The following is a 55247-nucleotide window of genomic DNA, read 5'->3' as shown; positions in this document are numbered from 1 at the left end:
TAGCCCGCCTCATTCCCTCACAGAGCCGTCAGTTAATACAGCTGCTGATGGATGAAAACGGCACATCGCCGTGTCTGATAGGTCATGTACAGCAGCCAGCGGGGATCCTCCCGGACTGCTTTCAGCGGCTTGCTGAAGGGATTTACCACCACCGGATGATCAGCCTCCTGGTTAAGGGTATTCGTCACGACCACCTTGAGCCCTACCGGCTGATTTTCTCACAGGCAAACTGGTATCTGGTGGCCAGCCGGCAGGGAGCCATTCACGTCTTCTCGCTTGACGAGATTATCTCCGTCTCGCTTTCAGAGCAGCATTTCAGACATCGCAACGAGACTAACGCACTTATCGCCATGGAGGACTTCATCAACGCCCTTCCGCATTTTCACTTTATCAGCAACGTCATTCATACCTTCCGGGAACTACCTCCCGAACCTCACACCATTCCAAGAGGAGTTAAAACATGAAACACGGTACAGCCCTGCTGCTGAGCACCGGAATGATGCTGGCAACGCTGTCGGCAGCAAAGGCCGGTACGCCCGACGCACTTATACAGGCACACCACCAACGCTGCGGAAAGCCCGTCTTTTATGCGCAGACCGCTAACCACAAAAAAGAGGTCGAGATTTGCATCATCACCCCGTCGGTATCGTACTCATTCGGGAAGACCGGCGCAGAGCATAAGGAAATGGACATTACCGTACCGACACACGCCGCCACGTACGCATACCAGAGCAATCAGGTTATCAGTCTGCAGGAATTCACTGTCCGGAACGGCGACACCTCATACCAGGTATCTGCCGGGACAAACGATGAAGGCAAACCGTTTGCGTCCCTGGACGTTTACCAGGGAACACCTGAGGCGGGTAAGCATCTGGCGGAAATCCGGCTCGCCCCGGATACGGTGGTGAACAACATCAGCCATGCACTTGCGGAAGAAGGTGTGGTGGAGTCTGACAGACTCTGAACAGAGGCTGCCTTAACATACGGAACCTAACACGATGATAAAAAAGAAATTAAATCTAGCGATGGCTCCCCGGGGCGTATTTTTTGTCTTCACGCTATTGTCTACTCTGGCCGTGAGCGGTTGTGGTGACAAGAACGAACGAGAGTTTATCCGGGGCTGCAAGTCCGGTGGCGGAACCACTGCGGTCTGCGGCTGTATCTGGGATGAGCTGAAAACGAAATATACCCACGGGGAACTGGAGAAAATGAATCAGCAGGTCGGCTATGTACCCCCGCGTTTTATGGACAACATGCTGAGCGCCGCTCAGCAGTGCAGAAAATAAGGATTGAACAGAATGGCGCTAATTATTAAATATTTCGCAATTGCCTTCGGTATCGCGCTTGTGGTTGTCCTGTTTAACGTATTCGGGAATACGGGCGAAATTCGCAGTTTCGGGCAGGGAATGGGGTATCTGTTCTGGATGACGCTCGGCCCCGGAGCCGGTATGACCATCGGCGCCTTCCTGCGCCAGTGGCTGATGCCGGACAGCGTCTATACCACCGGTGGAATGGGCGGCCTTTTAAAAGCCCGACTGTTCTGGCTGGCGGGCCCTCAGTGTATCGGCTGGCTGGCCGGCCTGATGATGGTTGGCAAACAGCTGATGTAGTGCCTTCCGCGAAGAAACCCACCTTCATACCATACAAGAATGGCAAATACCTTAAATATCTTTCAGAAAGGAAAGCCCCCTCATGTTTAAACATGTACTGACCGCCGTACTGCTCATCGGCAGCTTTTCTGCGCTCGCCGGCACAACCCCGTTGTCTGTAAAGTCTCAGGCCACTTACCTCATCAATAACCCCAATTATCCCGTCTGGCAGCTGACGCTGACCAGTCTGGAGAACGACATTACCATTCAGTCAATTACGCTAAATCGCGGCAACTGCCTGATTTCCATGGCGGGTCGGGGGAAAAATGTAAACAAGCGTCTGGGATACGGCCAGACTCTCTCTTTTACCACCCCCAGTAACAATGGCTTCAATAAGTGTCGCCCGCTTGAGCTGACGGTACAAACCAGCAAAGGCGACTTTACCTTTAACTGGCAATAACCCGAAAAACCGTTGCTGTGTCGCGGTATTTACGGCTTGGTTTATCCCACCAGCAACATGGCACATCAGCAGGCTCTGCCCCTTCGGGTGCAGGGCCTGTTTGCTTTTATACCGTTGAATAATAAATAACGGCTTCATGTCATTCGCCCACCGTTCTATCAGGTGGGTCAACTTCACCAACGTAAGGATAATTCCTGTGAAAGAGAATATTGCCAACAACACACCATCAACACGTCCGATAAGCAACCACTCAACACTGACAGCGAGTCTCGTTAATGACGAAGATCGCCTGTCATTTTGGCTACAGCACTTTGGTGACATTCCGCAATGGCTTCACCTCGAGTCACCGATATTTTCCTGGCTCAACCTCCTGTGTAAGGACTACCACGGAGATTATTGGGAATTTTACACCCTCAGTAACGGGGGGGCTTTTATTATCCCGTCCACTGAAGGCGAGTACGTGCTCTTTAACGCCCTCAATGGCAATAGCGCAACGGTGGGACATGAGGCTGCCGGCATCATCGCTTGCCTCATCACTTACAGCCACCACGCCTGCCGCACCGAATGCGACGCCATGACCGAACACTACTATCGCCTGCGGGATTACGCCCTCAGCCATCCCGAAAGCAACCCCATTATGCGCATCATCGACTAACCCTTCAGACAACGGCACCCCATCATGATGAATATCACCTTATCCCCGGCAACCGCCGGTCTGCCCTTACCCTCTCAACGCACCATTCAACGAGCGCTGGCATTGCTGGAGCAGCATTTACGCAAACCGGGTGAAGCCTTCACCGCCCCGTTCATGGTGCGCGACTGGCTGCGCCTGCAAATGGCCCGGCTGGAGCGAGAAGTCTTTATGGTGCTCTATCTCGACAACCAGCATCGCTTGCTGGCGCATGAGTCCCTGTTTAGCGGCAGCATCGCCAGCACGCAGGTGCATCCGCGTGAAATCGTGAAGGGCGCACTGAAGCATAACGCTGCCGCGGTCATCGTGGCGCACTGCCATCCCTCCGGGCATGCCGCCCCCAGCGAGGCCGATCGACTCATTACCCAGCGGATACAGGACGCACTGGCGCTGATTGACGTCCGGGTGCTGGACCACTGCATTGTCGGCGGCATGACCGTGTACTCATTCGCCGAACACGGGCTCTTATGATTTATCCGACGCAATCAGGAGGCACTACATGCCATCACCCCATAATGTTCCCGCCTGGGGGCTGAAACGCAACGTCACGCCGCAGTTTGGCGCCCGTCTGGTACAGGAGAGGGAACGACTGCATTTTCTGGCCGACCGGGCAGACATCAGCGGAATTTTCAGCGACGCACAGCGCCATGATTTGGAGAATGCTTTTCCGCAGTTCATCAAGCATTTGGAATTGATGCTGCTTTCCGGTGAGCTCAATCCGCGTCATCAGCACTGTGTCACACTGTATTGCCATGGCCTGACCTGCGAAGCAGACAGCCTCGGCTCATACGGCTACGTCTACATTTCGATTTATCCGACATCTGAAACGCCCAGGTATAACGCCCCGCATTTTTAGTCTCACACCGTTCTTATTATCCAACAAAGAGATACGCCTTATGCGAACAGTACCCGCACCACCGTCAAGGGCGGCCCAAACATGCCCGTCTCCCATAACTGTCTGGCAATCCTTGCTCACCTACCTGCTGGCGCAGCACTACGGCCTGACGCTCAACGATACCGCGTTCAGCGACGATGCCGTGATACAGGCACACATCGATAACGGTATGTCCCTCGCGGATGTGCTGAATGCCATGGTGGAAAAGTTTGAGCTGGTGCGCATTGACCGCCGGGGCTTCACCGGACAGGCGCAATCGCCCCTTGTGACCGTCATCGACATCCTGCGCGCCCGCCGGGCCTGTGGCCTGATGACGCGAGCCGGCTACCGGGAGGTCACACGTGCCATTCAGGGAAGCAAGCAACCATGAGCAGTGACACACTCCCCACCGGCGCACTGCTCACGGGTATCCAGTGCAGTACCGCCCACATCACCGACGGAGATAACTCTCTGCTGTATCACGCTTCACATCAGCAGGAGGAGTATGGCCATGGTGAGTGGCTCCATTTTACCGGAACGGGGTATTTGATTAGGCTCCATGCCTGGCGACATCCGGTACTTCATCTTAAACGGTTAGGGGTGTCAAAAGCCTGCCGCCGGTTGGTTGTCACGCTGATGAACCATCACCCCATCGCTCTCCTTAACCTCGACGCTGCAGGCGATATTCTGCCGGGGATTGAGACCTTTGACTGGTGAACGTCCCCGGCATGCCCTCTGACCCGAGCACAATGACAGGTACCACAACATAACACCCGCCCTTAAACCGGCGGGTGTTTTCATTATGGGGTAGGAAATATGCAGACTGAACCAGAAGTATTAACCGACCACACAGAGGTGATTTGCTCGACCAGCATTGAACGTATCGTCACCGGGCGCAACGCCTCGCTGGCGCAGATTGAGAACTGCACCTCTGACATCCAATCACTTGAGACTTATAGGAAAGATGAGTGGCATCTTTGCCAAGTAAAATCCGGGGATGTTGGCTGCGTTGTAGTTCATCGTTACAATCAACGGGCTCGAAATCACTGATGTTTTCAGCGAAATGCGTTTGGGGGCCTAATCGGGGGCCCCGGTGTTTTTCGAATAGAGAAAAATGGTGTAATAACAATGGAAATGTGGTCTGTATTCGAATCCTGTAGGGACCATTTCGATTCAATCAGTTACGCAAAACCCCTTCACTAAATCATCGGCTTTGATAACCGACAGGATGAGATCCAGCTCAGAGAGAATATTGCGATAGAGATATTCATATTCTTTATCCCGTTGCTCACTCTCACCTACACCTGGCAGATCTACCAGTATCAGGCTATGGTCACCAGTGTTCAGTCGAAATCGCAGTACGTCACGGGGTCAGGTGTCGTCGAGAGCGACCCCTATCGCACGGCCAGACAGACTCGATATTGCTAGAGCGACGCAGCCGTTTGTTAGTGCAAATTAAACAGTGGATTTTAGTGGCTCAGGACACTCATCTATTCATGGTTGTGTGACCTTTGAGACAACGATTACCAAGTGATGCTCAGCTTCTTAATAGATAACGTTCATGGGCTGTATATGGATACAGTGTCAATGACAAGGAGCCTCACATGGCAAATCTGATTATTAGCGAAAACAACGACATTACTTTGACCCCAGAGCAAGCTAAGACTCTTACTAAGGTTGAAGTCGCAGGCCAGTTTGAAAATGCTGTATTGCTGAACAAATACCTTGGCCGCATGTCAGTGCCAATGGAACCAGGTACTGAATTCGATGAGGTTCTGAACACAGTTCCTGCATACTCGCTGGCTATCTCTGTCGATGGGCGTTGTTTTTCTGGCGTAGGTGCTCCGACAGTATCAGCCGCAGGAGACACCTGGGAATTCAAGTATCCATTTATCCTGCTCGAAAGCTACGCAGAGCAGGTAACTACCCAACACATTCCGGTTTCGCAACCGGCATAACCAAAGTAAATCAATCCCGGCTTATGTCGGGATTTTTTACGTTCATTATCCGCTACCGGGTAATGAACCCTGCAAGGGGGAGGCATGGTGATTACGTCAGCCTTGGTATTCGGTCGGTCCTTTTCTACTTCTACGACGGTAAGATCCGCACAGTCTTGATGGATGCATTTCTCACCGGCTTCATGAGGATATTAGCCGAGGCTGAGGAGCAGTATTTAGCCGGCTATCGAACCAAAAAGCGCCCCCACGCCCGATGACATCGCCATTGCCAGGGCACTCCAGAAAGTAATGCGAATAATGCCGGGGCGTATGGGTGCACCGCCTGCTTTAGCGGCAACGCCACCCAGAATGGCCAGAGATAGCAATGCTGAAAGGGCAATTGCTGGGATCGCCCACGGGCCCGTGACAATCACGGCGACCAATAAGGGTAAGATTGCCCCAGCCGAGAAACTCGCAGCAGAGGCCAAAGCCGCCTGCAAGGGGCGGGCAGTGGTGATTTCCGATATGCCTAACTCTTCACGCGCATGTGCGGCTAAAGCGTCATGGCTCATCAGTTTTTCAGCCACTTGTTTTGCCAGCGTAACGTCCAGGCCGCGATGGACATAAATTGAGGTTAACTCGCGAAATTCACCCTGAAAATCGGCATCCAACTCGGCCTGTTCTTCCGCCAGGGCGGCTTTCTCGGTGTCTGACTGAGAAGACACGGAAACATATTCACCGGTTGCCATCGACATCGCCCCGGCAACCAAACCGGCAATGCCGGTTAGCAGAATACTTTGGTGGGTGACGTTGGCCGATGCTACCCCGAGCAGCAAGCTCGCAGTAGATACGATCCCATCATTAGCGCCAAGGACTGCGGCTCTGAGCCAACCTATCTTCTCTATGCTGTGTCGTTCTCTGTGCATGATGGCGTTCCCTTTTTACGGCGCTGCCTGTCAGCGGGTTGTGTTCGGCCTCTTTAGTTTAGCGTGGCTTTTCGGGCGGCTGCCGGCAGGACAATGCGTGAGTATTCTCTGTCTGGGATCAGGTATCTGAAGGGGGAACCCGTGGTTCACGGGCGGAGTACCCAGAATGTAATTTTTCCGGAAAAGATTCACGGACTTTTTCGCGATGATTGAGTCGCCATTTACCTCTTCTCGGCAATGATGACACCGCGTCTCCACATTGTGTGGAACAACTCGGTGGAATGTGGCTATGTCACTGCAACAAATATCAAATACTCCCTTGATGAACAACAGGGTGAAGGGCATCGGCTATAGGCATTATGCGTATCTGATCGTGATATTCGCGGCGGTTATTCGGTTTATTTCTTTAACCGACAAATATTTTTGGTGTGACGAGGCATCCAGCGTTCTGACCAGTCGTTATGACGTGGGGGCATTGTTGTACCACGCTTCTTTTGACGTTCATCCCCCGCTTTATTATCTGTTACTGCATGGTTGGATGGCCCTGTTCGGTGACAGTATCCTGGCGGTCCGTTCGCTCAGTTTGGTATTTGGCGTCATTACGGTCGCATTGACGATCAAACTGACCCGCTGGATTGCCGGCAAACGGGCAGCGCTACTGGCGGGTTGGTTAGTCGCGATCATGCCGATGGCAGTGCGCTACAGCCAGGAAGCGCGAATGTATGCGCTGATGGGCATGTTGACGATTGCAGCCACCATGGCGTTGATGATGTGGCTGAAAAAACCGGACAACCGCCGCTATTTGTTCGCCTATGCGTTGCTGATGACGCTGAGTTTTTATACCCATTACTTCACCATTTTTGCTTTATTCAGTCATTGGATAGTATTGCTGGCTTTATCGTTCCAGCGTGATGAGCCAGTGAATTATCTCAAACAACCGGCGTGGTGGTTGGCCAACCTGGCGATAGGGTTGGCCTATATCCCATGGCTGTTAGTGCTGTTCGATTTGTTGACTCATATTGCAGAACTGAGAGTTGGCGGGGATGTGGGGTGGATACCTCAGGTTGAGTGGAGCGACTTACCCGCTATGTATTGGCGCTTTTTCGCCGGTAATGATGGCCGAGGCTATCCTGGGATAATTTTTTGGCTATTGCCGCTGTGCTTCGCCGGGTTGTCGTATTTGTGGCTGCGGGGGCGGGAAAGCGACAGGAAATATCCTTTGCTGTTGCTGTGCAGCGTATTTCTTCCGGTGACCCTGCTGTTTATCATTTCATTGCGTACACCCTTGTTCGTCGACCGTTATTTGTTTTTCGCCTCATTAGGTATTCCGATCATCCTGGCCATTTTAATTACGGAAAGCGAAAATAAAGCTTATAGGATCTCATTACTGTTGCTGGTTGGTTTGCTGTTCGGTAGTGGGCTACAGAATGATTATTCGTCAGACAAAGATCAGTTTAAGGGGATGGTGCACTATATCAACAACGGCTACCAGCCTGGGGATGCCGTTGTTGTCAGTAATATGTTTAATTACCTGAGCTACGTGTATTACAACAAAAAAGATTATCGTGCATTGTTGTATACGCCGGCCAAGCCCAATGGGCTTTCCGGTAAACCCAATGCCTACGGGTTCGGTACCTTTTTCCACGATCGGGCGGCGCAAACTTACGTCGATAATCTGAAGTCCTTGTCTGCGACCCATCGTCGGGTTTGGTTGGTCAGCGGCGGTGATTTCAATCAGGATTTTGGTCGCACGCAGCCGGGGTGGGTCAATACAAGCACCTTTAAAAGCGGTGGATTCGAGTCACGGCTGTTTGTGGTTCACTCCGCCAGATAATAAGTGGATGCCACCAGCGCACGTATCCGCTCCATCAGCCACAGTAACGCGGGGTCCTGACTGCGCTTGTGATGCCACAGCATGGCCACTTCGAAAGGTGGGAGATCTAGCGGTAGCTCGCTGTGCTTCAGGCCGTAATCCTGACTCCAGATTTTGCCCAGCCCTTCAGGTACGGTGGCCAGTGCCGGGCTGCGCTGCAGGATCAGCGGCAGTGTGGCGAAGTGCGGGCTGGTGTAACGCACCAAACGCTGCAGCCCATGAAGGGTCAGTTGTTCATCGATAGCGCTGGTGTTTGCGCCACGGTAGGAAACCAACAAGTGGTCGTTAGCAATGTAATTCGCCAGCGGCAGCGGGGTAGGCAGGTTTAGCTGTTCCGGATGCCACAGAGAGCAGAAGCGCATCTTGGTCAACACTTCTCGCTGCAGCCATTTAGGCCCGGATGGTGCGACGGAAATGGCCAGGTCAATACGATCCTGTTCCAGTGCATCACTGTCCTGGAATGGATCGGTGGCCACCACGTTTAGAGTGATACCGGGTGCCTGCTGTTTCAGGTCAGCCATTAGCGCGGGCATCAGCCACATTTCGACCCAATCGGCCATGCCTATCCGGAAGCTGTATTGCGCCGTGGCGGCAACGAAATTGGGTGGCTGGAATAGCACCTGCTGCATCTCTTCCAGCAGGGGTGTCAATGCCAGCACCAGCGTTTGCGCCCTTGGGGTGGGTTCCATACCCTGAGCGGTACGGATAAACAGTGGGTCATTGAACATGTCACGCAGACGTGCCAGTGCACCGCTGACGGCCGGTTGCCCCAGATACAGCTTTTCTGCTGCCCGCGACACGCTGCGTTCACGAAACAGTACCATCAGTACCGTCAGTAGGTTCAGGTCGATACGACTAAAATCATTTTCTCTGATGTTCATAATCATTCCAATCAATTTGAATGATGTTAACTGCCGCTACCATAATCTCCGTCAGCGTTAAAGGCGACGCATTTTTCTAACTGAAGGGGATGTTATGAAGCTGCTTTCTGCGCTGGCATTTGCCGGCTTACTGTTGACGGGGGCCGCCGTGGCGGAGCCGCAGGTCCAGGCACCGGGTTATTACCGCATGCCACTGGGTAAATTTGTCATTACCGCCGTGTCCGACGGCACGGTGACCATTCCGCTCGATAAATTGTTGACCCATATCTCGCCGCAGGCGCTGAAGCAAAGGATGGCCCAGGAGGCGATGACGCCGCAGGCGGAAACTTCAATCAACACCTTTGTTATTGATACCGGCAAGCAGCGAGTGTTGGTTGATACGGGGGCTGGACCGTTATTCGGCAAAGCCGGTGGGCACCTGTTGGAAAATCTGCGTGCGGCGGGGTACCCAGCGGAAACCCTGGACGCGGTGCTGTTGACCCACATACATGGCGATCACTCTGGAGGAGTGTCGTTAAACGGCAAACCGGCATTTCCTAATGCGCTGGTTTATGTCGATAAAAAAGACGTGGATTTTTGGCTGAACACGGCCAACCTCAGCAAGGTGGAGGCGAGTCAGAGGCATACCTTCAAGGAGTCGGCAGATTCGCTTAACCCGGTGATCGCCGCCGGTAAGCTGAAAACCTTCACTGCGCCGCTAAAAGTACTGGACGGTATCCAGGCGCTACCGGCACCGGGCCACACGCCGGGTAGCGTGGTCTATCGGGTCGAAAGCGAAGGGCAAACGCTGGTATTGTGGGGCGATATCATTCACGCCAAGGCGGTGCAAATGCCGGACCCTGAGGTGGCGATCCATTTTGATGTGAACCAGCAGCAGGCAGTGCAAACCCGAGAGCGTATTCTGGCACAGGTGGCGCGTGAGGGCGATTGGGTGGCCGCAGCCCATATCTCATTCCCCGGTCTGGGCCATGTGAAGGCCGAGGACAACGGCTACCGCTGGGTTGCCGCCAACTATACCACTCAGCTTTCGCACTAAAGGCGGTGAGGTGTTGAAGACACTATTTTTCGTCAGGAAGGAAATAGTGGCCGCATTTAGGGCAAATCATGGTGATGTTTTTACGCACTTTCCGGCGATTTTGTTCAGAAACGTGAGCGCACTTTGGACAGGTCATTTTTACTGATGTGTCGCTGAACATCTTAAGGGCTTCAAAGATAGACATATCTTTCACCGGGTCGATGTAGGGAAACTCACTCTACCATTCAGCGTCATCAATAGCCCTTTACTGATGATTTATTCATCATTTCTGTGAGCGCGATGGGGGAATTTTTGCTGCCATGAACACAGGGCGCTGCAGTAAAAATGTCACATTTCCATCCGGCGTTACATCTGCCGGATCAACCTTACGCAGGGATGACAGTTCTATACATTGAGGCTGGTAGTTTAACAGCTACCCGATGATGTTGTGTGTTATCCATTCCCTGTAGTGTAGTACCCATCCCTGTTAAGTTTATCCCGCCTTGAGCGGGATTTTTTTTATCTGCGTGAAATCACGAGTTCTCCAAACATAATGTCGCGTGAGGCCTGCAACGCCAAAAAATCATGAGGGAAACCTAGCTCAACGGCGCTGGCGATTTCCAGCCGTTGCCATTGATCTTCCGTTAGTCTGACATCCAACGCCCCCAGATTATCTTCCAGCTGCGCCTGTGTGCGTGCGCCAATAATGGGGGCGGTTACCGCCGGATTTCGTAACGTCCAGGCCAGGGCCACTTGCGAAGGACTGAAGCCGGACGCGTCGGCCAATGATTGCACTGTTTCGGCAATAGAAATATTGCGTTCGGTGAGCATACCTTTATTGCGTATCATAGCGCGTCGGGTACCGCTTTCTTCCTCCAATGGCTGCAGGTCTTGTCGGCTGTATTTACCGCTTAATATACCCCCAGACAGCGGCGACCAAGGGATAACACCCAAACCTAATTCACGTGCCATCGGGATCAGCTCACGCTCTACGGTGCGTTCCAGCAGGCTGTATTCGATCTGTAGGCCAATCAACGGTGACCAACCGCGTAAATCGGCCAGTGTTTGCATTCTGGCAGCTTGCCAGGCAGGAAGATCCGAAACCGCCAGGTACAGCACCTTACCGGCACGCACCAGATCATCCATGGCGCGCATAATCTCTTCCACCGGAGTGGTGAAGTCCCAGGCATGCAGATACAACAGATCGATATAATCGGTGTTCAGGCGCCGCAGACTTTCCTCCACCGAGTGGATCATACTTTTGCGGTGGTTACCGCCCGAATTAGGGTCGTCTATCTGCATGGGGAGCGTGTATTTGGTGGCGATCACCAAGCGATCGCGGCGTCCGGCTGCGAATTTTCCCAAAAAGCGCTCGGCGCTGCCTTCGGTGTAGCGGTTGGCGGTATCGATGAAATTGCCGCCGCGTTCGACATAAACGTCAAACAGACGGCGAGCCTCTGCCTGTTCCGCCCCCCAGCCCCAGTCGGTGCCGAAGGTCATGGTTCCAAGAGCCAATGGCGAGACTCGCAGGCCGGAACGGCCGAGTAGGCGGTAGTGGTTTAGGGCCAGTGATGTTTGCATCGGGTGTTTCCTCTGTGGTTTTTCTCAAGGATAGGCCCCGTCGAGCGTGTATTGAATACGCTATAATCTTCATGAATTATTAAGGATGGAGAGCATAATGAGAGGGAGTGACTTTGCAGAACTGCGCGCCTTTGCTGCCATTGTTGAATATGGCAGCTTTGCCCGTGCGGCAGCGCAATTGGGTATGTCCGCTTCAGCGCTTAGCCAAACGCAGCGTAATCTGGAAGCTCGGCTGGGTGTGCGCCTGTTGAATCGCACGACCCGCAGTGTGGCTCTGACTCAGGCAGGGGAGCAGCTGTTGGCCCGACTAAGGCCGGCGATGGCTGAGATTGAGTCTGCTGTTACACAGACTGCGGCATTACGGTTGCAGCCTGCAGGCACGCTGCGGCTCAATGCGTCCAGTCTGGCGGCTATCCATTATTTGGCCCCGTTGTTGGCCCCGTTTAATGCACACTATCCTGACATCATTGTGGATCTGAGCGTGGAGGATCGGCTGGTAGACATTGTGGCAGCCGGTTTTGACGCGGGTGTGCGCCTGCATGAGCGGCTGCCGAAAGATATGGTGGCCGTAGCACTGGGTGACAAACAGCGGATGTGCGTGGTGGCTTCTCCCACTTATTTGGCACGCTTCGGAACACCGCAAACACCCGATGCGTTGCGCCAGCACCGCTGCCTGAATACTCGCTGGCCGACCAACGGCAACCTTTACCGCTGGGAATTCGAGCGTGATGGGGAAGTATCGGAGATCGCAGTGGAAGGCCCGCTAATTGTGGACGATCCGCAGGTTCTGATTCGTGCGGCAACTGATGGGCTGGGCATTGCCTATTTATTTGAGAGCCAGGCTAGCGAAGCCTTGCGAGCGGGGCGGCTATTATCGTTGTTGACGGCCTGGACGCCGCCGTTTCCTGGTTTTTACCTTTATTATCCTGCCAATCAGCAAATGCCACGCCCACTTCGCGCGTTTATCGATTTCGCACGGCAGCAAAGTGTGAAGGTTGTGGGGGGATGAGCAGCGTCCGGTTTTTTTGAATAACTCTGTCAGATAAATTTGGTATTCACTCCAGGGCCAGTTGATTAGATTGGATCAGAGTAACTTCGAGTGCCGTCGGCATTCTAATGCAATGACCTGGAGTCCATTATGGCGAAGACAGTGGTTATCTTTCATTCCGGCTACGGCCACACCGAGCGTTTGGCAAAAGTTGTCGCGCAAGGGGCAGAGGCAGAACTGATCGCTATCGATCAGGAAGGCAATATCAGCGATGAAGCCTGGCAGAAACTGGATGAGGCGGATGCAATCATCTTTGGTTCACCGACCTATATGGGTGGCCCATCCTGGCAATTCAAGAAGTTTGCTGATGCCAGTTCAAAAGCCTGGTTTAGCCGCAAATGGCAGGACAAGGTTTTCGGTGGGTTTACTAACAGTGCCAGCCTGAATGGCGACAAGCAAGTGACGCTGATCGCGTTGCAAACGCTGGCTTCGCAGCATGGTGGTCTGTGGGTCAGCCTGGGATTGATGCCTGCTAATACCAAATCGGCACAGCGCACCGACGTAAACAATCTGGGTGGGTCAGTCGGGCTATTGGTGCAAACACCCGCCGACGCCAGTGTGGATGAGATGCTGTCGGGCGATTTGGAAACTGCCAGCTTATACGGCCAACGTGTTGCGGGCTTTGCTGCCAAACTGGCGTAACGGTTAATCCCCTTTTCGTCAACGAAGGGGGGGAATGCCCTCGCATTGTGCTTTTATAGGCATGGCCTTGCTCATTTTCTCTACACAATTGACGCGTAAAATGGTGCGTGTTATTAGCCTGCTTGGGCTAACACTGCATTTCGTACAAATATTCCCGGTTCCTAGACCGGGTTTTTTGTTGCTAAGGTGTGCTTAAGCTTCTGGCGATACAATGAGCAGCAGCATAGGCATGCAATGGCTGTGTCGTAACTGTCGATTAGCTGCTCTTCAAGCGAGCCCGCACTGTGCGGGCTTTTTTTATGAATTGCGCTTATGGGCGAGTTACAGGAAAATATTGGCCAGCAGAACAGCAAGGTGGCAAATAATACCCTCCTTTATTTTATGGTTTTTGTGTTAATGCTGTCTGACATGGGTTTGCGCTATGCTGATAGATATCTCTGGGTATTATTGTCGGGCGAGCTGCCATTTATTTCGTTTTGAATTGTCTCTATTTTTTACGTTAAGGTCCGGTTGTCATGTCTTCCTCATTATGTTTGTCGGGGGAATATGCGTAGAATTTCTCTGGTTATTATCAATATATGGGTAAGGCGATGAACGCCAGAATAAACACCAAACATAGCCTGCCTGCCGCCGTCCAGTTGATCACACTTTTTCTGCTGGCATTTTTACTTTCACTGCTGGGTATTTTTACTCGCCCAATAGGCTCACTTTCCCTGTTTTGGCCGGTGAATGCGATTTTGCTCGGCCTGTTATTACGCAAGCCTGCTTATGCCACCCCGGCGGGGTGGGTCATCACCTATCTTGGGATGATTGCGGCTGATTTAGCTAATGGTGAAAGCCTGTCACTGGCTATGTGGCTTAATGCTTGCAACATGTCGCTGATTGGTACCGGTTATGCCGTAATGCTGATGCTGCCGAAGTCGCAGCGCCGGATGGGTAAACCTCAGGCAATACTGTATATGTTTACCGCTAGCCTGAGCGGGGCGGCCGTGGCTTCAACTTTGTCGATATTGCGTAACGAAAGCCTGTACAACAACACGGCGGTGATCGCCTGGCTGGCGTGGTTCAGCGAACAATTCTCAACCAATTTACTGTTATTGCCGGTGCTGCTGGCGGCACCGCGGCTCAAGCAACTGCTGCGAATGCAGATCAACTACCGACTGCGTGGCAGTATGCCGCTGTTTGCCCTGTTGTTTTCGTTGGCGTTCAGTGTGTATATCGGTGGGCCGGGCGCCATTGCCTTCCCTATCCCGGCGTTGTTGTGGTGCGCGGTGCGTTACCAGCTGTTCACTGTGACCTTGCTGACACTGCTGACGGGCATGACCGAGATCAGCAGCATCTCCGCCAACCTGATGCTGTATGAAACGCCGAACAACCACAATGCGTTTCTCGATACGCTGATGTCGGCCCGCCTGGGGATCGCCATGTTGGTTATGGGGCCGCTGATCCTGGCGAGTTCGATCGCCGTTAATCGCAAGCTACTCCGGCGGCTGGAGCACAGTGCTAATCACGACTTCCTTACCGGGGTACTGGCGCGTAACGCACTGACGCGCAAGGCGGGCGAGTTGTTGGAGCATAAACATAAGTCGAAAGAGGCGGTGTCGCTGCTGCTGATCGATATCGACCATTTCAAGCAAATTAACGACACTTACGGCCATTTGGTTGGCGATCAGGTATTGGCTTCCTTTGCGCATGTCGTTCGGCGCGAGCTGCGTCACGATCAGCTCTTTGGCCGCTTGGGTGGGGAAGAGTTTGCCATCATGCTGCCGCGTGCGCTGGCGGCGCAAGGGTTGGCTTTGGGGGAGCATTTGCGGCAATTGGTAGAAAAGGCTGATGTGTATCCCAGAGGGAAAACGCCGTTAAACATTACCATCAGCGTCGGTGTTGCCAGTTTGGCGATGAACGAAGTGAAGTCGCTGGAACAGCTCATGAATATGGCTGACATCGCGCTTTATCGCGCCAAATCGCAGGGGCGTAACCGTGTTGAGTCGTTTAATGTGGTCAGTGGCAACAGTGTTGGCCACATTATGTTCAAGTAGGTTTTTTAGTTCTGTTTGGGTTCAAATTCCGTGCCGCAGTTTGGGCAGATCAGCATGACATTTTTTCGTAGCGTGGCGCATTTTTGGGTGGTGACGTAAGCGCATTTAGGGCAGGCGATTTTAGTCGAGCGGTTAATGAAGCTTTTAACACTACTGGTATCAGACATAATGAATGGCCTGTGTCAGGTGAAAACCCACGCTAACACAGGTGATATCAAATTGCTTTGAATGTTTTATCCCCGTCGCCTTTCAAGCTGCAGCGGTCCCGCAGTTACTGTAGGGGGCGAATATATTCGCCCCGACTAATGCGGGCGCAGCATGCAGCGCCCCTACCATACCTGGGGATGTACAAATGCCGCGAGAGCATGGACGCGCTAGAGCGGCCAACTCGAAATTCATAGGGTATATGCGGCTGGCGGGGGTTGTGATTACAGGCTTTTCAGCACTTTCAGCGTTTCATCCATGTCGATCTCGTGCTCCGAGAAAGTGTAGGTGTCGTTCTGGAACGTGGTGATTGTCAGCATACGCAGCGTCTGCATGGTTTGCGCCGCATCTTCGGACTGCGGACGAATGCGATTCATCAACAGGCCTACAGACAGCACCGTGTTTTCTTTATCCACGTCCGCTTTCACCGGCACTTCTTTGGTGAAGGTGTTGAAGGATTTAATGCTGGTGATTTTGATTCTTTCGTTGGCGATGATGATGTACTTGCTCGATGCCAGTACCTTGACCGCAAACGCCGAAGGGCCCTTGGTATTGTTGGTCGGCTCGAAAGTCACCGCCGCGTTTTTCTTGATCAGCTCCGGATTCTGCACTTTAATCACGTGAAAATAACGATTTTCCCCGTTCTCATCGGTAATAAAGCCGAAGCCTTTGTCTTCAAAAAAAGTCGTTATCTTGCCGTTCATCATCATTCTCATAAAGTCGTTCAATACAGTGCTTATGATAGCGCGGAATGCCTTGCAGTGACAGATTGTGTGCCCAGCATTTGATAATGCAATAACGGCATTTAGCGGGTTTCTGCCCGCATGCTATTTTCAGCCTGACGTTATTCATTTCTGACAAGGAAAATAGATGGGAATTAAACGGCTAAATCATGCGGTTCTGTATGTCAGCGACGTGCAGCAGAGCGCGGATTTTTACCATCAGGTTCTGGGTTTTAAGCTTAAAGCCACCGATAACCCTGACAAAGCAGTGTTTACCCAAGCCGCTGATTCAGAAAACGATCACGACCTGGCGTTGTTCAGCAAGAATCTGGGGCAGCAGCGAGCGGGGGTATTTCGTGCGAACGGTGAACCACCGGCGGAAAATGAGCCACCGGCCGGGCTGTACCATTTGGCGTGGGAAGTCGATAGCCTGGAAGAACTGGAGCGCATTCGCGATCAGTTGGCACAACGCGGTATTCTTGGGCTTGAGGAAGACCATGGCGTGCATAAGAGTATTTATGGCCACGATCCGGACGGGTTGCTGTTTGAAGTGACCTGGTTTATTCCGGCTGCGTTGCTGACGGAACAAGATCGTAACCAGCGGGGTATCAAACCGCTGGATTTCGATGCCGAAAAATGCCGTTTCGCAGTGGCATGAATAAGTGGGGCGCGTTTTGCGCCCCACCGGTTACAGCACCTTGTTGAGAAAATTGATGGTGCGATGATGCTGTGGATGGTTCAGTACTCGACGCGCATCGCCCTGTTCGACAACCTTTCCATCGACCATAAACACAATCTGATCCGCTGCCTCGCGCGCAAAGCCAATCTCATGGGTTACCACCACCAGCGTTACGCCCAGATCCGCCAGTCCTTTGATCACATCCAAGACTTCCCCAACCAGCTCTGGATCGAGTGCGGAAGTGGGTTCATCAAATAGAATGACTTTGGGGTTTAATGCCAGTGCGCGGGCAATGGCGATGCGCTGTTGTTGACCGCCGGACAAATGGCGTGGGTAAGCGTCGGCTTTGTGGCGCAGACCGACAGTGTCCAGCAGCTGATAGGCGACGTCTCTGGCCTGTGCTCGCGAGTAAATTTTATGGACTACCGGCGCTTCAGTGATGTTCTCCAGTACCGTTAGGTGAGGGAACAGATTGAAGTTTTGGAATACATAGCCGACATTGATGCGCTGTTTGAGAATGGCATTCTCTTTTAGCTCATACAGCTTGTCCCCCTTGCGGCGATAGCCAACGTAATCACCGTCGATACGGATAAACCCTTCGTCGACGCGCTCCAGGTGGTTAATAGCGCGAAGCAGCGTAGATTTTCCTGAACCTGATGGCCCGAGAATCACCGTGACGGTACCCGGTTGCAACGTTAGGCTGACGTCGTCCAGAGCCTTGTGCTTACCGAAAAACTTGCTCACGTTACTGATTTCAATCAGGCCACGTGCGGGCACTGGCGCGATGCTGCGGACCGACGCTTCTTCGTGCAGGGCATAATAATCAATGGCTTCGGACATGGGATTCTCCTAACGTTTTAACCAGCCAGTCAGTTTCTGCCATGGCGTTGGCGGCAGTTCGCGCACCGCGCCACGGGCGAAATAGCGCTCAATGTAATACTGGATGACTGACAGCGCCGTGGTAATGAACAGGTACCAGATGGTGGCGACCATCAGCAGCGGAATGACCTGCTGGGTGCGGTTATAGATAACCTGGATGGTGTAAAACAGCTCTGGCAGTGCCAGCACGTAGACAATGGACGTTCCCTTCGCCAGGCTGATGATTTCGTTGAAGCCCGTCGGGATGATGGAGCGCAGCGCCTGTGGCAAAATAATACGGAAAGTACGGCGGTAGCCTGGCAGGCCGAGTGCGGCAGCAGCTTCATGCTGGCCGTACTCCACGCCAATAATGCCGCCGCGGATGATTTCTGCGGTATAGGCAGATTGGACCAGCGTGAGCCCGAGTACGGCGACGGAAAATTGGCTGAGGATATCAATGGTCGGGTAGCTGGCGAACACCACGGAAGTAAAGGGGATCCCCAGTGAGATGGCATCATACAGGTAGGAGAAGTTATACAGGATGATCAACACCAGAATCAGGGGGAGCGAACGGAACAGCCAGATGTATCCCCATGCCAGGGACGCCAACAGGTAAGATCGCGACAGTCGCGCCAACGCCAGCAGGGTGCCAAGGATGATGCTGAACAGGGTGCCGAGCAACGTCAGTAGCAGAGTCTGCCCCAAGCCCGACAACACTGCAGGTGCAAAGAACCATTCGGCAAATACACCCCATTCCCAGCGCTCGTTATCCGCGACTGACTGCACAATAGCCGCCAGAATAAAGACCGAAAACAGCGCGCCTACCAGCCGGAACGGGTAGCGTGCGGGCACCACTTTTAAGACTTCTTGTTTGGACATTACGGGTCTCCTGAAACAGAAAAAGGGGGAGCTTTAGGCAATCTTCCTTTCGGGTGCACAACAGAGCGCATCCGCTGTTATCAGGCTTTTACGAAACGGTAGCCGGCCGTCATAAGGCGGGCGGCTGTAGACTTCGCTGTCGATCGTGGTGTCGAACTGTGGTTGATAGCCATTGCTTAAATACAAGCCCACGGCCTCAGGCTGACGAAAACCGGTGGTAAGATAGAGTTGGCGATAGCCTTGTTCCCCCGCCAGCGTTTCCAACTGCTGCAAAACCCGTTGTGCCAAGCCCTGGCGGCGCAGATCGGCCCGCGTCCAAATGCGTTTGAGTTCAGCGGTTTGTTGATCGTAGCGTTTGAACGCCCCCATGGCGATCGGTTCCTCTGCGCGAAGCAGCACGATAAAGGCGCCCTGTGGGGGGGCGTACAGGCTCAATGGTTCCTGTTCTTGGTCACCAAAATAGTCGCCATAGCGTTGGCGGTACTCACCGAACAACCCTGCGATTACCGGCTCGATCAGCGGGTCGTCCGGCAGCGTTTGGATAAAAACGTCATTTGCCATCGGTAGGCTCCTCATCAGCCAGGTCATTGCGTAAATTGGTTGAGTGGCTGTTTCAGACCAAGGTGCTCGCGCAGCGTATCGCCGCTGTAATCGCTGCGGAACAGGCCGCGTTGCTGCAGGATCGGCACCACGCGATCCACAAAGTGGCCGAATGAATTTGGCGTGCCGCCGCTGATGATGAAGCCGTCGGCGGCATGGGTGTCGAACCAGTTTTGCAGGCCGTCCGCCACCGCTTCTGGCGTACCGCCAAATACTGGGCGCGGTGAAGCCGCCTCCAGCGCGACTTCACGCAGCGTCAGGTTACGTTCGCGAGCATTGCGCTTGATGGTGTCGGTGGTGCTGCGGAAACTGTTTTGTCCGAGTTCACCAATATCCGGGAACGGCGCATCCAGAGGGTGGCGGGAGAAGTCATAGTGTTCAAAGTAGCGCCCAAGGTAGTTGAGTGCGTTTTCGATGCTGACCAGACGTGCGGTTTCCCAATACTGACGCTCCACGTCTTCATGGTCGTCTCCGACGATCACGCTGACACCCTGGAAGATCCGCAGGTCATCCGGTTCGCGCCCTTGCTCTACCAGCTGTTTTTTGACGTCACGATAAAACGTCTGAGCTTGTTGTTGGGTATCATGGTGGGTGAAGATCGCGTCGGCGTGTTTGGCTGCTAATTGCTTGCCGTCTTCCGAGGCGCCCGCCTGGAACAGGATCGGGCGGCCTTGTGGTGTACGACCAATATTCAGTGGCCCCTGTACCGAGAAAAACTCACCCTGGTGATTCAGGGTATGGAGTTTATCGGCACGGAAGAATTCGCCGCTGTGTTTGTTGCGCACAAAGGCGTCGGCTTCCCACGAGTCCCACAATCCTTTGGTGACGTCGAGGTATTCACTGGCAATGCGGTAGCGCAGGCTGTGCTCGGGGTGCTCTGTACGTGAGAAGTTCTTTGCCGATCCTTCCAGCGGCGAAGTCACCACGTTCCAGCCTGCACGGCCTTTGCTCAGGTGATCGAGGCTGGCGAATTGGCGTGCAACGGTAAAGGGATCGCTGTACGAAGTTGATAGGGTGCCCACTAACCCAATTTTACGCGTGGCGGCAGAGAGGGCGGCAAGCAGGGTTAGCGGTTCAAAACGATTGAGAAAATGCGGAATGGATTTCTCATTGATATATAAACCGTCGGCCACAAACACGAAATCTAATTTACCCTGTTCGGCTTTCTTTGCCGTGGCAATATTAAAATCGAGATTAATGCTGGCATCGGCAGTGGCATCGGGATGCCGCCAGGCAGACATATTTCCTGATGCGCCATGCAAAATGGCGCCAAGGCGCAATTGTCGTTGATTCTTCGCACTGTTGCTCATTGCTATCACCCTGTTAAGTGCCCCTGTGGCGCTATCTCTAGAGCACCACTATTGATGAGCAACATCAGGATGTAAAACAACAAAACAGCATATTCAAATGTTGAAAATAGCAAATATAACAGCGCAAAAATAATAAGCCGCAGCGCAGAATACACTGCGCTGCGGCTTATTCCTGGGTGAGTTTTTACACCTTGCTGGTGGCTTTTTCTGGTGCGGTAGCTAATTGTTGCAGAGTGCGTTCTGCCAACAGGTCGAAATATTGTGACGCAGGGAAAATGGCCTGTTCATCCGGGTTAAAGCGCGGATGATGCAGACCGAACTCACTGGCTGAGCCGATACTGACGAAGACGCCCGGTACGTGGTGCAGATAAAGGGCGAAGTCTTCACCGCCCATTTGCAATTCGGCTTCTTCTACCCGGTAGCCTGCTTCAGCAGCGACCGTTTTACTGAACGTTGCCCAGCGCGCGTCATTCACGACGGCAGGTGGACCGGCCTGCCAGCGCAGTTCCGCTTCTGCGCCAAGCGAAGCGGCTACGCCATTAATCACCTGGCGGATTTTATCCGGTACCTGTCGGCGTACTTTATCGCTATGGGTACGCACTGTACCTTCCAGTTCCACGGTTTGTGGCAGGACGTTCCAGGTATTGCCGCCCTCAATGCGCGTAACGCTGACGACCAGCGATTCCAGCGAGCTAAAGCTACGGCTGGGCACGGTTTGCAGCGCGTTGACAATCTGGCTGGCGGTCACAATGGTGTCGACGCCTTGCTCCGGTTTGGCGGCGTGAGCACCCTTGCCGGTGATCAGGATCTGGAAGCGATCAACGTTTGCGTAAAACGCACCTGCCCGGGTAGCAAAGGTGCCGGTCGGCAGTTCCGGTGCATTGTGCAAGCCGAACACGGCGGCTACGTTATCCAACGCGCCAGCGTCGATCAGGTGTTGAGCACCGTTAAAGGTTTCTTCTGCCGGCTGAAAGAAAATACGAACCGTACCGGGCAGGGTGGCCTCACGTGCTTTCAACAAGTGTGCGGCACCAAGCATGACCGAGGTATGAAAATCATGCCCACAGGCGTGCATCACACCGCTGTTTTGCGAACTGAACGGCACGCCGGAAATTTCCTCGATCGGCAGGGCGTCAATGTCACCGCGCAGCGCAATGATTGGCCCCTTTCCACTGCCGATTTCGGCCACTACGCCGGTCTTCAGCCCCAGCGGTAAAATACGGATACCGGCCTCTTCCAGCCAGCGGGTGAGGCGGGCGGTAGTAGCAAACTCGTGATTGGACAGCTCAGGGTTCTGATGCAGTTCACGGCGGTAGGCGACGATTTTTTCGGCCAGTTGGCGGGTCATAGTCTTGGCTCACAGTGGTTAGTAAGCTTTAACCCTAGTGCAGGGCAGCCGGAAGCAAAAAGACTATCTGGTTATATTTCATAGCGATTGTGTCTGCATCACGGTGGCAACGTGCGTTGACTGTTCGTGAAACAGGCGTTCGGTCGTTGTTCGCCAGGGTTTAAAGAGGATCGGACTGCTCAATGCGGTAATGGCCAAGAGGACACAGGCTTTACACCGTTCGAGATGGATTTTTTCACTTTTTATCGATTTTATGTGATCCAGGTTGTGGACAAAATCCCGTCTAATTGCTGTACTGTACTGGACACACGTTTTGTGTCTTACATTCACGTTAAAGGTAAGTTTGATGTCTAAGATTAAAGGTAGCGTTAAGTGGTTTAATGAATCCAAGGGCTTCGGCTTCATTACTCCGGAAGATGGCAGCAAGGACGTTTTCGTTCACTTCTCTGCTATCGCTAGCAATGGTTTCAAAACTCTTGCTGAAGGCCAGCGTGTAGAATTTGAAATCACGAACGGTGCCAAAGGGCCATCTGCTGCTAACGTTATCGCTATCTAAGCTACAGTAGCCGAAATTCTTAAAACCCGCTCCTTGAGCGGGTTTTTTATTATTATTTTTCGGTAACTCAAGCCGGTTGTTTACGTACCAGTAAGCTAAACAGCAGGATGGCAATGGCGTAACAGCCAACAATCGTCAGTGCCATCGACACGCTGGAAGTACCGCCCAACCCGGTGAGTGGCACACTGCATGCCCCGAGCGCAAACATGCTCACGCCGATCAACGCAGATGCGCTCCCCGCCTTGTCCCCCTGGCTTTGCATCGCTAAAGATGATGCTGTCGGGCCGACAATCCCGATCACCGCTACCGAGAAGAACAGTGGCACCATCAACAGTCCTAGCGGTGCGTGCAAACCGGCAGCCACCAGCAACAGCAGCGATGAGATAGCCGCTAATGTTAAGCCGCCTTTCAGTACCTTTCTTTCACCAAAATGCATGCTTAGACGGCTGGCGACTTGCGCAGAAATGATCAACCCAACGCCATTGACGGCAAAGCACAGGCTGAACATTTGTGGGCTGAGGCCATAAATCTGCTGTAATACGAAGGGAGATGCGCCGATGTAGGCGAACATGCCGGCCATGACAAAGCCTTGCGTCAGGCACAGGCCCATGAATTGGCGCTGAGTGAGCAACCCCCCCAAAGATTGCAACATTGCCAAGATCCCACCCTGGCTACGACGCTCCGCGGGCAGTGATTCGTGCAGTTTCAGGCTGGCGAGAGTAAACAGCAGTACCGCGATGGCCGCCAACGCGCCGAAAATGCCACGCCAGTCCATAAACTGCAGCATCGCGCCACCCAATACAGGTGCAATGATCGGTGCCAGGCCGTTGACCAGCATCAGCAGGGCGAAGAAGCGCGTGAGTTCGTGCCCGGAATAGAGATCGCGGGCGATGGCGCGGGAGATAACGGCACCACCTGCCCCTGCTAACCCTTGTAACAGCCGGGCTATCAGTAACTGGTCGATGTTGGGTGCCAGAGCACACCACAGGGAAGCAACCAACAGCAGTACCAGAGAAAGCAGCAGCGGACGCATGCGGCCAAGTTTGTCGCTGTAGGGGCCAAAAATCAGCTGACCGACCCCCAGCCCGAGCAGACCGGCAGTGAGGCTGAGCTGTGCCGTGGATGTTGACGTATTCAACTCTCCGGCCATTTCCGGCAGGGCAGGTAAGTAAAGATCGATGCACAGCGGCCCCAGTGAGGCAAGCAGGCCAAGTACGAGTGCGTACACCAGACGTTGTCTGGCTATGTGTCTGGTCATGAGGATTATGGTTTCCTGAACAGGTGAGAGATAGCTTGCTGGTATAGGCCGCTGAGCAGGCTGATATCGGCTTTTTGGGTGGTAAGAATGCGATAGCCGGTACCTTCGCTTAATACGGCAATAAACTCTACCCTGGCGGCGATCTCCTGCTCGCTGAAGTGCGGGTAGATCCGCTGTAGGTTCTGGCAAACATGGTGGAATAACCGTGTTTCCGCATCGCTGAGCATTTTCGCCACGCTCGGGTTACGTGTGGCCTCGGCAGTAACCTCCAACATCAACATGTGGTCGGTTTCGCTTTCACCGGGTTGTTGAAACAGGGTGCGTGCTGCCAAAGTGCCGGCGATCAGGTTGATATGATCGCCGAGATCCTCGAGCCGCCGCATTTTACTGGTGATGATACGATTAACGATCTCTTCGATGATCGCATCTTTGTTGTCGAAGTAGCGATAGATCTGGCCGACGCTCAGTTGGGAGTTTTGTGCGATTTCCGCCATGCTGGCGGCGTGAAAACCGTGCTGGCGAAAACAGAGTTTTGCTGCGTCGACAATCTGGTCGCGGCGAGCCTGTACTTTAGCCTGCCTGCTGTCGCTGGTGGATATCATGTCCCGATCCTTTGCCAAGAGAAATGCGTTTCACTTTCTGGGTGTGAACGTTCATTCTCAATTGTAATGCAACAACGGCAATAGGCAATATCACAACTGTAAAGGTCGGTGTCGGGGCGCTGAACGTCAGGCGAACAGATAAACCTTGATGAAGGTGCCAACAATCAGCAGGCACAGCAGAGTTGCGGTAACTTCAGTGGCGGTTCTTGGCAGACTAAACATCTGAGTTCTCATCCAGTGGGGGATACTGGATGAGATTATGGGCTGGGCAGATTAAGGAAACATTAAGGCAACGAAATTAGCTCATTGCCCATTAATCCAAATGACCAGCATAAACGCCAGCAGGGTCATCGCCAGCGAGCCCGCCAGGTTGAGTAACATATTGGCCAGAGCCCAGGCGAAACGCCCATCTTGCAGCAAATAGACCACTTCCAGCGAAAAGGTGGAGAAGGTGGTCAAACCGCCGCAGAAACCGGTGGTAATCAGCAGCTTCCAGGTAGGATCCAGATGCGTCATTCGAGAGAAAATGGCGATAGCGGCGCCGATGATAAAACCCCCCAGCAAATTCACCGCCAGAGTACCCAGGGGGATATGGGCATTCAGCGGGTTCATCTTCATACTGATGGCCCAGCGCAGTACGCTGCCCACACCGCCGCCAATAAAAACTGCCAGTAAAGAACTCAACATGGTCAAAACTGCCTTTCATTAAATGGGAAGTCAAACTCAGAAAGGTCCAGGCACAATGCTACGTACCCCTCTGAGAGGTTACGTAGACATCATCAGCCTGTGAAGGCGGTTATGGAGGAATGTCATCTCCGTGATTCGACGCCGCTGTTTTTGCCGCGCTGGTGGGATCTTACACCCAGCGCCGACGGTTTTGTAGTATCAAAAGTGACGTGGAAAGCAGAAATTGTCACTCTTGGTATTAATGATTGGGCACCGCGAGTTCCAGGCGATTGCGGCCGTTGTTCTTCGCACGATACAACGCGTTGTCAGCGGCTTTTAACCAGTCCAGATAGCCGGTCATTTCACCGTGATAATCGGCGATGCCGGCGCTGATATTCAATCTTAGCTGTGGCGCCTCACGGAAAATAATGTCGTTCAGCCGCTCCTGAATGCGTACCAGCGCAATACTGGCTTGTTCAGCGCTGGTGTTTGGCAACACGGCTCCAAACTCATCCCCGCCGTAGCGCCCAACAATATCCACTGCACGTAATCCAATTAACAGCTCTTCGGCCAACACCGCCAGGGCCTCGTCCCCCAGCGCATGCCCGAAGGTGTCGTTGATGGTTTTGAAACGATCGATATCCATCAAAATCAGTGTTGCGCTGTGCTGATAGCGCCGGCAACTGTCAAATTGGTGATGGAGCAAATGTTCCCAATGACGGCGGTTATACAGCCCTGTCAGGCCGTCACGCATGCTGATACGCAGCAGTTCCTGTTTTTTCTCCGCCAGCCGTTTGGCGGTGCGGTACGTCACCAGCCCCAAGAGCGTGGGGTAGAGATAGATCATCGGCAGGCACAGATAGATCTGCAGCGCTGTGCTTTGTGGTTGAAAGGGAAAACCCAGCACGGCACCGATCGCCAGGGCACTGAACACTTGCACGGCCAATCCTTTGAGGAACAGTGATTTTCCGGCGGAGGCAATGTTGTTCATGCCCATCATCGACAGGATAACGACTGACGGTAAGGCATTGAATGCCATCATCGCCACCCACAGCCCACCAAAAAATGAATCGATCAGCAGGTTGCGGATCTCAGCCTTGAAAGGCATAGCGGAACGACGTGCCCATTGGTAGGCAAGGTGTGGCCAGATAAAACCGTGGAGAACCAGCAGGCCCCATATCCAAGGAGACGTCTGCTGTGAATAAAGCACCGAGAATACACAGATAAAACCGACCCCAAGGCCGACAATGCGAGGCAGATAGGTGCGTCTGGCGAAGCTGAGGCCGGAACGTCTGGTATCAATGACTGAAGGCGTGTACATCCGGCAACTCCACAGTAAGTAGAATGACAGCGTAGCATGCAGCTAAGAAACTCAGAATAGTCTGATTAATGTTCAATGCATTTAAAATAGCATCTTGGCTCAAGATCTCACTCTGTTACATGTTGATGTTGTTTTGGCTCAGGGAAAGTAGGTAAATATTATCAGGCAAGCTTTGTTGTTTCGCTGCGTCCGCAGCGCTATATGAATAAGAAGGTGAGTATGGAAGGTCTCAGTATTACCAAACTTCTGGTGATTGCGGTGTTGATCATTTTGCTGTTCGGTACCAGCAAGCTGCGTTCTTTGGGCGCAGATTTAGGCGCTGCGCTGAAAGGCTTTAAAAAGGCGGTCGGTGATGATACGACACCGCCAGCAGCGAACACCGCTGAAAGCCAGTCCAACCCGCAGAGCGTGGAAAAGAAAGACCAGTAATTACGCTTTTGGTTGGGCAATAAAAAACGGATGCCGCAAGGACATCCGTTTTTTGGCGTTTCCGTGATGAGAAACGTAACAATTCATTGCTGCGATTACTTCACTTCCATCCCTTTTGCCTGCAAATCGGCATGGTAGGATGAACGAACAAACGGACCGCATGCGGCATGGGTGAAGCCCATCGCCATCGCTTCTTCTTTCATTTCGTCGAACTCTGCCGGGCTGACGTAACGCTGTACTGGCAGGTGATGACGGCTTGGCTGCAGATACTGGCCCAGAGTCAGCATGGTCACACCATGGCGACGCAGATCGCGCATCACTTCAACGATTTCCGCATTGGTTTCACCCAGACCGACCATCAGGCCTGATTTGGTTGGGATGTGAGGATGTGCTTCTTTAAAGCGTTCCAGCAGCTTCAGTGACCACTCGTAGTTAGCGCCCGGACGAACCTGACGATAGACGCGCGGTACGTTTTCCAGGTTGTGGTTGAACACGTCTGGTGGCGTTTCGGTCAGGATTTCCAGTGCGCGATCCATACGGCCACGGAAGTCCGGTACCAGGGTTTCAATCTTGATAGTCGGGTTCTTGGCGCGGATGGCGGCGATACAATCGGCAAAGTGCTGAGCACCGCCGTCACGTAGATCGTCGCGGTCAACCGAGGTAATGACCACATAACGCAGGCCCATATCGGCGATGGTCTGAGCCAGTTTCTCCGGCTCGTTAGCATCCGGGGCAACAGGGCGGCCGTGTGCCACGTCGCAGAATGGGCAGCGGCGGGTACAGATAGCGCCCAGGATCATAAAGGTGGCCGTACCGTGGTTGAAGCACTCAGACAGGTTCGGGCAAGAAGCTTCTTCGCACACCGAATGCAGACCGTTTTTACGCATTGCGGCTTTAATGCCTTGAATGCGGGTAGAGTCGGCAGGGAGTTTGATTTTCATCCACTCGGGTTTACGCAACAGCTCCTGCCGTTCGGTGACCACCGTTTTAATCGGGATCAACGCCATTTTGTCTGCATCGCGGTATTTGACGCCGCGTTCCATCTGAATTGGTTTACTCATAATCGTGCAGGTTCCAGTTACGAAGCTCGACCTTCGGGTAGCCGAGTAAATGAACAAATTCCTGTACCAGGACTGGGTGTACGTCTTCAATACCAACGCCAGGCACAACCGCGCTGACCTGTGTCATCTGCATGCCGGCGTAACCACAAGGGTTGATACGCTGGAAGGGGGTAAGATCCATGGCGACATTCAGGGCTAAGCCGTGGAATGAACTGCCTTTGCGGATCCTCAAACCCAACGAACAAATTTTTTGCTCCCCCACGTAAACACCGGGCGCATCCGGACGGGCGCGTGACGCGATGTTGAAATGGGCAAGGGTATTAATAACGGTATCTTCAATAGCCGTGACCAGCTGCCGAACGCCAACCTTGTTGCGTTTCAGATCAACCATCACATACATCACCTGCTGCCCCGGGCCGTGATAGGTCACCTGGCCGCCGCGATCGCTCTGAATCACCGGAATGTCACCCGGCATTAACAGATGCTCGGCTTTACCGGCTTGGCCTTGGGTAAACACCGGCTGATGCTGAACCAGCCACAGCTCATCTGGCGTGGTCTCGATTCGGCGATCGGTGAAGTTGTGCATGGCTAGGGATACAGGCTCGTAGGGCTGCAACCCCAGCTGACGCAAAATGATCTTGTCTGGTTGCAAAAGAGTCATCGCCAGGTTACAGAAGTGGTAATGCCATTATACCGGGCGCTCTGGCCCGCGACCAGCATTTCGCTGACCAAAAATGCGCAACCCGGGCAGAGAATGCTCTAGCCCGGGCTGAAAAGCAGGTTTTTGTGCTGGAATTACAGCACCATGCGGACAATTTCAAGGTTGCCCAGCTCATCATATAAGGTTTCTACCTGGTCTATATGAGTCGCGTTAATGGTGATGGAAACGGAGTGGTAATTGCCTTTGCTGCTCGGTTTAACCTGTGGGTTATAGTCCCCAGGAGCATGGCGCTGCACCACTTCAACCACCTGGTCTACCAGCTCGGGTTGTGCCAAGCCCATTACTTTGTAGGTAAATGAGCAAGGGAATTCGAGCAGTTCGTTCAGTTTAGTTTTCATGTGCGCTCCAGAGTGCGGCTATCAATATAGTCCCGTCATACTTGAAACTGCCCCTTTGTTGGCTGCCCTTACTTAGCCGAATCACTTACTTGAGTAAGTTCATCGGGATTCATACGGTTGCCGCCTCGACGCAACTCCAATTATTTAGGGTATCGCTAATCTATAAATTATAACTCCCGCCGGAGCGGGAGTTAAAGTTAATCAGTATATGGGGGCGATTTCGCCCGTTTCAACTGTTAACCGAACCAGTGGTGGAACATCAGTTTGATGTAATCCACGATACGGCTGAAGAAACCACCTTCTTTCACTTCGTTCATCACCACCAGTGGGCGCTGATCGATGGTTTTGCCATCGAGCTGGAAGTTGATGCTGCCGACAACCTGGTTTTTAGCCAGAGGGGCATGAATTTCTGGTGTGTTCAACACGTAGCTGGCTTTGAGGTCTTTCATGCGGCCGCGTGGAATGGTCAGATAGACGTCTTTGTCTACGCCCAATTCAACGCGGTCTGTATCGCCGAACCACACTGGCTCAGAGGCAAACTCTTTGCCCACTTTCAGTGGCGCAACGGTTTCGAAGAAGCGGAAGCCCCACGTCAGCAGTTTTTTGCTTTCGGTTTCACGGCCTTTATAAGTACGACCACCCAGCACCGCAGAGATCAGGCGCATCTGGCCTTCTGTTGCAGAGGCAACCAGGTTATAACCTGCTGCATCGGTATGGCCGGTTTTGATGCCGTCCACGTTCAGGCTGGTGTCCCACAACAAACCGTTACGGTTCATCTGGCGGATATTGTTGAAGGTGAACTCTTTTTCTTTATAAATCGCGTATTCATCTGGTACGTCGCGGATCAGCGCCTGGCCGATCAACGCCATATCGCGTGCTGAACTGTACTGACCCTGTGCATCCAAGCCGTGTACGGTTTGGAAGTGGGTGTTCTGCAGGCCCAGCTTGCTGACGTAAGTATTCATCAGATTAACAAATGCGTCCTGGCTGCCTGCCACGTAGTCGGCCATGGCCACACAGGCATCGTTGCCGGACTGCAGGTTAATGCCGCGGGTCAGCTTGGAAACCGGTACGCGGTCGCCTGGCTTCAGGAACATCAGCGAAGAGCCTTTGAATACCGGGTTGCCGGTTGCCCAGGCATCTTGTCCGACGGTAACCAGGTCTTCCTGGCCGATTTTACCTGCTTTCAGTGCCTGGCCGATGACGTAGCTGGTCATCATTTTGGTCAGGCTGGCTGGGTCGCGGCGCGCATCGGCGTTCATTTCGGCCAAAACTTTACCGGAGTTGTAATCAATCAGGACGTAGGCTTCCGCGTCGATCTGCGGTACCCCTGGGATCATGGTCTTGATATTAACGTCATCGGCATGCGCAACAGTAGTTGCACTCATCGCGATAACGGTGCCGAGCGCTATGCTCTTGATTAAGCGGAAAGAAGTTACTTGTTTCATGATCGAGACTACAACATCCATGAGGGTAAAGTTAAAAACGAGCCACACTATAACAGATGAGATCCCGGCAGGCATTAGCCAATCCTCTGACTCATCGCGCTTTACTGGCTTTAGCTGAAAGAAAATGTTTCAGCTAAAGGAAGGAGTATCAGTCGCGATATCTGCCGGAACTCTGTTTAAGGTGCAGCAGTGACAAAAGATTGTTGCTGCGCTTCGCTAGCGAGGCGCTGCTGCAGCTGAGTCGCTTGTTGGCGGCTGCTGAACGGGCCTAACTGTACGCGATAAACGTTGCCGCTGGCAGCCACTTTACCGGGCACGCCAAACTTTTGGCTCAGGCTTTGTTGCCAGGTCTGTGCACGTTCGGCACTGCTCAGTGCACCAACCTGGACGACATAGCTTCCGCCAGAAGCCATGCTGCCTGCACCAACGGCTGCTGTGGCAGCTACAGGGGCCGCAATGGCGGCAGCGCTGACTGCAGGTTCAGGCTCTGAGCCTTCCAACACGCCAGCCGGTACGGCACTCGGCGCACCAAGGAAACCGCTGCGGCCGCTGTTGCTGGTGGCCGCTGCTGGGGCGTCATCGCCGTTATTCAGGCTGCTGTTGTCAATGGGGCGAACTGCTGCGCCGCTCGCGACAGGAACGTCCTGCTGTACCGGGGTGCCCATGCTGCTGGAGCCAAGATCCGGGCGTGAAGGCAGGGCGTAGCTTTGTTTGGCGACGGTAGTACCGATGGTGCCAGGACCGCTCAGGGTGCCGTCCGGTGCAACATTGATGAAATCAACCTTGACCTTGGTGTTGTTGGACAGGTTCAGGCGATCGGCCACGGCTCTCGACAGATCGATAATGCGACCTTTGGTGTAAGGGCCGCGATCGTTAACCCGAACCACCAGTTGGCGGCCATTGGCCAGGTTGGTCACGCGTACGTAGCTTGGGATCGGCAGCGTCGGGTGTGCGGCGGTCAGACCGTTAGGATCGAACTGTTCACCCAGCGCCGTGGTGTTGCCTCGGGCTTCTTCGCCATAGGAACTCGCCAGACCGGTTTGCGAGAAGTTCTGCGGATCTTTCACAATGCGGTAAGTGTCGCCATTAACCTTATAATCCTGCAAGTTATTAGGGTTATAGGGTTCATATTGAGGCTCAACGCCACCGATTTCCACCACCGGCCCGTTATACGGCTGCTGCGGCGGTGCTTGCTGTTCCGAGGTCGGGGCGGTACAGGCGGAAAGTAACACCGCGACTACGCCGACCCAAAGCCATTCCTTACGCATTACTCACCTCTTATAAACTTTTAGACATCATTTTCCGATGCGTGTGGATCGACATGATGATGCCGAACCCGGCCATAAGCACAATCAGCGCCGAACCCCCGTAGCTGACCAGAGGCAAAGGTACGCCAACTACCGGTAAAATGCCACTGACCATGCCAATGTTAACAAACACATAAACAAACAAAATCAGCATCAGGCCGCCGACCATCACTCGGCCGAAGGTCGTTTGTGCCTTGGCGGCAATCATCAGACCGCGGATAATCACCAGCAGGTACAGTGCCAGCAGCACCAGCACCCCGATCAGCCCTAACTCTTCGGCCAACACCGCGAAGATAAAGTCGGTGTGGCGTTCCGGCAGGAATTCCAACTGCGACTGGGTACCGTGCAACCAACCCTTGCCTGACAGACCACCGGAGCCAATAGCGATTTTTGACTGAATAATATGATAGCCGGCACCAAGCGGGTCGGTTTCCGGATCGAGCAGCATCATGACGCGGTCGCGCTGATAGCCGTGCATCAGGAAGAACCACAGTACGGGGATAAAGGCAGCCAGCAATACCGCAGCCACGGCGATCAGCTTCCAGCTCATGCCGGACAGAAACAGCACGAACAGGCCGGAGGCGGCGATCAGAATTGAGGTCCCCAGATCCGGTTGTGCGGCAACCAACAGCGTTGGCAGGAAAATGAGCACCAGTGCGATGGCGGTATTCTTCAGCGAAGGCGGACAGACGTCGCGGTTCATAAAGCGCGCCACCATCAGCGGCACGGCAATCTTGGCAATCTCGGACGGCTGGAAGCGCACAAAGCCGAGATCAAGCCAGCGCTGAGCCCCTTTACTGATTTGGCCGAAGGCATCCACCAAAATCAGCAGGATTACGCAGAAGATATACAAATACGGCGCCCAGCTTTCATACACCCGCGGTGGGATTTGTGCCATGACGGCCATCACGATCAGCCCCATGACGATCTGGCCGATCTTGCGCTCCATCATGCCAATGTCCTGCCCGCTGGCGCTCCACATGACGAACGCGCTGTAGACCAGCAGGGCCAGAATGAGTAGCAGGAATGTAGGGTCGATGTGGATTTTGGTCCAGATCGACCCTTTTTGTTGGCTTTCAGTCATGTTCTACCTTAATCACCCTCTACGCCTGGTGGCAGTGGGGCTTCAGATGGTAATTGCGTATTGTTATCGCCCAACAGGATATGGTCGAGGATCTGACGGGTTATTGTCCCGACCGCCGGACCGGAGCCGCCGTTTTCCAGAATGATGGCGACCGACACCGTAGGGTTGTTGTACGGTGCAAACGCCGTCATCAATTTGTGGTCACGCAGGTGCTCCGCCAGTTTGTGGGCGTTGTAGGTTTCGTAGCCGAATACCTGTGCGGTACCCGATTTCGCCGCGGCTTTGTAAGGTGCATCCGCGAAGTACTTACGCGCCGTCCCGTTCGGACGGTTGGCTACACCATACATGCCGTCTTTGGCAATTTCCCAGAAGCCGGAATGAATATCGCCGATCTGCTTGCTTTCTTCTTGGCTAAATGGCACCAGTGCCCCATTGATTCTGGTGCTCTGCAACAGATGTGGCGTTTTGACGTTGCCGTCGTTTATCAGCGTGGTCAGTGCCTTGGACATCTGGATAGGCGTAGCCGTCCAGTAGCCTTGGCCTATGCCTACAGGAATGGTATCGCCCTGGTACCAGGGTTTTTTATAACGCTTGAATTTCCACTCGCGGGTCGGCATCAAGCCAGAACGCTCTTCGGACAGATCGATACCGGTATATTCGCCGTAACCGAACCTGGTCAGCCAGGTCGACAGGCGATCGATGCCCATATCGTAGGCGACTTGATAGAAGAAGGTATCCGCCGATTCTTCCAGCGCTTTGGTCACATTCAGGCGGCCGTGGCCCCACTTTTTCCAGTCGCGGAAGCGTTTTTCCGAACCGGGTAATTGCCACCAACCGGGATCGAACAGCGTCGTATTTTTGGTGATCACCCCAGCGCTGAGTGCCGAGACGGAAATGTACGGCTTCACCGTGGAGGCTGGGGGATAAAGCCCTTGCGTTGCACGGTTGATCAGCGGCCGGTTCGGATCGTTCAGCAGCCCCTGGTAGTCTTTGCTGGAGATACCGTCGACGAACAGGTTCGGATCATAGCTAGGGTTGGACACCATCGCCAGAATGCCGCCGGTGCGCGGATCGCTCACGACTACCGCAGCCCGGCTGCCCACCAGCAACTGTTCGATATAGCGTTGCAGGTTGAGATCCAGTGTCAGGTAAACGTCCTGCCCGGCAGAAGGCGGCTGTTCGTGCAACTGGCGAATGACACGCCCGCGGTTGTTGACTTCAACCTCTTCGTAGCCGGTTTTGCCGTGCAGGGTATCTTCGTAATAGCGTTCGATGCCCAGCTTGCCAATATCGTGTGTGGCAGCGTAGTTGGCCAACTTGCCATCTTTATCCAGCCGTTCAACGTCACGGTCGTTGATCTTCGACACGTAGCCGATCACATGGGTCAGGGCAGATCCATAAGGATAGTAGCGGCGCTGATAGCCTTTAACTTCGACACCGGGGAAGCGGAATTGGTTAACGGCAAAACGCGCCACCTGCACTTCGTTCAGGGCGGTTTTCACCGGGATAGAGACAAAACGGCGCGAGCGTTTGCGCTCTTTCTCGAAATTGGTGATGTCGTCATCGGTCAGATCGACCACGGGCCGCAATGCCTGTAGCGTAGCCTTAAGATCGTCGATCTTTTCCGGCATCAGTTCCAGTTGGTAAATCGTGCGGTTGAGCGCCAGCGGGGTGCCGTTGCGATCGTAAATGATGCCGCGACTGGGCGCGATGGGCACCAGTTTGATGCGGTTTTCGTTGGAGCGGGTGCGGTAATCCTCAAAGCGGACGATTTGCAGATTATACAGATTGGCGATGAGGATGCCGGTCAGCACCAGGATGACCAAGAACGCCACCAGGGCGCGGCGTACAAACAGGGCCGATTCAGCCGTATAGTCGCGAAAAGGGTTACGTTCTATTTTCATCCCGCTGCTTTATTTCACTCTGTCACGGTTACCACCGATTATTCCCGGTGGTAAGGATGATTTGTTGTAATACTCCAGGCGCGGTAGAGGCTTTCAGCCACCAGAACGCGCACTAAAGGATGCGGCAATGTCAACGGCGAGAGTGACCAACTTTGTTCGGCTGCGGCCTTGCACGCGGGGGCTAGCCCTTCTGGGCCGCCAATTAACAGGCTGACGTTGCGGCCATCCTGCTTCCAGCGTTCGAGCTGTTGCGCCAACTGCGGTGTTTCCCACGGCGTTCCGGGGATATCCAGCGTGACAATACGATTGCCTTTGCCCACCGCCGCCAGCATCTGCTCGCCTTCCTTTTCCAGAATGCGTTTGATATCGGCATTCTTGCCGCGCTTGCCCGCCGGGATTTCGGTCAGCTCAAACGGCATGTCTTTTGGAAAGCGGTGCAGATAATCCATAAAGCCGGTCTGCACCCAGTCTGGCATTTTAGTGCCGACCGCTACCAGTTGCAGTTTCACCGCTTAGCTCCAGAGTTTTTCCAGCTCGTACAACTGACGGCTTTCTTCCTGCATCACGTGAACAATCACTTCGCCTAAATCGACAACCACCCAGTCAGAAGCTTCCTGACCTTTCATGCCGAACAGTTCCATACCGGCGTTGCGCGCTTCCTGCACAACGTGGTTGGCGATCGACATCACGTGACGGGTAGAGGTGCCGCTGCAGATGATCATGCAATCGGTGATGCTGGATTTACCCTGTACATCCAGAGCGATAATGTCTTGGCCTTTCAGGTCATCAATTTTATCGATGACGAAATCTTGGAGCGCTTTACCTTGCAAAGGTTCCCCCTCGGGTGTGTTCGGTTTATTCGACTGCGGCGGGCAACTGCCCGTATTGCGGCCTGAATCAATGATAAGTCGGCAGGATGCCGCTGAAAGCCAGCTGGTGACTGCCCGGCCAGCTAAGGTTTCCGGGGTTTTCAGCGAATACCTGAAAAATAGCGGCGCAGTATATCATGCAGCTCTCGCTAGCGATATAAACCCTGTAACTCGATATAGCGTTGTACTGAACGTGGCAACAGGTCATCACAGTTGAGGCCCTGATGGCGGCGCTGGCGGATTTCCGTGGCAGAAATTTCCAACTGCGGTGTGTCTGCCAGATAGATATAGCCCTGAGGTTTCAGGCTAAGCTGTCTGGCATCGGTCACCTGATGCTGTTCCAGCCACTGCTGCAGTTCTTGCGTGTCCATCCGGTCATTGTAACCGGGACGGGCCAGCACCAGCAGATGACAGGTCTCCAGCAGCGATTGCCAGCGGTGCCATTTGTGCAACGACAAGAGCGAGTCCTGGCCAATAATAAACGCCAGAGGCAATTCAGCGCCACGTTCTTTACGAATGGCTTCCAGCGTCTCTATGGTATAGGACGGCGTTGTGCGGTGCAGCTCACGGTCGTCTACGGCAAATAACGGATTGCCGGCGATTGCCAGCTCTACCATTTTCAACCGTTGCTGTGCATTAGCCTCGGGCTGAGGGCGATGCGGGGGAACATGGTTTGGCAGTAGCGTGACCCGGCTCAGGCCAACTTCTGCTGCGAGGGCCTCCACCGGCCGTAAATGGCCGTAGTGGATTGGGTCAAAGGTACCGCCAAACAGGGCGTGCAGAACGGTGGTGTCTTGCGTTTTAGTGGGCATCTGAAAAACTCGTGGCCAGAGGTTTGCCGCACAGCAGCATTGACAGGGTTTCCAGTTCCGACCAAACCGATTGGCCGTAATCCTGTTTAAGGGTGATTTCAATCTGCGCCAGCAGATGCACAGCTTGCCGCAGTTGGGTACCGGATAGCCGCTGTAATGCCTGAGTGACCAGATTGCGGCGGTTTTGCCACACTTTGTACTGATCAAACAACGTGCGCAGCGGCACTGATGCCATGCGTCGTTGCAAATTCAGCAATTGCAGTAATTCGCGCTGCAGGGTACGTAGCAAAATGACCGGTTCGACATCTTCCTGCTGCATCTGTTGCAGGATATGCCAGGCACGTTTGCTTTTACCTGCCAACAGAGCATCTAGCCAGTGGAATGGCGTGAAGTGTGCGGCGTCGTTTACCGCCAGTTCAACGCGCGGTAGCGTGAGTTTACCGTCTGGATGCAGCAGTGACAGCCTTTCGAGTGCCTGCGACAACGCAAGCAGGTTGCCCTCGTAGCAATAGCACAGCAACTGATTGGCCGCGTCGTCCAATTCCAATTTCATGGTTTTGGCGCGCTGTGCTACCCAGCGTGGCAATTGGGCTTGCTCAGGTGTTTGGCAACTGACATAAGCACCATGCGGAGTGAGAGCCTTGAACCAGGCGCTGTTTTCTTGCGCCTTGGTCAGGCGCGGCCCACGCAGTATCAGCAAAATATCGTCATGCAGCAGGGCGGCCAGCTTGATTAGCTGTTCACCGATAGGCGCGGTGGGTCCGTTCTCCGGGAAGATCAGCATCAGCGTCTGGCGACTGGCAAACAGGCTCATGGCCTGACAGATGCTGAAAATGGCGTCCCAGTCGGTATGGGCATCAAGTGAAATGCTGTAATGCTCGGTGAACTGCTGTTGTTGCGCCGCCTGACGGATCAGATCCTGGCTTTCCTGCAACAGTAACGGTTCATTGCCACTCAATAAATAACAAGCGCGCAGCCCTTCTCGGAGCTGCGCGGCAAGTTGTTCAGGATAAATACGAATCATTGATCTACACGGCTGGCCGCTTTTTCACCGGCGGCAGCGGCTTTCTGTTGCGTTTCTTCTTCCGCCGCGTGCACGGTCAGCAGTTTGCGCACCAGTTGCTGCGCGGCCTGCTCACGCATTTCCTGACGAATGATCTCCTGTTCGGAGTCTTTAGCCAGTGCGGTCAGTGGGTTATCGAAGAACGAACGGAACACTTTCACGCTCAGCGGATACAAATCGTGACCCGGGAGCAGCACCTGTGCCTGAACGGTCAGCACCATCTGGTACTCAGCGGTTTTACCGTCCTGGAAGATAGACGCGGTATCCTGGCTTTCGGTTGCGCCAATGATGCGTAGGGAAGGGAGATCCTTACGTTTCGCATCTTTGACAATGGTCACGCCGCTTAGACGCAACTGTTCACGCACTGCACGGGTCAGCGGGCCATAAGGGTCTCCACTATCCAGCAGTAGCGTTTTCATTTCTGAGGGTACCTGCGTGGTGCCACGCAGGTGAAAACCGCAGCCAGCGGTGACCAGCACCGCCAACCCCAGCAACAACGTCAGAATACGATGTCGCACAACGCCTCCTTGTGTTAACCCACAACCAGGTTAAGCAATTTGCCAGGAACATAGATCACTTTGCGAATCGTAACCCCGTCCAGATATTTAGCGACCAGATGTTCCTCGGCAGCGCGCGCGCGCACTTGCTCTTCGGTTGCATCCGCTGCCACAGTGATTTTAGCGCGAACCTTGCCGTTTACCTGCACAACCACCAGCTTGGAATCTTCGACCATCGCTTGCTCGTCGGCTTGCGGCCAGACTGCGGTATCCACATCACCTTCGCCACCCAGAGCCTGCCACAGAGAGAAGCACACGTGTGGAGTGAACGGATACAGCATCCGAACCACGGACAGCAGTGCTTCTTGCAACAGCGCACGATCTTGCTCGCTTTCTTGCGGTGCACGGGCCAACTTGTTCATCAGTTCCATCACCGCGGCAATCGCGGTGTTGAACGTCTGACGGCGGCCGATATCGTCGGTCACTTTGGCGATGGTTTTGTGCAGATCGCGGCGCAGTGATTTTTGTTCTTCGTTCAGTGTCGCAACGTTCAGCGGCTGAACTGCACCTTTTTCCAGATGTTCGTAGGCCAGTTTCCAGACGCGTTTCAGGAAGCGGTTTGCCCCTTCCACACCGGACTCCTGCCACTCCAGCGTCATTTCTGCCGGTGAAGCGAACATCATGAACAGGCGTACGGTATCGGCGCCGTATTTCTCAACCATCACCTGTGGGTCGATGCCGTTGTTTTTCGACTTCGACATTTTGCTCATGCCAGCATAGACCAGTTCACGACCTTGTGGATCGGTGGCTTTAATAATGCGGCCTTTGTCGTCGCGTTCAACATTGGCGTCGACGGGAGAAACCCACACGCGCTCACCGCTGTTACCGGTGTAATAGAAGGCATCTGCCAACACCATACCCTGACACAGCAGGCGTTTTGCCGGCTCATCGGAATCGACCAGGCCTGCGTCACGCAGCAGTTTGTGGAAGAAGCGGAAATACATCAGGTGCATGATGGCATGTTCGATGCCGCCAACATACTGATCGACCGGCAGCCAGTAGTTGGCGGCGGCTGGATCCAGCATCCCTTTGTCGTACTGCGGGCAGGTATAACGCGCGTAGTACCAGGATGACTCCATAAAGGTGTCGAAGGTGTCTGTTTCACGGAACGCTGGCTGACCGTTTACGGTGGTTTTCGCCCACTCAGGATCGGCTTTAATTGGGCTGGTGATACCGTCCATTACCACATCTTCCGGCAAGATCACCGGCAGTTGGTCTTCAGGTGTTGGCATCACGGTACCGTCTTCCAACGTCACCATTGGGATTGGCGCACCCCAGTAACGCTGGCGGGAAACGCCCCAGTCACGCAGACGGTAATTAACCTTGCGCTGACCGACGCCTTTGGCGACCAGTTTGTCGGCAATGGCGTTGAAACCGTCTTGGTGATCCAGACCGTCAAATTCACCCGAGTTGAACAGTGTGCCTTTTTCAGTCATGGCTTCGGCTTGCACGTCGGGTTGGCTGCCGTCGAGTGCCAGCACAACCGGTTTGATCGGCAAACCGTATTTGGTCGCGAACTCCCAGTCACGTTGATCGTGAGCGGGTACTGCCATCACGGCGCCTGTGCCGTATTCCATCAGCACAAAGTTGGCAACCCAAATTGGCACTTGCTCGCCGGACAGCGGGTGGATGGCGAACAGGCCGGTCGGCATGCCTTTCTTCTCCATCGTCGCCATTTCGGCTTCGGCCACTTTGGTGTTACGGCACTCTTCGATAAATTCAGCCAGCGCAGGGTTGTTCACGGCGCCTTGCTGCGCCAGCGGGTGGCCCGCGGCAACGGCAACGTAGGTGGCACCCATAAAGGTGTCAGGACGCGTGGTATAAACCGTCAGTTTTTCATCGCTGCCCGACACGTCAAAGGTGATGTCCACCCCTTCAGAGCGGCCAATCCAGTTACGCTGCATGGTTTTCACCTGCTCTGGCCAGCTTTCAAGCGTGTCCAAATCGTTCAGCAGTTGATCGGCGTAATCGGTGATTTTGATAAACCACTGAGGGATCTCTTTACGCTCAACCTTGGTGTCACAGCGCCAGCAGCAGCCGTCGATAACCTGTTCGTTAGCCAACACGGTCAGATCGTGCGGACACCAGTTCACCGCGGAGGTCTTCTTGTAGACCAGGCCTTTTTCGTACAGCTTGGTGAAGAACCACTGTTCCCAGCGGTAGTAATCCGGATCGCAGGTGGCGATCTCGCGATCCCAGTCATAGCCGAAGCCCAGCAGTTTCAGCTGGTTCTTCATGTATTCGATGTTGTCGTAGGTCCACGGAGCCGGTGCAGTGTTGTTTTTCACCGCAGCGCCTTCAGCCGGCAGGCCGAACGCATCCCAGCCGATCGGCTGTAGGACGTTTTTACCTAGCATGCGCTGATAGCGCGAGATCACGTCACCGATAGTGTAGTTACGAACGTGCCCCATGTGCAGACGGCCTGATGGGTACGGCAGCATGGATAGGCAGTAATACTTTTCCTTGCTCGCATCTTCGGTAACCTTGAAAGTTTGCTTCTCTTCCCAGTGAAGCTGTACGTTCGATTCTATGTCTTCTGGACGGTATTGCTCTTGCATGGCGGCTGGTGGTCCTGTAGGTGTCAAACAGCTACCCCCTTCATCTTTCAAGCCGCGGCGTTGTTGGCTGCGTACACTCAACCCAGTCACTTACCGTTGTAAGCTTCTGGGTTTCCCGCACTGGCCACCTGGCCGTGACTCGAAACCTATCGGGGTATTTCTGTAGCATTCTGTTGAGTACTTATAGATCCGCATAGCATAGCTGATAAGACCTCTTGGCAACAACACCCAGCGCCCGACTCGGCGTATTTAAAAAATCTTCGCCATGATATGTCTCACAACCTGAGGATCTCACCCCTTGCCAAGTGACATCAGCAATTTACGGCTAAAATGATAAGGGATAGTTTAAGAGGTAAGCCCTGTCACGTAAGTTCATCGAGGAGAGATTATGAACAAGGTTGCTCAGTACTACCGCGAATTGGTGGCATCTCTGACCGAACGTTTGAAAAATGGCGAACGTGATATTGACGCACTGGTCGCGAGCGCTGAAAAACGGCTGAATGAAGCCGGTGAGTTGACGCGCGATGAAGTGGAGCAGGTCACTCTGGCGGTCAGGCGCGACTTGGAAGAGTTTGCGCGTAGCTACCAGGAAAGCCGGGACGAGTTTACCGACAGCGTTTTTATGCGGGTGATTAAAGAGAGCCTGTGGCAGGAACTGGCAGATATTACGGATAAAACCCAGTTGGAATGGCGAGAAGTCTTCAAAGATGTCAGCCATCATGGTGTTTACCACAGCGGTGAAGTTGTTGGTCTGGGCAACCTGGTATGTGAACAGTGCCACCATCATTTGGCATTTTACACACCGGAAGTGCTGCCGCTATGCCCGAAATGCGGTCACGACCAGTTCCAACGTCGGCCTTTCGAGCCTTAAAATTTCACGCCCCGGTCCTCTCTTGTCGAGATAGAGCCGGGGCATTGCTATCAACCAAAGAGTTTCTTCATCAAGTTACTGAGAAAACCACCGCTGGCTGGGGCTGTCGCTGTTTCAACCTGGTTGGCAACCGCAGCGTACTGCGCAGCAGGCACTTTCTGCGCCACGGCAATACGGCTGTCCTGTGCGGTTTTTTCTGCCGCTTCTGGGCCATAGGCAAAGCCTTCTGCCAACACGAACTCCACATCAGTAATGCCGATAAACCCTAAGAACAGCTTCAGGTAAGGTGTGATCAGGTCGCTTGGTGTATCTGCATGGATACCGCCGCGGCTGGAGATCACTATCGCTTTTTTGCCGGTAACCAGGCCTTCTGCGCCTTCGGAGGTGTAACGGAAGGTTTGACCGGCACGCGCCACCAGGTCGAAATAGATTTTCAACTGAGTGGGGATGTTGAAGTTGTACATCGGCGCACTGATGATAATGGTGTCGTGCGATTTCAGCTCGGCAATCAACGCATCTGAAAGTGCCAGCGTCTCTTGCTGGTGTGGCGTTAAAGGCTTGTCACCGGCGTTAAAACCGCCAATCACTTCGCCATCCAGCTCAGGTAGGGTCGGGTTGGCTAAATCGCGAAAGGTAAAACTGTCGCTTGGGTGGGTTTCACGCCACTGTTGAACAAAAAAATCGACTAATTTTCCAGACTGGGAGTAATCACCCAGGATACTTGATTTCAGGACCAGTATACGACTCATTGGGTATTCTCCAGGCTAGGTCTAAGGTGTCAGTGCTGTTGTGCATTTGATAGCATCTTAGAGGCAAGCCTGGAGCAGTGATAGCGTAAAAATTCGCTGGGTTAAATCAAAAAAATTGAACATTGAGAGGCGCTATTGGTAACCTGCCACGCGTTCGGCTAACAGATTGATAAACCCTTCGCGGTCAATGTCGGTCAGCACTTCCACGTTGGCCGCGTTGCCGTTTTGCTGGAAGACATCCACCACCGTCATCCCTTGGGTGTATTCCCCTTTGGTTTCTACACCGACCCAACGTTCTATACTGCTAAACAGCTGTGGTGCCAGTAGCCAAGCGATGGTGCAGGGATCGTGCATCGCGGCACCGGGCAACCCTCGCGGGTGGCTGAGATACAGCGGCAGGTAGAAGTCGAGCATTTCTGCCACGGCCTGCGCTACCGGATTTTTGATGTTGCGGATACGTTCGATATCCTGCGGCAGCACCAATGCCTGGTGAGTCACATTCAATCCCGCCATGGTCATTGGCACACCGGATTTCAGAACCATGTCGGCGGCTTCCGGGTCGACAAAAATATTAAATTCCGCCACGGGAGTCGTATTACCGGCGTTCATCCCGCCCCCCATAAATACGATACGCTCAATGTTATCTTTCAACTCAGCGTGTTGAGCCAATAGCAGCGCAATATTGGTCATTGGCCCGGTGACCACCAACGTGATTGGTTCTGGGCTGTTCCGTAACAGGTCAGCGATAAGCTCCACGGCGGTTTGTTTGACCGGTGCGATCGTCGGGGTCGGCAGATGGGTATTACCCATGCCGGTTTTGCCATGGACGTAGTCGGCAATCACCAGCTCACGCATCAGTGGAGCGGCGGCACCTGCAGCGACAGGAATGTCTTCACGCTTCATCAGCGTTAGCAGGCCGAGTGCGTTATGCAGGGTTTTCTCTGGCGTTTGGTTGCCGGCGGAGGTGGTGATCGCTTTAACGTCCAGTTCCGGTGAGCTGAGTGCCATAGCAAGGGCAATGGCATCGTCCAGGCCGGGATCGCAATCGATAATGATAGGGCGGGGCATGTTTATCTCCTTTTGTTGTTATCCAGTGAGCATCGGATCAAAACAGGGGAGAAACAAGTGCTTTTAGTGCCGGGCGGGGGGAAATAAAATTGCGCCCCAGGCGGGGCGCAGAGTCGTCATCAGTGCAGGATTTTCGCCAAGAAATCTTTAGCACGCTCGGACTCTGGGTTGTTGAAGAAGTCGTCTTTGTTACGATCTTCGACAATTTTGCCCTCATCCATAAAGATCACCCGGTTTGCCACTTTGCGGGCAAAGCCCATTTCGTGGGTCACCACCATCATGGTCATGCCTTCGTTCGCGAGTTCCACCATAACGTCCAGCACTTCGTTGATCATTTCCGGATCGAGCGCAGACGTGGGTTCATCGAACAGCATGGCGATAGGATCCATACACAGCGCACGGGCGATAGCCACACGTTGCTGTTGGCCACCGGAAAGTTGCCCAGGGAACTTGTTGGCATGGGCGGTCAAACCGACACGCTCCAGCAACTTCAGGCCTTTATCGCGTGAGGCGGCCTTATCGCGTTTGAGTACTTTTACCTGTGCCAGCGTCAAATTGTCGATGATCGACAAGTGCGGGAACAACTCAAAGTGCTGAAACACCATGCCGACTTTTGAACGCAACTGCGCCAGATTGGTTTTTTTGTTATTGACCGGGGTGCCGTTCACCAGGATATCGCCTTGCTGGATCGGCTCCAGGCCGTTGACGGTTTTGATCAGGGTGGACTTGCCTGAACCTGAAGGACCACAGACTACCACCACTTCGCCTTTTTTTACTTCAGTGGTGCAATCGGTCAGAACCTGAAAGTGACCGTACCACTTAGAAACATTTTTCAGGGATATCATCAAACAGTCCTTTTCTTCAAATAGCTTACCAGCGCCGAGGCGGCGAGACTGATAACAAAGTAGACAAAACCGGCAAACAGGATCATTTCGACCTGCGTACCGTCGCGCTCACCGATGGTGGAAGCAGTACGGAAGAAGTCAGCCAGGCTCAGTACGTATACCAGAGAAGTATCCTGGAAGAGTACGATGCCTTGGGTTAGCAGCAGCGGCACCATGGCGCGGAATGCCTGCGGCAAGATTACCAGCTTCATGGATTGCCAGTGAGTCATGCCTAATGCCAACGCAGCGGAAGACTGACCGCGCGAAATACTGATAATGCCGGCACGGATAATTTCCGAGTAATAGGCCGCTTCAAACAGGGAAAAGGCTACCATAGCCGAGATCAGGCGAATATCGGTTTTCGGTGATAACCCTAGAACCTGTTGTAATAAGCTTGGAACGACAAGATAGAACCACAACAGCACCATAACCAACGGCACCGAGCGGAACAGGTTGACGTACACGGCGGCGAACCAACTGATTGGCTTGAACGATGACAACCGCATGACGGCCAGAATGGTGCCCCAAAGGATACCGACAACGATGGCGGTCACGGTGATCTTCAGCGTAATGAGCAGACCCTGAAGGAGATAAGGGAAGCTTGGGACAATGGATGCCCAGTCAAATTCGTACATTATTTACTCCCCATATTGCCGGGCAACTGCACTTTTCTTTCGACCAAACGCATTAGCAGCATGATGACGGCATTGATGCAGATATAGGCCAGTGTAATCGCGGTAAAGGACTCATAGGCATGCGCGGAGTAATCCAGCAGTTTGCCTGCCTGGGCTGCCATGTCGACTAACCCGATAGTGGAGGCGATGGCGGAGTTTTTGACCAGGTTGAGCATTTCCGAGGTCATCGGCGGAACAATAACCCGGTAAGCATTCGGCAACAGCACGTAGCGATAGGTCTGCGGCAACGTCAGGCCCATGGCCAGCCCGGCAGCTCTCTGGCCACGTGGCAGCGACTGTATGGCGGCACGAACCTGCTCGCACACACGTGCAGCAGTAAAGAGACCAAGGCACAGCATCGAAGAAACAAAGAACTGCACGTTAGGATCGAGTTCGGTTTTGAACCACATGCCGATGTTGGTGGGCAGCAGTTCCGGGATCACCAGATACCAGGTGAAGAATTGCACAATGAGCGGCACATTACGGAACAATTCAACGTAACAGGTGCCAAGGGTGGAAAGAAAGCGGTTGGGTACGGTACGCAAGATACCGAATAGCGAACCGACAAAGAAAGCGATAATCCATGCACAGACGGAGAGGGCTACCGTTACTTGGAAGCCGGACCAAATCCAGCCAAGGTAGGTGGTATTCCCAAACGGGGCCTGCTGCAGAAAGATACCCCAGTTCCAATCTATTGACATAACAAACTCCGTTAAGCGGGCGCAGAGCGCCTAAAGATTGATGACTATTCAACGCCGATGGCACCGCGGCCAGTCGGGCTGACTTATGTGTGCGGGCATCGGTAATGTGCAATGGGGGAAAAATGCGGGAGGGGAACGGCCTCCCGTATTCCTGTCTGTCCCAGTCATCAACAGAGCTGGCTTGGCCTGATGGCCGCCCCAGCCCTTGTTCTATTAGTTCAGTGCTTTATCGTTAGGCTCTTTGAACAATTTCTTCATGTCGTCCGACAGTTCGAAGTTCATGTTGAGATTCTTAGGTGGGATAGGTTGTTTGAACCACTTATCAAACCATTTCGTTGCCTCACCTGAAGTCTGTGCCTGAGCGATGGTGTCATCGACCAGTTTTTTGAACTCAGGATCGTCTTTACGCAGCATACAGCCGTAGGCTTCTTGAGATTGCGGCGTTCCAAGGATTTCCCATTGATCCGGCTTCTTCGCTTTTGCGCGTTCGCCGGCCAGCAGGGCGTCGTCCATCATAAAGGCCACGGCACGACCGCTTTCCAGGGTACGGAATGAGTCACCGTGGTCTTTGGCGCTGATGATGCGCATATTCATTTTGTTGCTGTCGTTCAGCTTATTGAGCAGTACTTCAGAGGTGGTACCGGACGTTACGACGACAGGTTTCCCGGCCAGATCTTTGAAATCTTTAATATCAGAGCCTTTTTTCACCAACAGGCGGGTACCGACCACGAAGATGGTGTTGGAGAAGGCGGCCTGTTTTTGACGCTCAAGGTTGTTGGTGGTTGAGCCACATTCGAAGTCAAAGGTACCGTTTTGCAGCAGTGGGATACGGTTCTGTGAGGTGATTGGTAACATTTTTACCTGCAGGTTAGGCAGGTTCAGCTTTTTCTTAACAGCATCAACGATTTGGTTGGAGTAGTCCTGGGAGTAACCCACAACTTTCTGCTGGTTGTCGTAGTAGGAGAACGGCACTGACGATTCGCGATGGCCGACAACGATCACGCCGTTATCTTTGATTTTCTTCAGCGTACCGGTCAGTTCTTCCGCATGGGCTACGCTACCTGCCATACCGATCAGCAGTAACGATAACGCCAATTTACGCATTTGCATGGTCCAACTCCTTTGCTGTTGTGGTGGCTCAAATTCAAAGAGCATCAGATTCAAAATGGAGGTTTATTGCTTAAGTTATAAAGATAGTCTTAGTACCGATAACCGTTAGAAAATAGCCGATTGTGAACGGCTTGAAACTAAAATGTTTCATTTTTTGAGACGCCACGCGCACCAAATTAATGCAACAAAATCTCAATGCACCTATATGGTGCCGGTCATGCCCCTGAGTTGTGCATAAGTGCGACAAAGCGTCAGTAAAAGTAAATCGGTCATCAATCACAGAATAATTAAAGCAAGGAGTGTGCCAGAAACGCTGGTTTAGCAATGGTTTATGCTGGCTGAATGGCAAACGCTGGCGATGCGGGAGGCAATGTTAAGTTTATAGGGGGGATGAATTGAAGCGGGGCGTGCCAGCGGCAACGCCCCAAAGGATTATTTACGACGCAGACTGAGGATCAGCGCCAGACCGCCGAGCAGTAAAGTGACGATCCACAATGGCGTAGCGCCAAAGCGGGCATAAGGCGTGATGCCGGTGGTCGGCGTCATTTTCACTTCAAGCACCTTACGAGTGAACTGCGGAATCTCTGCGATGACCTCACCGTTGGCATCTACCGCGGCGGTGACGCCGTTGTTGGTGCTGCGCAACAGTGGACGGCCCAACTCCAGTGCGCGCATACGCGCCATCTGGAAGTGCTGCCACGGACCTATGGAATGGCCGAACCAGGCGTCATTGGAAATGGTCAAAAGGAAGTTGGTATCTGGGCGGAAGTTGTCGCGAACCTGTTGGCCCAAGACAATCTCATAACAGATCGCCGCAGTCAGGTTGTACCCCTTCACACTGAGCTGTGGCTGGACATAATCGCCGCGGCTGAAGGAAGACATTGGCAGATCAAAGAACGGTGCCAGTGGGCGTAACAACGTCTCCAGCGGGACAAACTCGCCGAAGGGCACTAAATGGTGCTTGTTGTAGCGGTCTTTGGCTGGGTAGCTGTAGGGTGCGGGCTCGCCCAATACAATGGCGCTGTTGTAAATTTGCTGGCCCTGCGGTGTCGCACGTACGTCAACAATGCCGGTGATCAGGCTGCTGTTTTTGGCACGCATCAGATCATCCATCATAGTCAGGAAACCATTCTGGCTGGCTTCATAGTCCGGGATGGCGGATTCCGGCCAGATGATGATCGGCGCTTTGCCCACATAGGGGCGCGTTTCATCCAGGTAGGTTTGCAGCGTGCTGACCAGGGCTTTCGGGTCCCACTTCATCGACTGAGCGATGTTGCCCTGAACCATGGCGACGTTGACCGCTTTGTCCGGTTGTGGGGTGAACCAGTGCAGTTGGCGCAAAGGCCACGGCAACAGCAGCAGCGCGACGGCAACCACGGCCGGCGTGATACGGCGTTGATTCACCGCGTACACAAGTAGCCCGGCGATCGCCATCAGCATAAAGGTGATGGTATCTACCCCCATCAGCGGGGCAATGCCTTTTAACGGCCCGTTGAGCTGGCTGTAACCGAACTGCAGCCAAGGGAAACCGGTCAGTACCCAACCACGCAGAAACTCGGTCACTTGCCACAACGCGGGCGCGGCAATCGCCAAACGGTACCAGCTGGTAGCTGGCCACAGCCGTGCCAGCAATCCGGCAAACAGCCCGGTATACAGTGACAAATAGGCGGCCAGTAACGCGACCAGGAAAATATTAACGGCGAAGGGCATGCCACCGAAATCGGCAATGCTGACGTAAACCCAGTTAATGCCGGTACCGAACAGACCGAAGCCCCAGCAGAAACCGAGCAAGGCGGACTGTTTAGTCGTGCGATTGAGGGTAACGGCCAACAGGCCAAACGAGGAGACAATGGCCGCAGGCCAGATATCGTACGGAGAAAATGCCAACGTACCGCTGGCACCGGTCAACAGCGCCAGTAGGGCGCGAACCCACTGGCGTTCAAGGAAAGAGGCTTTAGCCATGTTTAATTTAGTCTTCCAGTTTCGGTTGCGGAGAATCGTCCGGAATTTTTACATGAACCTGGATGATACGTCGACTGTCGGCCATCGCAACTTTAAATAGGTAACCTTCGATTTCAATGGTTTCCCCGCGCGCAGGCAAATGACCGAAGGCTTGCATCACCAGACCACCGATAGTGTCGACCTCGTCATCACTGAAATGGGTGCCGAAGGCTTCATTGAAGTCTTCAATCGGTGCCAATGCGCGCACGGTATACATATGACGGCTGAGCTGGCGGATATCCAGATCGTCTTCGTCATCATATTCATCTTCAATCTCGCCGACTATCAGCTCCAGAATGTCTTCGATAGTGACCAGACCGGATACGCCGCCGAATTCGTCAATGACAATCGCCATGTGATAACGCTGGGAGCGGAACTCCTTCAGCATCCGGTCTACTCGCTTGCTTTCAGGCACCACCACGGCGGTACGCAGCACCTTGTCGATGCTGAACTCCTCGGATTCTGCGCGCATAAACGGCAGCAGATCCTTGGCCATCAAAATGCCTTCGATGTGATCTTTATCTTCGCTGATCACCGGGAAGCGCGAGTGGGCGGATTCAATGATCACGTCCAGGCACTCTTCCAGCGTTTGGTTACGCTTGAGCGTTACCATCTGGGAGCGCGGGATCATGATGTCGCGCACGCGCTGCTCGGCGATATCCATCACGCCTTCCAGCATGTCTCGGGTATCGGGATCGATCAGGTCGTTTTGCTCGGAATCACGGATCAGCTCTACCAGATCACCACGGTTTTTAGGTTCGCCGTGGAACAGCTGGTTAAGGATAAGAGTAAAGAACCCCTTCTTGGGACTGGGGCTGTCATTGCTTTGTGAATGGTCGTCGCTCATGGCGTTTTAGTTAACATCACTCATGTCAGAGTTAGGGGAGTCAGCGACAGCCCCATAGAGGGGCTGTGGGGAAATCAGCTGACGTCAGAGAGGGTCTTTTTCCGCCAGGTACGGGTCCGGATAGCCCAGGCCGTGCATGATTTCGGTTTCCAAAGACTCCATTTCTTCGGCTTCATCGTCTTCGATGTGGTCATACCCTAGCAGATGAAGGCTACCGTGAACAACCATATGCGCCCAGTGGGCCTCCAGCGCCTTCTCTTGCTCAACCGCTTCTTGTTCAACGACCTGTCGGCAGATGATCAAATCGCCGAGCAGCGGCAGTTCAATACCTGGGGGGGCTTCGAACGGGAATGACAGTACATTGGTGGGTTTGTCCTTGCCGCGATAAGTCAGGTTCAATTCGTTACTTTCGGCCTCGTCGACCAAGCGAATGGTCACTTCGGCTTCTTCTTGAAACTGCGGTAGCACGCCTTCCAGCCAGCGCTGGAAAGTGGCCTCGTCCGGCAGACCGTTACTGTCTGCACAGGCAATCTGCAGATCCAAAATCACCTGACTCATGGTATCTCCTGCTCGGAGGCGATAGTCGCCTCGCGCTTACGTTGTTCGTTAATGGCGTCTTTGCGTTTCTGTTCGGCGGCTTCCCAGGCTTCATAGGCGATTACCACACGGGCAACGACCGGATGACGAACCACATCTTCGCTGTGGAAGAAGTTGAAGCTCAGCTCTTCGACGTCCGCCAGCACTTCCATCGCGTGGCGCAGGCCGGATTTTTGGTTGCGTGGCAGGTCTACCTGCGTCACGTCACCGGTAATCACCGCTTTTGAGTTGAACCCGATACGTGTCAGGAACATCTTCATCTGTTCGATAGTGGTGTTCTGGCTCTCATCAAGGATGATAAACGCATCATTGAGGGTACGGCCGCGCATATAGGCCAGCGGCGCAACTTCAATCACATTGCGTTCAATCAGCTTTTCTACGCGCTCGAAGCCCAGCATTTCGAACAGGGCGTCGTACAATGGGCGCAGATAAGGATCGACCTTTTGGCTCAGATCCCCTGGCAGGAAGCCCAGTTTTTCACCGGCTTCGACTGCGGGGCGGGTCAGCAGTATGCGACGAATGTCCTGACGTTCCAGCGCATCTACCGCGGCAGCAACCGCCAGATAGGTCTTGCCGGTACCTGCCGGGCCAATGCCAAAGGTAATGTCATGGTCGAGAATATTGGCGATGTACTGCGCCTGGTTCGGCGTACGCGGTTTCACCATGCCACGCTTGGTTTTGATGGTGACGGCCTTGCCGTAATCCGGCACGCTGTCGGCAATCTGTTCCAGCACCCGGCTTTCTTTGATGGCCAGATGAATTTGTTCCGGATCGATATCTGGGATCACGCCGCGGATGGGGGAGGTGTCCACGTACAGGTGGCGCAGGATATCCGCGGCGGCAACCACACTCGGGTTTTTGCCAACCAGTTTAAAACGGTTGTCACGGCGGTTTATCTCAATACCCAACCGGCGTTCGAGTTGTTTGATGTTCTCATCAAACGGGCCGCACAGGCTGAGTAATCGCTTATTGTCTGCCGGCTCTAACAAAATTTCTTGTGTTGCGACGTTCAAACTATTCCTCAAGGCTCATATCGGGCCTGGTTGATTTTCGGTACGCGCATTCAGGGCAAAACCTGAGGTTCTCTACCTTGAATTATTCATGGTGCGACGCACTGGCGCAAGTTTACCCATGATCTATCTGTGCGCCGACGGCGAAATTCAAGGGCTGATAGAGGAAAAACGCGGCCTAAACAGCCGCGTAAGAACATGAGAGCAAAGTCTGCGGGATCAGTTCTTTTTCACGAACTCGGATTTCAGCTTCATTTGACCAAACCCATCAATTTTACAATCAATGTTGTGGTCGCCTTCCACCAGACGGATGTTCTTCACCTTGGTGCCAATTTTCAGCATTGAAGAGCTGCCTTTGACCTTCAGATCTTTTACCACGGTCACCGCGTCGCCGTCGGCCAGCAGGTTGCCGTTGGCGTCTTTGACAATCAGCGCATCGCTGTCTTCTGCCGGGGCGCTGTCGCTCCACTCGTGGGCACATTCAGGGCAGATGAACATCGCGTTGTCCTGGTAGGTGTATTCGGAGTTGCACTTCGGGCAGTGTGGGAGTTGCATGTTATGTCGCCTCTTAAAATAGAAAAAAGAACCGCAACGGACGCACGCGCCCGGCGGAGAAATAAATGTTTTGTACTGTATGTCATTCCAAAATAATTGGAGTTACATCACAACAAAGCCACGGCTTTGTTGAACAGCGCTTGCGCTGGCCCCAACGGGCGAGGCTTTGCCGAGTAACGCGGCAGTGCGCCCCCAGTCACTGAGTAAACTAAGTGACTGGGGGGAGCGTGCGCGGCCAACACAGATGCAGCTTCAAGTATGAAGGGAGGGCTGGTAAATACCGACACCTAACGCATTTTCTTTGCGCGTCCGGGCGATGACTGACTGCGGGGATTCATGTACGCGCAGGTCCATCTGCTGTTCGGTACGTACCACTGCGCCACGCAGGGTGTTGGTCAAAACGTCGGTGATTTCCACATCAACGAACTGGCCGATCATGTCCGGCGTGCCTTCAAAGTTCACCATGCGGTTGCATTCGGTACGGCCGGCTAATTCCATCACGCTTTTGCGAGAGGTCCCTTCCACTAAAATGCGTTGTACGGTGCCGAGCATCTTACGGCTGAACTGCATCACCTGCTGATTGATGCGATCTTGCAGAATGTACAGTCGCTGTTTTTTCTCTTCTTCACTGACGTCATCGACCATATCGGCTGCCGGGGTTCCCGGGCGTGACGAATAAATAAAGCTGAAGCTGGCGTCGAAGTTAATTTCGGCAATCAGGTTCATGGTCTGCTCGAAGTCAGCCTGGGTCTCGCCTGGGAAGCCGATGATGAAGTCTGAGCTAAGCTGAATGTTGGGACGCGCCTTGCGCAATTTGCGAATGATCGCTTTGTATTCCAGCGCGGTGTGTGCGCGCTTCATCATGGTCAGGATGCGGTCTGAGCCACTCTGCACCGGCAGATGCAGGAAACTGACCAGCTCCGGCGTATCTTCATACACGGCGACGATGTCATCGCTGAACTCGATCGGATGGCTGGTGGTGAAGCGGATGCGATCGATACCGTCGATGGCCGCGACCAGACGCAGCAGTTCGGCGAACGAACAGATGTTGCCGTCGTAAGTGGCTCCGCGGTAGGCGTTAACGTTCTGACCGAGCAGGTTCACTTCCCGCACGCCCTGCGCTGCCAATTGCGCGATTTCGAACAGCACGTCGTCACTCGGGCGGCTGACTTCTTCACCGCGGGTATAAGGCACCACGCAGAAGGTGCAGTACTTGTTGCACCCTTCCATGATAGAGACAAAGGCCGTTGGGCCCTCAGCGCGCGGCTCCGGCAGGCGATCGAATTTCTCGATTTCCGGGAAGCTGATGTCGACCACCGGGCTGCGAGTGCCCTGCACATGGTTGATCATTTCCGGTAGGCGGTGAAGAGTCTGAGGACCGAATACCACGTCTACGCAGGGGGCGCGAGTACGGATCAACTCCCCTTCCTGAGAGGCGACACAGCCGCCCACACCGATGATCAGCGTAGGGTTTTTCTCTTTCAACAATCTCCAGCGGCCCAGCATGGCGAAAACTTTTTCTTGCGCTTTTTCGCGGATCGAGCAGGTGTTCAGCAGCAGCACGTCCGCTTCTTCGGCGTTTTCGGTCCACTCGAAGCCGTGCGTGCTGTTCAACAGGTCTGCCATTTTTGATGAATCGTATTCATTCATCTGGCAGCCCCAGGTTTTGATATGTAGTTTCTTCGTCATTGACTTGCCATTACTCAGTGCGGAGCGAAAGTTGCGATACACGACGTGCAGAGCGCTTATACCTTATGGCTTTCAAGTTGCAGTTAGGCGGCAAGTTCGGGAGTCCCCAGGCGCTTACTCAGGTAAGTAACTGGGGTGAGCGAAGGCAGCCAACAACGCTGCGGCTTGAAAGACGACAGGTATATTGTAAACATTTGACGCCGTTGTGACCAGCGCGGGGAAAACGGTATGCAACCTGAAGCCAAATTAAAAATCCGTTACACTGATGCCAAACGCCATGCCGGTGGGGATGGCGATAATCCACTAAGAAAATATAGCCAATATGAACACTTCTCAAAAACGGTATGACGCCGTGGTGGTCGGGGGCGGAATGGTCGGCGCAGCCGCCGCTCTGGGGCTGGCACAGGCGGGTTGGTCCGTGGCATTGCTGGAGCACCAGGCTCCGCAGGCGTTCGATGCCCACAGCCCACCGGATCTGCGCATTTCTGCGATTGGGTGCACATCGGTGGGGTTACTCAAACAACTGGGTGCCTGGCCAGCGGTGCAAGCCATGCGTACCGCACCCTACCGTCGTTTGGAAACCTGGGAATGGGCGTCTTCACGGGTGGCGTTTGATGCTGTCTCGCTCGGACTGCCGGAACTGGGTTTTATGGTGGAAAACCGCATTCTGCAACTGGCGCTATGGCAGCAATTGGAACAGTGCGAAAATCTGACGCTCTGTTGCCCTGCCAAGCTGCGTTCTCTGCAACGTGTTGATGACCATTGGCGCGTGACGTTGGACTCCTCTGAGACGCTAGAGGCGCGTTTGGTGGTGGGGGCCGACGGTGCGAACTCGCAGGTACGGAACCTGGTGGCTATTGGTACTAACGGTTGGCAGTATCGCCAGTCTTGCATGCTGATCACCGTCGATACCGGTGCACCGCAGCAGGATGTGACCTGGCAGCAGTTTTTCCCTTCTGGGCCCCGTGCTTTCCTGCCGCTGTATGATCAATGGGCTTCATTGGTATGGTACGACAGCCCGCAACGCATCCGTCAGTTGCAGGCAATGCCGTCAGCGCAGCTGGAGCGAGAAATCGCCGAAGCGTTTCCTGCACGTTTGGGGGCGGTAAAAGTGCATGCTGCCGGCTCGTTCCCACTGGCCCGTCGACATGCGCAGCGTTATGTATTGCCAGGGTTGGCATTGATCGGAGACGCGGCTCATACGATTAATCCGCTGGCTGGACAGGGCGTGAACCTGGGCTATCGCGATGTGGAAGCGTTGTTGGCCGTGGTGGGTGATGCGCGGGAGCAGGGCGAGGACTGGAGCAGCGAAGCGGTGCTCATGCGTTATCAGCGCCGCCGCCGTACCGACAATTTGCTGATGCAAAGTGGTATGGATCTTTTTTATACCGCCTTCAGTAATAATTTGGCGCCGCTCAGCGTGGCACGCAATATTGCATTGATGGCAGCTCAGCGGGCGGGTAAGTTGAAGGAACATGCGCTGAAATACGCACTGGGGTTGTAATTGCCCCTTGTTCGTAGGGGCGCTGCATGTTGCGCCCTGATAAACAACCTTCATATCGCCCAAACGTCAGACAGCAAAAAGCCCGCCGAAGCGGGCTTTTCTAAATGTGGCTGGGGTGCCAGGATTCGAACCTGGGTATGCTGGTATCAGAAACCAGAGCCTTACCGCTTGGCGACACCCCAATGGTGTAACAGTAAAATATGGTGGCTACGACGGGATTTGAACCTGTGACCCCATCATTATGAGTGATGTGCTCTAACCAGCTGAGCTACGTAGC

The 55247-nt window shown here is 53.7% G+C and carries 61 protein-coding genes, 2 tRNA genes, 2 pseudogenes and 1 riboswitch (1 of these 66 only partly in view); of the genes and pseudogenes, 22 read left to right on the top strand and 43 right to left on the bottom strand.

All coding sequences use genetic code 11. The annotated features are described in order from the left end of the window. The 11 genes and pseudogenes from AC2FC2_RS19165 to AC2FC2_RS19115 all read left to right on the top strand — a co-directional run. Positions 1 to 464, top strand: the 3' portion of a protein-coding gene (locus AC2FC2_RS19165; protein ID WP_032729489.1) for a helix-turn-helix transcriptional regulator. It extends 265 nt beyond the left edge of the window; only the last 464 of its 729 coding nucleotides appear in the window; its start codon lies beyond the left edge, outside the window; the stop codon is at positions 462 to 464. Then, entirely contained in the window at positions 461 to 964 is a 504-nt protein-coding gene (locus AC2FC2_RS19160; RefSeq protein ID WP_226881293.1) for a hypothetical protein, read from the top strand. The genes AC2FC2_RS19165 and AC2FC2_RS19160 overlap by 4 nt, the downstream gene beginning before the upstream one ends. A 34-nt stretch (positions 965 to 998) precedes the next feature. Next, the gene (locus AC2FC2_RS19155) at positions 999 to 1286 is read left to right on the top strand and encodes a hypothetical protein (protein ID WP_226881291.1); all 288 of its coding nucleotides are present in this window, start codon (positions 999 to 1001) and stop codon (positions 1284 to 1286) included. 12 nt (positions 1287 to 1298) lie between these two features. After that, positions 1299 to 1610: a hypothetical protein gene (locus AC2FC2_RS19150; RefSeq protein ID WP_032729490.1), complete on the top strand. Its 312-nt coding sequence runs from the start codon at positions 1299 to 1301 to the stop codon at positions 1608 to 1610. Between the two features lie 82 nt (positions 1611 to 1692). After that, positions 1693 to 2049 (top strand): hypothetical protein, encoded by a 357-nt coding sequence (locus AC2FC2_RS19145; protein WP_032729491.1) that lies wholly within the window; start codon positions 1693 to 1695, stop codon positions 2047 to 2049. A 196-nt stretch (positions 2050 to 2245) separates the two neighbouring features. After that, positions 2246 to 2704: an antirestriction protein gene (locus AC2FC2_RS19140; RefSeq protein ID WP_050597274.1), complete on the top strand. Its 459-nt coding sequence runs from the start codon at positions 2246 to 2248 to the stop codon at positions 2702 to 2704. Positions 2705 to 2731: 27 nt separating this feature from the next. Next, complete coding sequence (radC, locus tag AC2FC2_RS19135) at positions 2732 to 3211, top strand: RadC family protein (protein ID WP_032730964.1); 480 nt, start codon at positions 2732 to 2734, stop codon at positions 3209 to 3211. 28 nt (positions 3212 to 3239) lie between these two features. Continuing rightward, positions 3240 to 3596, top strand: a complete 357-nt coding sequence (locus AC2FC2_RS19130) for a type IV toxin-antitoxin system YeeU family antitoxin (RefSeq protein WP_032729492.1) — start codon at positions 3240 to 3242, stop codon at positions 3594 to 3596. A gap of 40 nt (positions 3597 to 3636) precedes the next feature. Then, positions 3637 to 4005 carry a TA system toxin CbtA family protein gene (locus AC2FC2_RS19125; protein ID WP_032729493.1) on the top strand — a complete coding sequence of 123 codons (369 nt, stop codon included), beginning with the start codon at positions 3637 to 3639 and terminating at the stop codon, positions 4003 to 4005. Beyond that, entirely contained in the window at positions 4002 to 4331 is a 330-nt protein-coding gene (locus tag AC2FC2_RS19120) for a DUF5983 family protein (protein WP_050597275.1), read from the top strand. The genes AC2FC2_RS19125 and AC2FC2_RS19120 overlap by 4 nt, the downstream gene beginning before the upstream one ends. 99 nt (positions 4332 to 4430) lie before the next feature. Next, positions 4431 to 4532 (top strand): annotated as a pseudogene (locus AC2FC2_RS19115) (DUF4942 domain-containing protein); the annotation flags it as partial. A gap of 285 nt (positions 4533 to 4817) precedes the next feature. Here AC2FC2_RS19115 and AC2FC2_RS19110 read toward each other — a convergent pair. Next, positions 4818 to 4982 (bottom strand): annotated as a pseudogene (locus AC2FC2_RS19110) (P-loop NTPase family protein); the annotation flags it as partial. 236 nt (positions 4983 to 5218) lie between these two features. On the opposite strand from AC2FC2_RS19110, the gene AC2FC2_RS19105 reads away from it, so the two are divergent. Continuing rightward, entirely contained in the window at positions 5219 to 5572 is a 354-nt protein-coding gene (locus AC2FC2_RS19105; RefSeq protein WP_400768370.1) for a hypothetical protein, read from the top strand. A 215-nt stretch (positions 5573 to 5787) separates the two neighbouring features. On the opposite strand, the gene AC2FC2_RS19100 is transcribed toward AC2FC2_RS19105, so the two are convergent. After that, positions 5788 to 6477: a VIT1/CCC1 transporter family protein gene (locus AC2FC2_RS19100; RefSeq protein WP_490659729.1), complete on the bottom strand. Its 690-nt coding sequence runs from the start codon at positions 6475 to 6477 to the stop codon at positions 5788 to 5790. A gap of 289 nt (positions 6478 to 6766) precedes the next feature. Between AC2FC2_RS19100 and AC2FC2_RS19095 the strand changes: the two genes are divergently transcribed. After that, positions 6767 to 8311 (top strand): glycosyltransferase family 39 protein, encoded by a 1545-nt coding sequence (locus tag AC2FC2_RS19095; RefSeq protein ID WP_265554511.1) that lies wholly within the window; start codon positions 6767 to 6769, stop codon positions 8309 to 8311. Here AC2FC2_RS19095 and AC2FC2_RS19090 read toward each other — a convergent pair. After that, positions 8296 to 9231 carry a LysR family transcriptional regulator gene (locus AC2FC2_RS19090; protein ID WP_245209920.1) on the bottom strand — a complete coding sequence of 312 codons (936 nt, stop codon included), beginning with the start codon at positions 9229 to 9231 and terminating at the stop codon, positions 8296 to 8298. The genes AC2FC2_RS19095 and AC2FC2_RS19090 overlap by 16 nt on opposite strands. Before the next feature lie 94 nt (positions 9232 to 9325). Between AC2FC2_RS19090 and AC2FC2_RS19085 the strand changes: the two genes are divergently transcribed. After that, a complete protein-coding gene (locus tag AC2FC2_RS19085; protein ID WP_209636412.1) occupies positions 9326 to 10267 on the top strand; it encodes an MBL fold metallo-hydrolase in 942 nt (313 codons plus the stop codon). A gap of 22 nt (positions 10268 to 10289) precedes the next feature. Here the strand turns inward: AC2FC2_RS19085 and AC2FC2_RS19080 are convergent, their stop codons facing one another. Continuing rightward, entirely contained in the window at positions 10290 to 10451 is a 162-nt protein-coding gene (locus AC2FC2_RS19080) for a YnfU family zinc-binding protein (protein ID WP_265554504.1), read from the bottom strand. 314 nt (positions 10452 to 10765) lie between these two features. Beyond that, on the bottom strand, positions 10766 to 11827 hold the full coding sequence (locus AC2FC2_RS19075; protein WP_490659728.1) for an aldo/keto reductase: 1062 nt from the start codon (positions 11825 to 11827) through the stop codon (positions 10766 to 10768). 97 nt (positions 11828 to 11924) lie between these two features. Between AC2FC2_RS19075 and AC2FC2_RS19070 the strand changes: the two genes are divergently transcribed. From AC2FC2_RS19070 to AC2FC2_RS19060, 3 genes are all read left to right on the top strand, one after another. Further along, positions 11925 to 12836: a LysR family transcriptional regulator gene (locus tag AC2FC2_RS19070; protein ID WP_209636408.1), complete on the top strand. Its 912-nt coding sequence runs from the start codon at positions 11925 to 11927 to the stop codon at positions 12834 to 12836. Positions 12837 to 12965: 129 nt separating this feature from the next. Beyond that, entirely contained in the window at positions 12966 to 13517 is a 552-nt protein-coding gene (locus tag AC2FC2_RS19065; protein WP_209636406.1) for a flavodoxin family protein, read from the top strand. Between the two features lie 590 nt (positions 13518 to 14107). Further along, positions 14108 to 15556 (top strand): GGDEF domain-containing protein, encoded by a 1449-nt coding sequence (locus AC2FC2_RS19060; protein ID WP_245209918.1) that lies wholly within the window; start codon positions 14108 to 14110, stop codon positions 15554 to 15556. A gap of 5 nt (positions 15557 to 15561) precedes the next feature. On the opposite strand, the gene AC2FC2_RS19055 is transcribed toward AC2FC2_RS19060, so the two are convergent. Both AC2FC2_RS19055 and AC2FC2_RS19050 read right to left on the bottom strand, forming a co-directional pair. Next, positions 15562 to 15723, bottom strand: a complete 162-nt coding sequence (locus tag AC2FC2_RS19055) for a YnfU family zinc-binding protein (RefSeq protein WP_245209914.1) — start codon at positions 15721 to 15723, stop codon at positions 15562 to 15564. Positions 15724 to 15984: 261 nt separating this feature from the next. After that, positions 15985 to 16464, bottom strand: a complete 480-nt coding sequence (locus AC2FC2_RS19050; protein ID WP_404760295.1) for a cold-shock protein — start codon at positions 16462 to 16464, stop codon at positions 15985 to 15987. A gap of 166 nt (positions 16465 to 16630) precedes the next feature. On the opposite strand from AC2FC2_RS19050, the gene AC2FC2_RS19045 reads away from it, so the two are divergent. Next, the gene (locus AC2FC2_RS19045) at positions 16631 to 17140 is read left to right on the top strand and encodes a VOC family protein (protein ID WP_490659727.1); all 510 of its coding nucleotides are present in this window, start codon (positions 16631 to 16633) and stop codon (positions 17138 to 17140) included. 30 nt (positions 17141 to 17170) lie between these two features. Here AC2FC2_RS19045 and AC2FC2_RS19040 read toward each other — a convergent pair whose 3' ends face one another. From AC2FC2_RS19040 to AC2FC2_RS19020, 5 genes are all read right to left on the bottom strand, one after another. After that, a complete protein-coding gene (locus AC2FC2_RS19040) occupies positions 17171 to 18001 on the bottom strand; it encodes an amino acid ABC transporter ATP-binding protein (protein ID WP_490659726.1) in 831 nt (276 codons plus the stop codon). A 9-nt stretch (positions 18002 to 18010) separates the two neighbouring features. After that, the gene (locus AC2FC2_RS19035) at positions 18011 to 18898 is read right to left on the bottom strand and encodes an amino acid ABC transporter permease (RefSeq protein ID WP_490659725.1); all 888 of its coding nucleotides are present in this window, start codon (positions 18896 to 18898) and stop codon (positions 18011 to 18013) included. A 33-nt stretch (positions 18899 to 18931) separates the two neighbouring features. Further along, positions 18932 to 19459, bottom strand: a complete 528-nt coding sequence (locus AC2FC2_RS19030) for a GNAT family N-acetyltransferase (protein ID WP_265554492.1) — start codon at positions 19457 to 19459, stop codon at positions 18932 to 18934. A gap of 23 nt (positions 19460 to 19482) precedes the next feature. Beyond that, positions 19483 to 20808, bottom strand: coding sequence for an LLM class flavin-dependent oxidoreductase (locus AC2FC2_RS19025; protein ID WP_209636396.1), 1326 nt, complete (start codon positions 20806 to 20808; stop codon positions 19483 to 19485). Positions 20809 to 20992: 184 nt separating this feature from the next. Continuing rightward, on the bottom strand, positions 20993 to 22156 hold the full coding sequence (locus tag AC2FC2_RS19020; RefSeq protein WP_490659724.1) for a M20 peptidase aminoacylase family protein: 1164 nt from the start codon (positions 22154 to 22156) through the stop codon (positions 20993 to 20995). Between the two features lie 346 nt (positions 22157 to 22502). On the opposite strand from AC2FC2_RS19020, the gene cspE reads away from it, so the two are divergent. Continuing rightward, positions 22503 to 22712: a transcription antiterminator/RNA stability regulator CspE gene (cspE, locus tag AC2FC2_RS19015; RefSeq protein ID WP_002210315.1), complete on the top strand. Its 210-nt coding sequence runs from the start codon at positions 22503 to 22505 to the stop codon at positions 22710 to 22712. A gap of 67 nt (positions 22713 to 22779) precedes the next feature. On the opposite strand, the gene AC2FC2_RS19010 is transcribed toward cspE, so the two are convergent. The 4 genes from AC2FC2_RS19010 to AC2FC2_RS18995 all read right to left on the bottom strand — a co-directional run bounded on the left by AC2FC2_RS19010 (position 22780) and on the right by AC2FC2_RS18995 (position 26559). Then, a complete protein-coding gene (locus AC2FC2_RS19010) occupies positions 22780 to 23970 on the bottom strand; it encodes a multidrug effflux MFS transporter (RefSeq protein WP_265554448.1) in 1191 nt (396 codons plus the stop codon). A 5-nt stretch (positions 23971 to 23975) separates the two neighbouring features. Further along, on the bottom strand, positions 23976 to 24572 hold the full coding sequence (locus tag AC2FC2_RS19005; RefSeq protein ID WP_209636390.1) for a TetR/AcrR family transcriptional regulator: 597 nt from the start codon (positions 24570 to 24572) through the stop codon (positions 23976 to 23978). 303 nt (positions 24573 to 24875) lie between these two features. After that, positions 24876 to 25259: a fluoride efflux transporter CrcB gene (gene crcB / locus AC2FC2_RS19000; protein ID WP_209636387.1), complete on the bottom strand. Its 384-nt coding sequence runs from the start codon at positions 25257 to 25259 to the stop codon at positions 24876 to 24878. Between the two features lie 76 nt (positions 25260 to 25335). Next, positions 25336 to 25398, bottom strand: a riboswitch (Fluoride riboswitch). Positions 25399 to 25497: 99 nt separating this feature from the next. Next, positions 25498 to 26559, bottom strand: a complete 1062-nt coding sequence (locus AC2FC2_RS18995) for a diguanylate cyclase (RefSeq protein ID WP_209636385.1) — start codon at positions 26557 to 26559, stop codon at positions 25498 to 25500. A 219-nt stretch (positions 26560 to 26778) separates the two neighbouring features. Here AC2FC2_RS18995 and tatA point away from each other — a divergent pair, with 219 nt between their 5' ends. Continuing rightward, positions 26779 to 26988: a Sec-independent protein translocase subunit TatA gene (gene tatA / locus AC2FC2_RS18990; RefSeq protein WP_209636903.1), complete on the top strand. Its 210-nt coding sequence runs from the start codon at positions 26779 to 26781 to the stop codon at positions 26986 to 26988. 95 nt (positions 26989 to 27083) lie between these two features. Here the strand turns inward: tatA and lipA are convergent, their stop codons facing one another. The 13 genes from lipA to leuS form a co-directional block, all read right to left on the bottom strand. Further along, entirely contained in the window at positions 27084 to 28049 is a 966-nt protein-coding gene (lipA, locus tag AC2FC2_RS18985; RefSeq protein ID WP_020825611.1) for a lipoyl synthase, read from the bottom strand. Next, entirely contained in the window at positions 28042 to 28710 is a 669-nt protein-coding gene (gene lipB, locus AC2FC2_RS18980; RefSeq protein WP_490659723.1) for a lipoyl(octanoyl) transferase LipB, read from the bottom strand. Before lipB ends, lipA begins: the two co-directional genes overlap by 8 nt. A gap of 134 nt (positions 28711 to 28844) precedes the next feature. Beyond that, positions 28845 to 29108 (bottom strand): DUF493 family protein YbeD, encoded by a 264-nt coding sequence (gene ybeD / locus AC2FC2_RS18975; RefSeq protein ID WP_020825613.1) that lies wholly within the window; start codon positions 29106 to 29108, stop codon positions 28845 to 28847. A gap of 236 nt (positions 29109 to 29344) precedes the next feature. Beyond that, the gene (gene dacA, locus AC2FC2_RS18970; RefSeq protein ID WP_037417985.1) at positions 29345 to 30556 is read right to left on the bottom strand and encodes a D-alanyl-D-alanine carboxypeptidase DacA; all 1212 of its coding nucleotides are present in this window, start codon (positions 30554 to 30556) and stop codon (positions 29345 to 29347) included. Positions 30557 to 30732: 176 nt separating this feature from the next. Beyond that, positions 30733 to 31824 (bottom strand): endolytic peptidoglycan transglycosylase RlpA, encoded by a 1092-nt coding sequence (gene rlpA / locus AC2FC2_RS18965; RefSeq protein WP_209636378.1) that lies wholly within the window; start codon positions 31822 to 31824, stop codon positions 30733 to 30735. A 10-nt stretch (positions 31825 to 31834) separates the two neighbouring features. Continuing rightward, a complete protein-coding gene (gene mrdB / locus AC2FC2_RS18960; protein ID WP_012005638.1) occupies positions 31835 to 32947 on the bottom strand; it encodes a peptidoglycan glycosyltransferase MrdB in 1113 nt (370 codons plus the stop codon). A gap of 8 nt (positions 32948 to 32955) precedes the next feature. Continuing rightward, positions 32956 to 34851: a peptidoglycan DD-transpeptidase MrdA gene (gene mrdA / locus AC2FC2_RS18955; RefSeq protein WP_209636376.1), complete on the bottom strand. Its 1896-nt coding sequence runs from the start codon at positions 34849 to 34851 to the stop codon at positions 32956 to 32958. A 38-nt stretch (positions 34852 to 34889) separates the two neighbouring features. Beyond that, positions 34890 to 35360: a 23S rRNA (pseudouridine(1915)-N(3))-methyltransferase RlmH gene (gene rlmH, locus AC2FC2_RS18950; protein ID WP_004949595.1), complete on the bottom strand. Its 471-nt coding sequence runs from the start codon at positions 35358 to 35360 to the stop codon at positions 34890 to 34892. A gap of 3 nt (positions 35361 to 35363) precedes the next feature. Continuing rightward, a complete protein-coding gene (gene rsfS, locus AC2FC2_RS18945; RefSeq protein ID WP_037417998.1) occupies positions 35364 to 35681 on the bottom strand; it encodes a ribosome silencing factor in 318 nt (105 codons plus the stop codon). 188 nt (positions 35682 to 35869) lie between these two features. Beyond that, complete coding sequence (gene nadD / locus AC2FC2_RS18940) at positions 35870 to 36532, bottom strand: nicotinate-nucleotide adenylyltransferase (protein ID WP_490659722.1); 663 nt, start codon at positions 36530 to 36532, stop codon at positions 35870 to 35872. Then, positions 36522 to 37556, bottom strand: coding sequence for a DNA polymerase III subunit delta (gene holA, locus AC2FC2_RS18935; protein WP_265554423.1), 1035 nt, complete (start codon positions 37554 to 37556; stop codon positions 36522 to 36524). The genes nadD and holA overlap by 11 nt, the downstream gene beginning before the upstream one ends. Beyond that, positions 37553 to 38113, bottom strand: a complete 561-nt coding sequence (gene lptE, locus AC2FC2_RS18930; protein ID WP_265554420.1) for an LPS assembly lipoprotein LptE — start codon at positions 38111 to 38113, stop codon at positions 37553 to 37555. The genes holA and lptE overlap by 4 nt, the downstream gene beginning before the upstream one ends. Before the next feature lie 14 nt (positions 38114 to 38127). Then, positions 38128 to 40710 carry a leucine--tRNA ligase gene (leuS, locus tag AC2FC2_RS18925; protein WP_400768312.1) on the bottom strand — a complete coding sequence of 861 codons (2583 nt, stop codon included), beginning with the start codon at positions 40708 to 40710 and terminating at the stop codon, positions 38128 to 38130. Between the two features lie 388 nt (positions 40711 to 41098). On the opposite strand from leuS, the gene AC2FC2_RS18920 reads away from it, so the two are divergent. Continuing rightward, positions 41099 to 41581 (top strand): zinc ribbon-containing protein, encoded by a 483-nt coding sequence (locus tag AC2FC2_RS18920; RefSeq protein ID WP_209636367.1) that lies wholly within the window; start codon positions 41099 to 41101, stop codon positions 41579 to 41581. A gap of 50 nt (positions 41582 to 41631) precedes the next feature. Here the strand turns inward: AC2FC2_RS18920 and AC2FC2_RS18915 are convergent, their stop codons facing one another. From AC2FC2_RS18915 to miaB, 12 genes are all read right to left on the bottom strand, one after another. Beyond that, positions 41632 to 42330 carry an FMN-dependent NADH-azoreductase gene (locus AC2FC2_RS18915; RefSeq protein WP_209636365.1) on the bottom strand — a complete coding sequence of 233 codons (699 nt, stop codon included), beginning with the start codon at positions 42328 to 42330 and terminating at the stop codon, positions 41632 to 41634. A 132-nt stretch (positions 42331 to 42462) separates the two neighbouring features. Then, complete coding sequence (gene rihA, locus AC2FC2_RS18910) at positions 42463 to 43398, bottom strand: pyrimidine-specific ribonucleoside hydrolase RihA (RefSeq protein ID WP_209636363.1); 936 nt, start codon at positions 43396 to 43398, stop codon at positions 42463 to 42465. Between the two features lie 119 nt (positions 43399 to 43517). After that, complete coding sequence (locus AC2FC2_RS18905; protein WP_209636361.1) at positions 43518 to 44243, bottom strand: amino acid ABC transporter ATP-binding protein; 726 nt, start codon at positions 44241 to 44243, stop codon at positions 43518 to 43520. Further along, positions 44243 to 44917 carry a glutamate/aspartate ABC transporter permease GltK gene (gltK, locus tag AC2FC2_RS18900; protein WP_209636359.1) on the bottom strand — a complete coding sequence of 225 codons (675 nt, stop codon included), beginning with the start codon at positions 44915 to 44917 and terminating at the stop codon, positions 44243 to 44245. The genes AC2FC2_RS18905 and gltK overlap by 1 nt, the downstream gene beginning before the upstream one ends. Then, positions 44917 to 45657, bottom strand: a complete 741-nt coding sequence (locus AC2FC2_RS18895; protein WP_490659721.1) for an amino acid ABC transporter permease — start codon at positions 45655 to 45657, stop codon at positions 44917 to 44919. The genes gltK and AC2FC2_RS18895 overlap by 1 nt, the downstream gene beginning before the upstream one ends. Positions 45658 to 45870: 213 nt before the next feature. Continuing rightward, the gene (locus AC2FC2_RS18890; RefSeq protein WP_265554414.1) at positions 45871 to 46767 is read right to left on the bottom strand and encodes an amino acid ABC transporter substrate-binding protein; all 897 of its coding nucleotides are present in this window, start codon (positions 46765 to 46767) and stop codon (positions 45871 to 45873) included. Between the two features lie 432 nt (positions 46768 to 47199). After that, positions 47200 to 48729 (bottom strand): apolipoprotein N-acyltransferase, encoded by a 1530-nt coding sequence (gene lnt, locus AC2FC2_RS18885; protein ID WP_490659720.1) that lies wholly within the window; start codon positions 48727 to 48729, stop codon positions 47200 to 47202. Between the two features lie 7 nt (positions 48730 to 48736). After that, positions 48737 to 49615: a CNNM family magnesium/cobalt transport protein CorC gene (corC, locus tag AC2FC2_RS18880; RefSeq protein ID WP_209636353.1), complete on the bottom strand. Its 879-nt coding sequence runs from the start codon at positions 49613 to 49615 to the stop codon at positions 48737 to 48739. Between the two features lie 84 nt (positions 49616 to 49699). After that, positions 49700 to 50173: an rRNA maturation RNase YbeY gene (gene ybeY, locus AC2FC2_RS18875; protein WP_020825630.1), complete on the bottom strand. Its 474-nt coding sequence runs from the start codon at positions 50171 to 50173 to the stop codon at positions 49700 to 49702. Continuing rightward, positions 50170 to 51225, bottom strand: a complete 1056-nt coding sequence (locus AC2FC2_RS18870) for a PhoH family protein (RefSeq protein ID WP_209636351.1) — start codon at positions 51223 to 51225, stop codon at positions 50170 to 50172. The genes ybeY and AC2FC2_RS18870 overlap by 4 nt, the downstream gene beginning before the upstream one ends. 216 nt (positions 51226 to 51441) lie before the next feature. Continuing rightward, complete coding sequence (locus AC2FC2_RS18865) at positions 51442 to 51777, bottom strand: zinc ribbon domain-containing protein YjdM (protein WP_209636349.1); 336 nt, start codon at positions 51775 to 51777, stop codon at positions 51442 to 51444. Between the two features lie 252 nt (positions 51778 to 52029). Then, positions 52030 to 53466 (bottom strand): tRNA (N6-isopentenyl adenosine(37)-C2)-methylthiotransferase MiaB, encoded by a 1437-nt coding sequence (miaB, locus tag AC2FC2_RS18860; RefSeq protein ID WP_490659719.1) that lies wholly within the window; start codon positions 53464 to 53466, stop codon positions 52030 to 52032. Between the two features lie 322 nt (positions 53467 to 53788). Between miaB and ubiF the strand changes: the two genes are divergently transcribed. Next, entirely contained in the window at positions 53789 to 54970 is a 1182-nt protein-coding gene (ubiF, locus tag AC2FC2_RS18855; RefSeq protein ID WP_265554409.1) for a 3-demethoxyubiquinol 3-hydroxylase, read from the top strand. A 107-nt stretch (positions 54971 to 55077) separates the two neighbouring features. Here ubiF and AC2FC2_RS18850 read toward each other — a convergent pair. Together AC2FC2_RS18850 and AC2FC2_RS18845 are read right to left on the bottom strand one after the other, a co-directional pair. After that, positions 55078 to 55152 (bottom strand) — tRNA-Gln (locus AC2FC2_RS18850). 19 nt (positions 55153 to 55171) lie between these two features. Beyond that, positions 55172 to 55247, bottom strand: a tRNA-Met gene (locus AC2FC2_RS18845).

It is taken from the genome of Serratia sp. CoH_122_TC_1 (assembly GCF_058191755.1).
Note: the sequence above shows the minus strand (reverse complement) of the source record. Positions and strands in the feature narration are given on the sequence as shown.

Excerpts from the sequence above, each read along its gene's own strand:
- lnt (WP_490659720.1), bottom strand. The coding sequence starts at position 48,729 with ATGGCTAAAGCCTCTTTCCTTGAACGCCAGTGGGTTCGCGCCCTACTG.
- miaB (WP_490659719.1), bottom strand. The coding sequence starts at position 53,466 with ATGACGAAGAAACTACATATCAAAACCTGGGGCTGCCAGATGAATGAA.
- lipB (WP_490659723.1), bottom strand. The coding sequence starts at position 28,710 with ATGACTCTTTTGCAACCAGACAAGATCATTTTGCGTCAGCTGGGGTTG.
- ubiF (WP_265554409.1), top strand. The coding sequence starts at position 53,789 with ATGAACACTTCTCAAAAACGGTATGACGCCGTGGTGGTCGGGGGCGGA.
- rihA (WP_209636363.1), bottom strand. The coding sequence starts at position 43,398 with ATGCCCCGCCCTATCATTATCGATTGCGATCCCGGCCTGGACGATGCC.
- ybeD (WP_020825613.1), bottom strand. The coding sequence starts at position 29,108 with ATGAAAACTAAACTGAACGAACTGCTCGAATTCCCTTGCTCATTTACC.
- nadD (WP_490659722.1), bottom strand. The coding sequence starts at position 36,532 with ATGCCCACTAAAACGCAAGACACCACCGTTCTGCACGCCCTGTTTGGC.
- AC2FC2_RS19075 (WP_490659728.1), bottom strand. The coding sequence starts at position 11,827 with ATGCAAACATCACTGGCCCTAAACCACTACCGCCTACTCGGCCGTTCC.
- crcB (WP_209636387.1), bottom strand. The coding sequence starts at position 25,259 with ATGTTGAGTTCTTTACTGGCAGTTTTTATTGGCGGCGGTGTGGGCAGC.
- AC2FC2_RS19060 (WP_245209918.1), top strand. The coding sequence starts at position 14,108 with ATGAACGCCAGAATAAACACCAAACATAGCCTGCCTGCCGCCGTCCAG.
- AC2FC2_RS18895 (WP_490659721.1), bottom strand. The coding sequence starts at position 45,657 with ATGTCAATAGATTGGAACTGGGGTATCTTTCTGCAGCAGGCCCCGTTT.
- AC2FC2_RS18865 (WP_209636349.1), bottom strand. The coding sequence starts at position 51,777 with ATGCAACTCCCACACTGCCCGAAGTGCAACTCCGAATACACCTACCAG.
- tatA (WP_209636903.1), top strand. The coding sequence starts at position 26,779 with ATGGAAGGTCTCAGTATTACCAAACTTCTGGTGATTGCGGTGTTGATC.
- AC2FC2_RS19050 (WP_404760295.1), bottom strand. The coding sequence starts at position 16,464 with ATGAACGGCAAGATAACGACTTTTTTTGAAGACAAAGGCTTCGGCTTT.
- holA (WP_265554423.1), bottom strand. The coding sequence starts at position 37,556 with ATGATTCGTATTTATCCTGAACAACTTGCCGCGCAGCTCCGAGAAGGG.
- AC2FC2_RS19120 (WP_050597275.1), top strand. The coding sequence starts at position 4,002 with ATGAGCAGTGACACACTCCCCACCGGCGCACTGCTCACGGGTATCCAG.
- AC2FC2_RS19005 (WP_209636390.1), bottom strand. The coding sequence starts at position 24,572 with ATGATATCCACCAGCGACAGCAGGCAGGCTAAAGTACAGGCTCGCCGC.
- AC2FC2_RS19160 (WP_226881293.1), top strand. The coding sequence starts at position 461 with ATGAAACACGGTACAGCCCTGCTGCTGAGCACCGGAATGATGCTGGCA.
- AC2FC2_RS19090 (WP_245209920.1), bottom strand. The coding sequence starts at position 9,231 with ATGAACATCAGAGAAAATGATTTTAGTCGTATCGACCTGAACCTACTG.
- gltK (WP_209636359.1), bottom strand. The coding sequence starts at position 44,917 with ATGTACGAATTTGACTGGGCATCCATTGTCCCAAGCTTCCCTTATCTC.
- AC2FC2_RS19020 (WP_490659724.1), bottom strand. The coding sequence starts at position 22,156 with ATGACCCGCCAACTGGCCGAAAAAATCGTCGCCTACCGCCGTGAACTG.
- AC2FC2_RS19070 (WP_209636408.1), top strand. The coding sequence starts at position 11,925 with ATGAGAGGGAGTGACTTTGCAGAACTGCGCGCCTTTGCTGCCATTGTT.
- AC2FC2_RS19080 (WP_265554504.1), bottom strand. The coding sequence starts at position 10,451 with ATGTCTATCTTTGAAGCCCTTAAGATGTTCAGCGACACATCAGTAAAA.
- AC2FC2_RS18890 (WP_265554414.1), bottom strand. The coding sequence starts at position 46,767 with ATGCAAATGCGTAAATTGGCGTTATCGTTACTGCTGATCGGTATGGCA.
- AC2FC2_RS19055 (WP_245209914.1), bottom strand. The coding sequence starts at position 15,723 with ATGTCTGATACCAGTAGTGTTAAAAGCTTCATTAACCGCTCGACTAAA.
- AC2FC2_RS19045 (WP_490659727.1), top strand. The coding sequence starts at position 16,631 with ATGGGAATTAAACGGCTAAATCATGCGGTTCTGTATGTCAGCGACGTG.
- leuS (WP_400768312.1), bottom strand. The coding sequence starts at position 40,710 with ATGCAAGAGCAATACCGTCCAGAAGACATAGAATCGAACGTACAGCTT.
- AC2FC2_RS18905 (WP_209636361.1), bottom strand. The coding sequence starts at position 44,243 with ATGATATCCCTGAAAAATGTTTCTAAGTGGTACGGTCACTTTCAGGTT.
- dacA (WP_037417985.1), bottom strand. The coding sequence starts at position 30,556 with ATGAAACAAGTAACTTCTTTCCGCTTAATCAAGAGCATAGCGCTCGGC.
- ybeY (WP_020825630.1), bottom strand. The coding sequence starts at position 50,173 with ATGAGTCAGGTGATTTTGGATCTGCAGATTGCCTGTGCAGACAGTAAC.
- AC2FC2_RS19085 (WP_209636412.1), top strand. The coding sequence starts at position 9,326 with ATGAAGCTGCTTTCTGCGCTGGCATTTGCCGGCTTACTGTTGACGGGG.
- corC (WP_209636353.1), bottom strand. The coding sequence starts at position 49,615 with ATGAGCGACGACCATTCACAAAGCAATGACAGCCCCAGTCCCAAGAAG.
- AC2FC2_RS19155 (WP_226881291.1), top strand. The coding sequence starts at position 999 with ATGATAAAAAAGAAATTAAATCTAGCGATGGCTCCCCGGGGCGTATTT.
- mrdB (WP_012005638.1), bottom strand. The coding sequence starts at position 32,947 with ATGACTGAAAGCCAACAAAAAGGGTCGATCTGGACCAAAATCCACATC.
- lipA (WP_020825611.1), bottom strand. The coding sequence starts at position 28,049 with ATGAGTAAACCAATTCAGATGGAACGCGGCGTCAAATACCGCGATGCA.
- mrdA (WP_209636376.1), bottom strand. The coding sequence starts at position 34,851 with ATGAAAATAGAACGTAACCCTTTTCGCGACTATACGGCTGAATCGGCC.
- AC2FC2_RS19095 (WP_265554511.1), top strand. The coding sequence starts at position 6,767 with ATGTCACTGCAACAAATATCAAATACTCCCTTGATGAACAACAGGGTG.
- AC2FC2_RS19035 (WP_490659725.1), bottom strand. The coding sequence starts at position 18,898 with ATGTCCAAACAAGAAGTCTTAAAAGTGGTGCCCGCACGCTACCCGTTC.
- AC2FC2_RS19065 (WP_209636406.1), top strand. The coding sequence starts at position 12,966 with ATGGCGAAGACAGTGGTTATCTTTCATTCCGGCTACGGCCACACCGAG.
- AC2FC2_RS19130 (WP_032729492.1), top strand. The coding sequence starts at position 3,240 with ATGCCATCACCCCATAATGTTCCCGCCTGGGGGCTGAAACGCAACGTC.
- AC2FC2_RS19105 (WP_400768370.1), top strand. The coding sequence starts at position 5,219 with ATGGCAAATCTGATTATTAGCGAAAACAACGACATTACTTTGACCCCA.
- AC2FC2_RS19025 (WP_209636396.1), bottom strand. The coding sequence starts at position 20,808 with ATGAGCAACAGTGCGAAGAATCAACGACAATTGCGCCTTGGCGCCATT.
- AC2FC2_RS18920 (WP_209636367.1), top strand. The coding sequence starts at position 41,099 with ATGAACAAGGTTGCTCAGTACTACCGCGAATTGGTGGCATCTCTGACC.
- AC2FC2_RS19030 (WP_265554492.1), bottom strand. The coding sequence starts at position 19,459 with ATGGCAAATGACGTTTTTATCCAAACGCTGCCGGACGACCCGCTGATC.
- cspE (WP_002210315.1), top strand. The coding sequence starts at position 22,503 with ATGTCTAAGATTAAAGGTAGCGTTAAGTGGTTTAATGAATCCAAGGGC.
- AC2FC2_RS19145 (WP_032729491.1), top strand. The coding sequence starts at position 1,693 with ATGTTTAAACATGTACTGACCGCCGTACTGCTCATCGGCAGCTTTTCT.
- rlpA (WP_209636378.1), bottom strand. The coding sequence starts at position 31,824 with ATGCGTAAGGAATGGCTTTGGGTCGGCGTAGTCGCGGTGTTACTTTCC.
- AC2FC2_RS19100 (WP_490659729.1), bottom strand. The coding sequence starts at position 6,477 with ATGCACAGAGAACGACACAGCATAGAGAAGATAGGTTGGCTCAGAGCC.
- AC2FC2_RS19125 (WP_032729493.1), top strand. The coding sequence starts at position 3,637 with ATGCGAACAGTACCCGCACCACCGTCAAGGGCGGCCCAAACATGCCCG.
- radC (WP_032730964.1), top strand. The coding sequence starts at position 2,732 with ATGAATATCACCTTATCCCCGGCAACCGCCGGTCTGCCCTTACCCTCT.
- AC2FC2_RS19040 (WP_490659726.1), bottom strand. The coding sequence starts at position 18,001 with ATGTCCGAAGCCATTGATTATTATGCCCTGCACGAAGAAGCGTCGGTC.
- AC2FC2_RS18995 (WP_209636385.1), bottom strand. The coding sequence starts at position 26,559 with ATGTACACGCCTTCAGTCATTGATACCAGACGTTCCGGCCTCAGCTTC.
- AC2FC2_RS19010 (WP_265554448.1), bottom strand. The coding sequence starts at position 23,970 with ATGACCAGACACATAGCCAGACAACGTCTGGTGTACGCACTCGTACTT.
- AC2FC2_RS18915 (WP_209636365.1), bottom strand. The coding sequence starts at position 42,330 with ATGAGTCGTATACTGGTCCTGAAATCAAGTATCCTGGGTGATTACTCC.
- AC2FC2_RS19150 (WP_032729490.1), top strand. The coding sequence starts at position 1,299 with ATGGCGCTAATTATTAAATATTTCGCAATTGCCTTCGGTATCGCGCTT.